Source organism: Pseudonocardia sp. GCM10023141, assembly GCF_042653605.1.
On record NZ_JBHSIR010000028.1, the window covers coordinates 1 to 55,193 of the forward strand.

Annotated in this window: 56 protein-coding genes and 2 pseudogenes (1 of these 58 running past the window's edge); 29 read left to right on the forward strand and 29 right to left on the reverse strand. The window is 72.7% G+C overall.

Annotated features, from left to right (window positions below; all coding sequences use genetic code 11):
* Positions 1-185: 185 nt before the first annotated feature.
* Positions 186-953: an SDR family NAD(P)-dependent oxidoreductase gene (locus ACFPFQ_RS16920; RefSeq protein WP_379619781.1), complete on the reverse strand. Its 768-nt coding sequence runs from the start codon at positions 951-953 to the stop codon at positions 186-188.
* A 36-nt stretch (positions 954-989) separates the two neighbouring features.
* Here ACFPFQ_RS16920 and ACFPFQ_RS16925 point away from each other — a divergent pair, with 36 nt between their 5' ends.
* The 4 genes from ACFPFQ_RS16925 (at position 990) to ACFPFQ_RS16940 (ending at position 4,825) form a co-directional block, all read left to right on the forward strand.
* Positions 990-1,712 carry an enoyl-CoA hydratase-related protein gene (locus ACFPFQ_RS16925; RefSeq protein ID WP_379619783.1) on the forward strand — a complete coding sequence of 241 codons (723 nt, stop codon included), beginning with the start codon at positions 990-992 and terminating at the stop codon, positions 1,710-1,712.
* Positions 1,713-1,764: 52 nt separating this feature from the next.
* Positions 1,765-2,445: a TetR/AcrR family transcriptional regulator gene (locus ACFPFQ_RS16930; RefSeq protein ID WP_379619785.1), complete on the forward strand. Its 681-nt coding sequence runs from the start codon at positions 1,765-1,767 to the stop codon at positions 2,443-2,445.
* Positions 2,446-2,579: 134 nt separating this feature from the next.
* The gene (locus tag ACFPFQ_RS16935; RefSeq protein WP_379619787.1) at positions 2,580-3,617 is read left to right on the forward strand and encodes an LLM class flavin-dependent oxidoreductase; all 1,038 of its coding nucleotides are present in this window, start codon (positions 2,580-2,582) and stop codon (positions 3,615-3,617) included.
* Between the two features lie 65 nt (positions 3,618-3,682).
* Positions 3,683-4,825: an Lrp/AsnC family transcriptional regulator gene (locus ACFPFQ_RS16940; RefSeq protein WP_379619789.1), complete on the forward strand. Its 1,143-nt coding sequence runs from the start codon at positions 3,683-3,685 to the stop codon at positions 4,823-4,825.
* Here the strand turns inward: ACFPFQ_RS16940 and ACFPFQ_RS16945 are convergent.
* Together ACFPFQ_RS16945 and ACFPFQ_RS16950 are read right to left on the reverse strand one after the other, a co-directional pair.
* On the reverse strand, positions 4,735-6,477 hold the full coding sequence (locus tag ACFPFQ_RS16945; RefSeq protein ID WP_379619791.1) for an FAD-dependent oxidoreductase: 1,743 nt from the start codon (positions 6,475-6,477) through the stop codon (positions 4,735-4,737). The genes ACFPFQ_RS16940 and ACFPFQ_RS16945 overlap by 91 nt on opposite strands.
* A 10-nt stretch (positions 6,478-6,487) precedes the next feature.
* Positions 6,488-7,129 carry a TetR/AcrR family transcriptional regulator gene (locus tag ACFPFQ_RS16950; protein ID WP_379619793.1) on the reverse strand — a complete coding sequence of 214 codons (642 nt, stop codon included), beginning with the start codon at positions 7,127-7,129 and terminating at the stop codon, positions 6,488-6,490.
* 135 nt (positions 7,130-7,264) lie between these two features.
* Between ACFPFQ_RS16950 and ACFPFQ_RS16955 the strand changes: the two genes are divergently transcribed.
* Together ACFPFQ_RS16955 and ACFPFQ_RS16960 are read left to right on the forward strand one after the other, a co-directional pair.
* Complete coding sequence (locus ACFPFQ_RS16955) at positions 7,265-8,974, forward strand: acyl-CoA dehydrogenase family protein (RefSeq protein ID WP_379620001.1); 1,710 nt, start codon at positions 7,265-7,267, stop codon at positions 8,972-8,974.
* 43 nt (positions 8,975-9,017) lie between these two features.
* A complete protein-coding gene (locus tag ACFPFQ_RS16960) occupies positions 9,018-9,941 on the forward strand; it encodes an oxygenase MpaB family protein (RefSeq protein ID WP_379619795.1) in 924 nt (307 codons plus the stop codon).
* Here ACFPFQ_RS16960 and ACFPFQ_RS16965 read toward each other — a convergent pair whose 3' ends face one another.
* Together ACFPFQ_RS16965 and ACFPFQ_RS16970 are read right to left on the reverse strand one after the other, a co-directional pair.
* On the reverse strand, positions 9,942-10,496 hold the full coding sequence (locus ACFPFQ_RS16965) for a TetR/AcrR family transcriptional regulator (protein ID WP_379619797.1): 555 nt from the start codon (positions 10,494-10,496) through the stop codon (positions 9,942-9,944).
* Positions 10,497-10,506: 10 nt separating this feature from the next.
* Entirely contained in the window at positions 10,507-10,833 is a 327-nt protein-coding gene (locus ACFPFQ_RS16970) for a DMT family transporter (protein WP_379619799.1), read from the reverse strand.
* 400 nt (positions 10,834-11,233) lie between these two features.
* Here ACFPFQ_RS16970 and ACFPFQ_RS16975 point away from each other — a divergent pair.
* The 8 genes and pseudogenes from ACFPFQ_RS16975 (at position 11,234) to ACFPFQ_RS17010 (ending at position 19,383) form a co-directional block, all read left to right on the forward strand.
* Positions 11,234-12,423 (forward strand): annotated as a pseudogene (locus tag ACFPFQ_RS16975) (LLM class flavin-dependent oxidoreductase).
* A 20-nt stretch (positions 12,424-12,443) separates the two neighbouring features.
* On the forward strand, positions 12,444-13,820 hold the full coding sequence (locus ACFPFQ_RS16980; protein ID WP_379619801.1) for an NtaA/DmoA family FMN-dependent monooxygenase: 1,377 nt from the start codon (positions 12,444-12,446) through the stop codon (positions 13,818-13,820).
* On the forward strand, positions 13,817-14,929 hold the full coding sequence (locus ACFPFQ_RS16985; RefSeq protein ID WP_379619803.1) for an LLM class flavin-dependent oxidoreductase: 1,113 nt from the start codon (positions 13,817-13,819) through the stop codon (positions 14,927-14,929). Before ACFPFQ_RS16980 ends, ACFPFQ_RS16985 begins: the two co-directional genes overlap by 4 nt.
* A gap of 105 nt (positions 14,930-15,034) precedes the next feature.
* Positions 15,035-15,190 carry a hypothetical protein gene (locus ACFPFQ_RS16990; RefSeq protein WP_379619805.1) on the forward strand — a complete coding sequence of 52 codons (156 nt, stop codon included), beginning with the start codon at positions 15,035-15,037 and terminating at the stop codon, positions 15,188-15,190.
* 200 nt (positions 15,191-15,390) lie between these two features.
* Complete coding sequence (locus tag ACFPFQ_RS16995; protein ID WP_379619807.1) at positions 15,391-16,605, forward strand: PP2C family protein-serine/threonine phosphatase; 1,215 nt, start codon at positions 15,391-15,393, stop codon at positions 16,603-16,605.
* Entirely contained in the window at positions 16,605-18,191 is a 1,587-nt protein-coding gene (locus tag ACFPFQ_RS17000) for a sensor histidine kinase (RefSeq protein ID WP_379619809.1), read from the forward strand. The genes ACFPFQ_RS16995 and ACFPFQ_RS17000 overlap by 1 nt, the downstream gene beginning before the upstream one ends.
* Positions 18,188-18,679, forward strand: a complete 492-nt coding sequence (locus tag ACFPFQ_RS17005) for a response regulator (protein ID WP_379619811.1) — start codon at positions 18,188-18,190, stop codon at positions 18,677-18,679. Before ACFPFQ_RS17000 ends, ACFPFQ_RS17005 begins: the two co-directional genes overlap by 4 nt.
* 2 nt (positions 18,680-18,681) lie before the next feature.
* A complete protein-coding gene (locus ACFPFQ_RS17010) occupies positions 18,682-19,383 on the forward strand; it encodes an N-acetylmuramoyl-L-alanine amidase (protein ID WP_379619813.1) in 702 nt (233 codons plus the stop codon).
* Positions 19,384-19,557: 174 nt separating this feature from the next.
* On the opposite strand, the gene ACFPFQ_RS17015 is transcribed toward ACFPFQ_RS17010, so the two are convergent.
* Complete coding sequence (locus ACFPFQ_RS17015; protein ID WP_379619816.1) at positions 19,558-20,325, reverse strand: RNA polymerase subunit sigma-70; 768 nt, start codon at positions 20,323-20,325, stop codon at positions 19,558-19,560.
* A gap of 225 nt (positions 20,326-20,550) precedes the next feature.
* Between ACFPFQ_RS17015 and ACFPFQ_RS17020 the strand changes: the two genes are divergently transcribed.
* The 7 genes from ACFPFQ_RS17020 to ACFPFQ_RS17050 all read left to right on the forward strand — a co-directional run bounded on the left by ACFPFQ_RS17020 (position 20,551) and on the right by ACFPFQ_RS17050 (position 26,255).
* Entirely contained in the window at positions 20,551-21,597 is a 1,047-nt protein-coding gene (locus ACFPFQ_RS17020; RefSeq protein WP_379619818.1) for a hypothetical protein, read from the forward strand.
* Positions 21,594-22,784 carry a sensor histidine kinase gene (locus tag ACFPFQ_RS17025; protein WP_379619820.1) on the forward strand — a complete coding sequence of 397 codons (1,191 nt, stop codon included), beginning with the start codon at positions 21,594-21,596 and terminating at the stop codon, positions 22,782-22,784. The genes ACFPFQ_RS17020 and ACFPFQ_RS17025 overlap by 4 nt, the downstream gene beginning before the upstream one ends.
* Positions 22,781-23,386: a response regulator gene (locus ACFPFQ_RS17030; protein ID WP_379619822.1), complete on the forward strand. Its 606-nt coding sequence runs from the start codon at positions 22,781-22,783 to the stop codon at positions 23,384-23,386. Before ACFPFQ_RS17025 ends, ACFPFQ_RS17030 begins: the two co-directional genes overlap by 4 nt.
* Positions 23,387-23,404: 18 nt before the next feature.
* Positions 23,405-23,872: a RidA family protein gene (locus ACFPFQ_RS17035; RefSeq protein ID WP_379619824.1), complete on the forward strand. Its 468-nt coding sequence runs from the start codon at positions 23,405-23,407 to the stop codon at positions 23,870-23,872.
* A 71-nt stretch (positions 23,873-23,943) separates the two neighbouring features.
* Positions 23,944-24,759, forward strand: a complete 816-nt coding sequence (locus ACFPFQ_RS17040) for a hydrolase (protein ID WP_379619826.1) — start codon at positions 23,944-23,946, stop codon at positions 24,757-24,759.
* Between the two features lie 106 nt (positions 24,760-24,865).
* On the forward strand, positions 24,866-25,996 hold the full coding sequence (locus ACFPFQ_RS17045; RefSeq protein ID WP_379619828.1) for an inorganic phosphate transporter: 1,131 nt from the start codon (positions 24,866-24,868) through the stop codon (positions 25,994-25,996).
* Positions 25,997-26,018: 22 nt separating this feature from the next.
* Complete coding sequence (locus tag ACFPFQ_RS17050; protein ID WP_379619830.1) at positions 26,019-26,255, forward strand: hypothetical protein; 237 nt, start codon at positions 26,019-26,021, stop codon at positions 26,253-26,255.
* A 112-nt stretch (positions 26,256-26,367) separates the two neighbouring features.
* Here the strand turns inward: ACFPFQ_RS17050 and ACFPFQ_RS17055 are convergent.
* The 11 genes and pseudogenes from ACFPFQ_RS17055 to ACFPFQ_RS17105 form a co-directional block, all read right to left on the reverse strand.
* Positions 26,368-26,538: pseudogene (locus ACFPFQ_RS17055) on the reverse strand (family 1 glycosylhydrolase); the annotation flags it as partial.
* 380 nt (positions 26,539-26,918) lie between these two features.
* Complete coding sequence (locus ACFPFQ_RS17060; protein ID WP_379619832.1) at positions 26,919-27,386, reverse strand: universal stress protein; 468 nt, start codon at positions 27,384-27,386, stop codon at positions 26,919-26,921.
* 27 nt (positions 27,387-27,413) lie between these two features.
* A complete protein-coding gene (locus tag ACFPFQ_RS17065; protein WP_379619833.1) occupies positions 27,414-27,899 on the reverse strand; it encodes a cupin domain-containing protein in 486 nt (161 codons plus the stop codon).
* On the reverse strand, positions 27,884-28,627 hold the full coding sequence (locus tag ACFPFQ_RS17070) for an alpha/beta hydrolase (RefSeq protein ID WP_379619835.1): 744 nt from the start codon (positions 28,625-28,627) through the stop codon (positions 27,884-27,886). The genes ACFPFQ_RS17065 and ACFPFQ_RS17070 overlap by 16 nt, the downstream gene beginning before the upstream one ends.
* Before the next feature lie 26 nt (positions 28,628-28,653).
* The gene (locus ACFPFQ_RS17075) at positions 28,654-29,475 is read right to left on the reverse strand and encodes an ABC transporter ATP-binding protein (RefSeq protein ID WP_379619837.1); all 822 of its coding nucleotides are present in this window, start codon (positions 29,473-29,475) and stop codon (positions 28,654-28,656) included.
* Positions 29,468-30,289, reverse strand: a complete 822-nt coding sequence (locus ACFPFQ_RS17080) for an ABC transporter ATP-binding protein (RefSeq protein ID WP_379619839.1) — start codon at positions 30,287-30,289, stop codon at positions 29,468-29,470. The genes ACFPFQ_RS17075 and ACFPFQ_RS17080 overlap by 8 nt, the downstream gene beginning before the upstream one ends.
* Positions 30,279-31,118 (reverse strand): ABC transporter permease, encoded by an 840-nt coding sequence (locus tag ACFPFQ_RS17085; protein ID WP_379619841.1) that lies wholly within the window; start codon positions 31,116-31,118, stop codon positions 30,279-30,281. The genes ACFPFQ_RS17080 and ACFPFQ_RS17085 overlap by 11 nt, the downstream gene beginning before the upstream one ends.
* Position 31,119: 1 nt before the next feature.
* Entirely contained in the window at positions 31,120-32,169 is a 1,050-nt protein-coding gene (locus tag ACFPFQ_RS17090; RefSeq protein ID WP_379619843.1) for an ABC transporter permease, read from the reverse strand.
* Positions 32,170-32,178: 9 nt separating this feature from the next.
* Positions 32,179-33,717: an ABC transporter substrate-binding protein gene (locus ACFPFQ_RS17095; RefSeq protein ID WP_379619845.1), complete on the reverse strand. Its 1,539-nt coding sequence runs from the start codon at positions 33,715-33,717 to the stop codon at positions 32,179-32,181.
* A 40-nt stretch (positions 33,718-33,757) separates the two neighbouring features.
* A complete protein-coding gene (locus ACFPFQ_RS17100; protein WP_379619847.1) occupies positions 33,758-35,113 on the reverse strand; it encodes an LLM class flavin-dependent oxidoreductase in 1,356 nt (451 codons plus the stop codon).
* Between the two features lie 128 nt (positions 35,114-35,241).
* Entirely contained in the window at positions 35,242-35,385 is a 144-nt protein-coding gene (locus tag ACFPFQ_RS17105) for a hypothetical protein (protein WP_379619849.1), read from the reverse strand.
* 98 nt (positions 35,386-35,483) lie between these two features.
* On the opposite strand from ACFPFQ_RS17105, the gene ACFPFQ_RS17110 reads away from it, so the two are divergent.
* Genes ACFPFQ_RS17110 through ACFPFQ_RS17120 form a run of 3 tightly spaced genes read left to right on the forward strand, consistent with a single transcriptional unit; the run spans position 35,484 to position 37,658 of the window.
* Positions 35,484-36,341 carry a LysR family transcriptional regulator gene (locus tag ACFPFQ_RS17110; protein WP_379619850.1) on the forward strand — a complete coding sequence of 286 codons (858 nt, stop codon included), beginning with the start codon at positions 35,484-35,486 and terminating at the stop codon, positions 36,339-36,341.
* A 4-nt stretch (positions 36,342-36,345) separates the two neighbouring features.
* Positions 36,346-37,266 (forward strand): LLM class flavin-dependent oxidoreductase, encoded by a 921-nt coding sequence (locus tag ACFPFQ_RS17115; protein WP_379619852.1) that lies wholly within the window; start codon positions 36,346-36,348, stop codon positions 37,264-37,266.
* Complete coding sequence (locus ACFPFQ_RS17120) at positions 37,263-37,658, forward strand: hypothetical protein (protein WP_379619854.1); 396 nt, start codon at positions 37,263-37,265, stop codon at positions 37,656-37,658. The genes ACFPFQ_RS17115 and ACFPFQ_RS17120 overlap by 4 nt, the downstream gene beginning before the upstream one ends.
* Positions 37,659-37,683: 25 nt before the next feature.
* Here the strand turns inward: ACFPFQ_RS17120 and ACFPFQ_RS17125 are convergent, their stop codons facing one another.
* From ACFPFQ_RS17125 to ACFPFQ_RS17140, 4 genes are all read right to left on the reverse strand, one after another.
* Positions 37,684-38,076 (reverse strand): nitroreductase family deazaflavin-dependent oxidoreductase, encoded by a 393-nt coding sequence (locus ACFPFQ_RS17125; RefSeq protein WP_379619856.1) that lies wholly within the window; start codon positions 38,074-38,076, stop codon positions 37,684-37,686.
* Between the two features lie 71 nt (positions 38,077-38,147).
* The gene (locus tag ACFPFQ_RS17130; RefSeq protein ID WP_379619858.1) at positions 38,148-39,194 is read right to left on the reverse strand and encodes an alpha/beta fold hydrolase; all 1,047 of its coding nucleotides are present in this window, start codon (positions 39,192-39,194) and stop codon (positions 38,148-38,150) included.
* A gap of 21 nt (positions 39,195-39,215) precedes the next feature.
* Positions 39,216-39,716, reverse strand: a complete 501-nt coding sequence (locus ACFPFQ_RS17135; protein WP_379619860.1) for a Dps family protein — start codon at positions 39,714-39,716, stop codon at positions 39,216-39,218.
* Between the two features lie 25 nt (positions 39,717-39,741).
* The gene (locus ACFPFQ_RS17140; protein ID WP_379619862.1) at positions 39,742-40,380 is read right to left on the reverse strand and encodes an HD domain-containing protein; all 639 of its coding nucleotides are present in this window, start codon (positions 40,378-40,380) and stop codon (positions 39,742-39,744) included.
* A 139-nt stretch (positions 40,381-40,519) separates the two neighbouring features.
* Between ACFPFQ_RS17140 and ACFPFQ_RS17145 the strand changes: the two genes are divergently transcribed.
* Positions 40,520-41,500, forward strand: a complete 981-nt coding sequence (locus ACFPFQ_RS17145; protein ID WP_379619864.1) for a GlxA family transcriptional regulator — start codon at positions 40,520-40,522, stop codon at positions 41,498-41,500.
* 16 nt (positions 41,501-41,516) lie between these two features.
* Here the strand turns inward: ACFPFQ_RS17145 and ACFPFQ_RS17150 are convergent, their stop codons facing one another.
* The 5 genes from ACFPFQ_RS17150 to ACFPFQ_RS17170 form a co-directional block, all read right to left on the reverse strand.
* Positions 41,517-42,242 (reverse strand): cobalt-precorrin-6A reductase, encoded by a 726-nt coding sequence (locus tag ACFPFQ_RS17150; RefSeq protein WP_379619866.1) that lies wholly within the window; start codon positions 42,240-42,242, stop codon positions 41,517-41,519.
* Entirely contained in the window at positions 42,239-42,982 is a 744-nt protein-coding gene (gene cobM, locus ACFPFQ_RS17155) for a precorrin-4 C(11)-methyltransferase (RefSeq protein ID WP_379619868.1), read from the reverse strand. Before cobM ends, ACFPFQ_RS17150 begins: the two co-directional genes overlap by 4 nt.
* Entirely contained in the window at positions 42,979-44,220 is a 1,242-nt protein-coding gene (gene cbiE / locus ACFPFQ_RS17160; RefSeq protein ID WP_379619870.1) for a precorrin-6y C5,15-methyltransferase (decarboxylating) subunit CbiE, read from the reverse strand. Before cbiE ends, cobM begins: the two co-directional genes overlap by 4 nt.
* Positions 44,217-44,630 carry a pyridoxamine 5'-phosphate oxidase family protein gene (locus ACFPFQ_RS17165; protein WP_379620003.1) on the reverse strand — a complete coding sequence of 138 codons (414 nt, stop codon included), beginning with the start codon at positions 44,628-44,630 and terminating at the stop codon, positions 44,217-44,219. The genes cbiE and ACFPFQ_RS17165 overlap by 4 nt, the downstream gene beginning before the upstream one ends.
* Positions 44,631-44,796: 166 nt before the next feature.
* Complete coding sequence (locus ACFPFQ_RS17170; RefSeq protein WP_379619871.1) at positions 44,797-45,516, reverse strand: SDR family oxidoreductase; 720 nt, start codon at positions 45,514-45,516, stop codon at positions 44,797-44,799.
* Between the two features lie 131 nt (positions 45,517-45,647).
* Here ACFPFQ_RS17170 and ACFPFQ_RS17175 point away from each other — a divergent pair, with 131 nt between their 5' ends.
* The 4 genes from ACFPFQ_RS17175 to ACFPFQ_RS17190 all read left to right on the forward strand — a co-directional run bounded on the left by ACFPFQ_RS17175 (position 45,648) and on the right by ACFPFQ_RS17190 (position 51,939).
* Positions 45,648-46,517: a LysR family transcriptional regulator gene (locus tag ACFPFQ_RS17175; protein WP_379619872.1), complete on the forward strand. Its 870-nt coding sequence runs from the start codon at positions 45,648-45,650 to the stop codon at positions 46,515-46,517.
* Positions 46,518-46,602: 85 nt separating this feature from the next.
* Positions 46,603-47,643: a cation diffusion facilitator family transporter gene (locus tag ACFPFQ_RS17180; RefSeq protein ID WP_379619874.1), complete on the forward strand. Its 1,041-nt coding sequence runs from the start codon at positions 46,603-46,605 to the stop codon at positions 47,641-47,643.
* A gap of 131 nt (positions 47,644-47,774) precedes the next feature.
* Complete coding sequence (locus tag ACFPFQ_RS17185) at positions 47,775-49,244, forward strand: glutamate--cysteine ligase (protein WP_379619876.1); 1,470 nt, start codon at positions 47,775-47,777, stop codon at positions 49,242-49,244.
* 94 nt (positions 49,245-49,338) lie between these two features.
* Positions 49,339-51,939: a LuxR C-terminal-related transcriptional regulator gene (locus ACFPFQ_RS17190; RefSeq protein WP_379619878.1), complete on the forward strand. Its 2,601-nt coding sequence runs from the start codon at positions 49,339-49,341 to the stop codon at positions 51,937-51,939.
* Between the two features lie 8 nt (positions 51,940-51,947).
* On the opposite strand, the gene ACFPFQ_RS17195 is transcribed toward ACFPFQ_RS17190, so the two are convergent.
* The 3 genes in view from ACFPFQ_RS17195 to ACFPFQ_RS17205 are tightly spaced (each overlapping or abutting the next) and all read right to left on the reverse strand, a layout consistent with a single transcriptional unit that may run on beyond the window.
* On the reverse strand, positions 51,948-53,096 hold the full coding sequence (locus ACFPFQ_RS17195; RefSeq protein ID WP_379619880.1) for an alpha/beta hydrolase-fold protein: 1,149 nt from the start codon (positions 53,094-53,096) through the stop codon (positions 51,948-51,950).
* Positions 53,093-54,010, reverse strand: coding sequence for a hypothetical protein (locus ACFPFQ_RS17200; protein WP_379619882.1), 918 nt, complete (start codon positions 54,008-54,010; stop codon positions 53,093-53,095). Before ACFPFQ_RS17200 ends, ACFPFQ_RS17195 begins: the two co-directional genes overlap by 4 nt.
* On the reverse strand, positions 54,007-55,193 hold the 3' portion of the coding sequence (locus ACFPFQ_RS17205) for an ATP-grasp domain-containing protein (protein WP_379619884.1). It continues 37 nt past the right edge of the window; the window shows 1,187 of its 1,224 coding nt (coding positions 38-1,224); its start codon lies beyond the right edge, outside the window; it ends in the stop codon at positions 54,007-54,009. The genes ACFPFQ_RS17200 and ACFPFQ_RS17205 overlap by 4 nt, the downstream gene beginning before the upstream one ends.

Consider the following 55,193-nt stretch of genomic DNA (forward strand, 5'->3'; position numbering starts at 1 on the left):
GCCACCGCGCCGATGACGAGACGTCGGCGCCGTGGCCACCCGGTTGGCGCCATCGAGCCCGACCCGACCGCGCCAACCAATTGGCCTCCGCGCCGATGTCGAGACGTTGGCGCGGTGGCCATCGGGTTGGCGCCGTGGAGCGCGGACCGACCGCGCCCACGTCGAGACGTTGGCGCGGTGGCCCGTCAGCGCCCCGGCTCCGAGCCCACCGTCAGCAGCTCGCCGCCGTCGATCGGGACCGTCACGCCGGTGATGTAGGCGGCCTGGTCCGACACCAGGAACGCGACGAGGTCGGCCACCTCGTCGGCCACACCGATGCGGCGCTGCGGGTTGATCGGGACGTCGTGCTTCTCGCTCCAGCGCAGGATCGGCTGCACCAGCTCGGTGTCGATCTTGCCGGGTGCCACGCCGACGACCCGGACGCCCTCGCGGGCCCACTCCAGCGCCAGCACCCGGGTCATCATGATCAGCGCCGCCTTGCTGATGTTGTAGGCGACGAGGCCCCGGGACGGGAAGTACGCCGCGGTGCTCGCGTTGTTGACGACCACCCCACCGCCGTCGCCCATCAGCTCCTTGGCCCGGCAGGCCAGGAAGAAGGGTGCCTCGAGGTTGAGGCCCATCGTCGCATCCCAGTCGGCCCAGCTCAGGCGCTCGGCTCGGCTGCCGGCCGGGAGCACGCCGGCGTTGTTGACGAGGATGTCGAGCCCGCCGAACTCCGCGCCGACCCGCTCCGTGAGCGCCTGCAGCGCGTCGCGGTCGTTCATGTCCGCCGGCACGGCCAGCGCGCGCACGCCGAGCTCCCCCAGCTCGACGGCGAGCGCCTCGATGGCCGCCGTGCTGCGCGCCGTCACCACCACGTCGGCGCCGTCGTGGGCCAACCGCCGCGCGATGGCGGCACCGATCCCCCGGCTCGCCCCCGTCACCAGTGCCCGCCGACCGCTCAACGCTCCCATACCATCAACCTAACAGCATATGGTTATGCTGTGCATGTGACGACGGACATCGAGGTGTCGACCGTGGACGGCCCCGACCAGCACGGGGTCGTGACCATCCGGCTCAACCGCCCCGTCAAGCGCAACGCCGTCACCAGCGCGATGTACGCGCAGCTCGCCGATGCGCTGGCCGCCGCCGACCGGGCCGAGGCAGCCGCCGTCGTCCTCACCGGCGCGGGCGGCGCGTTCACCGCCGGCAACGATCTGCGCGACATGGTCGAGAACCCGCCGGTCGGCGACGACCCGCCGCCGGTCCGGTTCCTCGCCGCGCTCACCGCGCTGCGCGCCGTGCTCATCGCGGCCGTCGACGGTCCCGCGGTGGGCGTCGGCACCACCGTCCTGCTGCACTGCGACCTCGTCTACGCCACCGCCGCCAGCACGTTCCGCCTGCCGTTCGTCGAACTCGGGCTGGTGCCGGAGGCCGCCTCGACGCTGCTGCTCCCCCGGTTGGTCGGCCACCAGCGAGCCGCTGAGCTGATGCTGTTCGGGGAGCGCTTCGACGCCGCAGCGGCGCACCGGATGGGCCTGGTCACCGGGGTGGTCGCCGACGCCGGAGAGCTCGATGCCGTTGTCGCGCAACGCACGGAACGGCTGGCCGCGCTGCCGCACGCCGCCCGGTACGCCACGAAGGCGCTGCTGGTGGACGACACCGCAACCACCGTGGCCACCCGGCTCGACCTGGACCGGCGCGTCCTGCAGAGCCTGCTGCCTGCGCGCTGAAACCAGCATCGCTTGGTATTCTGCCCAGCAGTTCACGACGAAGGGCAGCACAGTGGCGCGTCCCAAGGTTCCGCTGATCTCCAAGCGCAAGGCGCTCGAGGTCGCGCTGGACATCATCGACAACGAGGGCATCGACGCGCTCAGCATCCGCAGACTGGCCGAGGGCCTCAAGGTCAACGGCGCGTCGCTGTATCACCACTTCGAGAACAAGGAAGAGATCATCGTCGGCGCCGCGAAGCTCGCGCTCGACGACGTCCGCACGCCGCAGACGCACGACGAGCCGTGGCGGGTGTGGATCCTGCGCAACAACCGCAGCCTGCGCGAGGCCTTCCGCAAGCACCCCGACCTCGTCCCCGTCATGCTGCGGCGCAGGCCACTGCGCATCGGCGAGGCACAGATGGACGCCACGGTCGTGCGGCTCGAGGAGGAGAACGTCCCCACCGGCGCCATCGCCCCCATGCTCGAGGCGCTGGAGCTCTACGCGATCGGCAGCGCCCTGCACGAGGCGGGCGGCGGCGCCAGCGACGAACCGGCCCACGACGCCGAGACGGTCCCCAACCTGGCGCGAGCCTTCGACGAGCGCGCGCTCTCGGCCGACGAGATCTTCGACATGGTCTGCGAGAAGATCATCGACACGGTGGTGCTGAAGACGATCGAGCGCGGCGGTACGCCTGCCACCACCGCAGCACCGGCCCCGACCCGGCGCAGCAGGGCCACGAAGGCGTCGGCCTAGACCTTCGGCGCGGGCACCCACCTCGCACCCCTTCCCGCACGCCGGAAATCAAACAGCGTCAGGATACTGTGGATAAACCAAACAGTGATTGATACTGTCACCCTCGTAGCACGCGACGCAGGGAGGACAGGGCCATGAAGCTGAGCCTGATGACGCTGGGCGACCAGGTCACCGATCCGATCACGGGGGTGCGCGACACCGCGGCGCAGCGCCACCGGGCCATCGTCGAGGCGTCCGTCGTCGCCGACGGGGCCGGCTTCCACGGTGTCCACGTCGGCGAGCACCACGGCCTGGAGTACACGACCTCCGCGCCGCCGGTGATCCTCGCGGCGATCGGCGAGCGCACCCGCAACCTACGCCTGTCCACCGCCGTCACGCTGGCCGCCAACCTCGACCCGATCCGGGCCGCGGAGGACTACGCCACCGTCGACGTCCTGTCCGGTGGCCGCTGCGAGGTCGTGGTCGGCCGCGGCAACTTCTTCGTCTCCACCTACACCCTGTTCGGGCAGCGCATCGAGGACTCCCACGAGCTGTTCCACGATGCCGTCGAGGTGCTCGTGCAGCTGTGGAGCGGCAAGTCGGTGAACTGGCCGGGCTCGGCGCACCGCGCGCCGATCGAGGACTTCGTGCTGCAGCCCCCGCCCGTCGGCGCCGTGCCGCTGTGGATCGGCGGCGGCGCGTCGGAGTCGACGGCCGAGCTCGCCGCCCGGCTCGGCCTGAACCTGATGCTGCCCAGCGCGTTCGGCAACCCGGAGATGTTCAAGCCGGTGGTCGAGACGTACAAGGAGCGCTTCGCCTTCTACGGGCACGGGCGCGAGCCGCAGATCGGCGCCTGCTGGCACGTGAACGTCGGCGCGACGAGCCAGGCCGCCCGCGAGCGCTGGGAGCCGCGCTACCGGGCCTACTTCGAGCTGATGAAGGAGATCATCCCGCGGGTCAACCCCGATCCGCCCGCCTTCATCAAGAAGGCCTTCGACTTCGACTTCCTCACCACCCGCGGCCCGGCGTTCGTCGGCAGCGCGGACGAGGTCGCCGACCGGCTCAACAGCGCGGCGGAGATGCTCAGCACCGACACCAACCTCGTCTACCTGGACATGGGCGGCCAGCCCGAGGGTGAGTTCCGCGACATGGTGGAGCTGATCGGATCGCGGGTCATCCCGCAGCTGCACTGAGTCCCGGCCCCCGAAACACCGGCCCCGGCCCGGTCCCGCAGGACCGCAGGCAGCAGGATGTGGCGGTGTCCAGGCCGCCGCACGACCCGGACGAGCTCGACCTCGCGCTCGTCAACGCGGTCCAGCTCGGGCCGCGCGCCTCGTGGACGACGATCGGCCGGGTGCTCGAGGTGGACGCGGCCACGGCCCTGCGCCGCTGGACGCGCCTGGTCGAGGAGGGCACCGCCTGGCTGACGGCCGATCCCGGCACGCCCCGCGGGGACCGCATGTGGGTGGCGTTCGTCGAGGTCGACTGCGCGCGCGGCCAGGTGGATGCCGCCGCGGCGGTGCTCGCGCTCCATCCCGCGATCGTCTCCGTGCAGATCGTGAGTGGCAGTTGTGACCTGCTCCTCACGGTGTTCATCGCCGACCTCGCAGCGCTGTCCACCGTCCTGATCGAGGCGATCGCCCGCGTTCCCGGCGTCCTCGCGTCCCGGCGTTACCTCGCGACGCAGATCCACCGGGACGGCAGCCGCTGGCAGCGGGGCACGCTCGACGCCGCCCAGCGCCACATGCTGCGCGACACCACCCGCACGACGGCGACCGGCCCGCTGCTGGGCGACGACGAGCTCCGCGCGCTGGTGCACGCACTCGCCCCGGACTGCCGCGCCAGCATCAGCGACCTCTCCGCGCTGCTCGGCGTGAGCCGGGCCACCGCCCGGCGCCGCCTGGAGACCGCGCTCGCGCACCGCCAGCTCGTGATCCGCTGCGACGTCTCCGGCGTGATCTCCGGCGCGCCGCTGGCGGTGGTGCTGCGCGCGGCCGTGCCCCCCGACGAGCTCGTGCCGATCGCCCGGGCCATCGCCGCCCTGCCCGAGACCAGGCTCGCAGCCGGGGTGACCGGTGGACCGTCGAACCTGCTGCTGGCGTTCTGGGTGCGCGACGAGCGCGGCATGCAGCAGGTCGAGGCCACGCTGGCCGGGCGCTTCCCGCAGCTGCGGGTGGCCGATCGGGCCGTCCGCCTGCGCGACGTCAAGCGGATCGGACGGCTCTTCGACGACGCCGAGCAGGCCACGGCCACCACTGTGCTCGATCCCTGGGCGCCGGGCGTCGAGGCCGCCCCACCGTCACCGGCGCCTCATCCGGAGGAGCCGACCAGCCGCAGCTCGGCGGGCGCGCCCGCCGGCACCACCGGTGCGAGCGGCGCGACGGGCGCGAGCCGCTCGTAGCCGGCGCCCTGCTCCGGGCGCCGGTCGCGCTCGCCCTTGTTGGGCCAGAACGACATCGCGCGCTCGGCCTGCGCCGTGATCGTCAGCGACGGGTTGACCCCGAGGTTCGCGGTGATCGCCGAACCGTCCACGATCGAGAGGTTCGGGTAGGAGAAGACGCGGTGGTACGGATCGATCACGCCGTGCTCCGCGTCGAGCCCGATCGCGCAGCCGCCGATGAAGTGCGCGGTCAGCGGGACGTTGAAGATCTCGCCCCACGTGCCGCCCGCAACGCCGCCGATGTGCTCGGCAGCCAGTTCACAGGCGTCGAACCCGGACTTGATGAACGTCGGGTTCGGCTCGCCGTGGCCCTGCTTGGACGTGTAGCGGCGCCCGCCGAACAACCCCTTGCGCGTGTAGGTGGTGATCGAGTTGTCGAGGCTCTGCATCACCAGCAGGATCACGGTGCGCTCGCTCCACCGGTAGGTGCGCAGCATCTGCGCGAACTGGACGGGGTGGCGCGCGAGGTAGCGCAGCACCTGGACCCACCGCGGCACGTCGGCGGCGCCGTCGGTGGCCACGGTCTGCAGCAGGCCCATCGCGTTGCTGCCCTTGCCGTAGCGCACCGGCTCGATGTGCGTGGTCGCGTCGGGGTGGATCGACGAGGTGATCGCAACGCCGCGGGTGAAGTCCTGCGCGGGGTCCACGGTGGTGCGGGCCGCCCCGATGATCGCCTCCGAGTTGGTGCGCGTGAGCTCGCCCAGCCGCGGTGAGAGGCGCGGCAGCGTGCCGGAGTCCCGCATCTCGTGCAGCAGCCGCTGGGTGCCCCAGGTGCCCGCGGCGAGCACGACCCGCCCGGCCGTGATCGTGGTACGCGCCGAGCGGGCGCGGTGACCGGTGCGGCGCAGGTCGACGTCGAAGCCGCCGTCGGGGCGCTGGCGCAGGGCGGTGACCGTGGTGAGCGGGACGACCTTCGCGCCGGCCTGCTCCGCCAGGTGCAGGTAGTTCTTGACCAGCGTGTTCTTCGCTCCGACGCGGCATCCGGTCATGCAGGAGCCGCACTCGGTGCAGCCGGTGCGCGCCGGGCCGGCGCCGCCGAAGAACGGGTCGGGCACTGTCTGCCCGGGATCCCCGAAGTAGACGCCCACCGGCGTCGGGTGGAACGACTCGGGCACGCCCATGTCGGCGGCCACCTTCTGCATCACCTCGTCGGCCGGTGTGATCGACGGGTTGGTGACGACGCCCAGCATCCGGCTCGCCTGGTCGTAGTGCGGCGCGAGCTCGGACTCCCAGTCCGTGATGTGGGCCCACTGCCGGTCGGCGTAGAACGGCGCGAGCGGCTTGTAGAGCGTGTTGGCGTAGACGAGCGACCCGCCGCCGACACCGGCTCCGGCCAGGATCATGACGTCCCTGAGCAGGTGGATGCGCTGGATGCCGAAGCAGCCCATGGCCGGGGCCCACAGGTAGCGGCGCAGGTCCCAGGACGTGGTGGCGAACTCGTCGTCGGCGAAGCGTCGACCGGCCTCGATCACCGCGACCCGGTAGCCCTTCTCGACGAGCCGCAGAGCTGCGACGCTGCCGCCGAAGCCGGACCCGACGACCACCACGTCATAGCCCGTCTCCGGGTCGTTCTGGTCACCGGGAGCGTTGTTACCGGTGAGTTCGGTTGCCATGCGGGGGAGGTTAGCGCGCGAGCCCGGCTGCAGCACGGATCGCGGCGGCGAAGCGATCCGGGCGGTAGCTCTCCGGCTCGTCGAGCACCAGCCGCGCCGCCATCTCGAACAGGGTGACGACGGTGTGCGCCACGATGTCGGGTGCGAGCTCCGCCGGCGCGCCGACGCGGCCCAGGTAGGCGGCCGCCACGTCCTCGGCGCGGCGCAACAGACCCGATCTGGCCTGCTGGCGCGCGGCGTGGAACGCCACGGGCATGTCGGGCATCGGCACGACGATGCAGCGCCAGCGATCCGGCGCCGCGAGCACGGCTTGCAGGAAGCCGTCCAGCACGCCCGCGAGCTGCGCACCCGGCTCGGCACCCGGACGATCGTCGAGGCGCCCCGGCAGCACGGCTGCCAGCTGGTGCAGCGCTGCCTCCTGCTCTCGGCGCAACAGCGCGTCGAGCAGCTCGGCCCGGTTGGCGAACACCCCGTAGACCACCGGCTTGCTGACCCCGACCCGCTCGGCGACGGCATCCATCGTCACGGCGTTGTGCCCGGCGCTGACCACCAGGTGCAGCGCGGCATCGAGCAGCTCCGTGCGGCGCTGGGCCGCGGGCACCCGCGGCGCGTAGGTGCGGCGCCTGCCGTTCGGTCCGGCCACGGTCGTCATCTCGCGCGCTCCTCACGAACCTGCCGGCCCCGATCGGGTCCTGGACAAAGCTACGCTACCGTAGGATATTGCTACCGAGCAGTAACCACGCTCGGCAACCACGCCAACGGAGGCTCCCAGGTGGACGCACGGTCGCTGCTACTCGACCCGAACCGCTACGACCCGCAGCACTTCGACGAGGAGACGCGGCGGGCGCTGCGAGCGGTGATCGACTGGTTCGAGTCGCGGGGCAAGCGCCGCCTGGTCGAGGACTACCACGGGAAGGTCTTCTACGCGGAGTTCCTCGAGTTCGTGGCCAAGGAGGGGCTGTTCGCGACGTTCCTGACCCCGGCCCGCGACGGCGACGGCCACTCCGCCAAGCGCTGGGACACCGCCCGGATCGCCGCGATGTCGGAGATCCTCGCGTTCTACGGCCTGAACTACTGGTACCCGTGGCAGGTCACCGTGCTGGGGCTGGGCCCGGTGTGGCAGAGCGACAACGCGGCCGCCCGGGAGCGGGCCGCCGCAGCGCTCGACGCCGGCGGCGTCGGGGCGTTCGGGCTGTCGGAGAAGGAGCACGGCGCCGACATCTACGCCTCCGACATGGTGCTCACGCCCGACCCGGCAGGCGGCTACACCGCCACGGGCGGCAAGTACTACATCGGCAACGGCAACTGCGCCACCACGGTCTCGGTCTTCGGCCGGATCGCCGGTGTCGAGGGGCCCGACCAGTACGTGTTCTTCTACGCCGACTCCACCCACCCGAACTACCACGTGGTGCGCAACGTCGTGCCGTCGCAGATGTACGTGGCGGAGTTCCGGCTCGAGGACTACCCCGTGGGCGCCGAGGACATCCTGCACACGGGTGAGGCAGCGTTCTCCGCGGCGCTCAACACGGTGAACATCGGCAAGTTCAACCTCTGCTTCGGCGGCATCGGGCTCACCACCCACGCGTTCTACGAGGCCATCACCCACGCGCACAACCGGGTGCTCTACGGCAAGCCCGTCACGGCCTTCCCGCACGTGCGCCGCCAGTTCGTCGACGCCTACGCGCGGCTGGCCGGGATGCGGCTGTTCTCCGACCTGGCCGTGGACTACTTCCGCAGCGCGGGCCCGGAGGACCGCCGGTACCTGCTGTTCAACCCGATCACCAAGATGAAGGTCACCACCGAGGCCGAGACGGTGCTGGCGCTGCTCGGTGAGATCGTGGCGGCCAAGGGCTTCGAGGCCGACAACTACCTGCCCATCGCGAAGATGGACGTCAACGGGCTGCCCAAGCTCGAGGGCACGGTGGCGGTCAACCTCGCGCTGATCGGCAAGTTCATGCCGGCCTACCTGTTCCAGCCGCAGGACTACCCGCCGGTGCCGACGCGCCTCGACGCCGCCGACGACGCGTTCCTCTTCCGGCAGGGCCCCGCCCGCGGGCTGGGCAAGATCCGCTTCCACGACTGGCGTGCCGTCTACGCCCGCCACGCGCACCGCCCGAACGTCGCCGTGTTCACCGAGCAGGCCGAGGCGTTCACGACGCTGCTCACCACCGCCGGACCCGATGCCGCCCAGCTCGGCGACATGGACTTCACCCTCGCGCTGGGCGAGCTGTTCACGCTGATCGTCTACGGCCAGCTGATCCTGGAGCAGGCCGAGATCACGGGCGTCGACGATGCCGTGCTCGCCGCCGTGTTCGACGTGCTGATCCGCGACTTCTCGGAGCAGGCGATCGCGCTGCACGGCAAGCGCAGCTCCACCACCGCGCAGCAGGAGTGGGCGGTGTCGGCGCTGCGCAAGCCGGTCACCGACCAGGCCGCCTTCGACAGCCTCTGGCAGCAGGTCGCCGCACTGTCCGGGGCCTACGCGATGCGGCCCTGATCCCGACCGAGCCCACGAAGCCCGACACGGAGGAGCGCCGACGATGATGCCTCTCGACCCGCCCAGCACCACGCACGACCACGGGTTCTTCGGTCCGGGCTCCCCCACGTGGAAGGTCTGGACGCATCCCACGGCGCTCATCGGCTTCCAGCGCTCGGTGGTGCTCGAGCACTTCGACCCGAACCTGGCCGCCGCCGTTGCGGACATGCGCGGCATCTACACCGACCCGGGCGGGCGCCTGGACCGGACGCTGGCCTACTTCCTCACCGTCGCCGTGGCCGACAGCCGCAGTGCGATCGCGGCGTCGGAGTTCCTGATGCGGGTGCACGCGAAGGCCACCGGCGTGGAGCCGATCAGCGGGCGGCGCTACAGCGCCAACAACCCGGCTTCGCAGCTGTGGATCCACGTCACGGGCTGGCACTCGGTGCTCAAGTGCTACGAGATGTACGGGCCCGGCCCGCTGCCGGCGGCCGAGGAGTCGCGGTACTGGGCGGAGTGCGTCGTCGCGGCGGAGCTGCAGACCTGCAAGCCCGCCGACGTGCCGGCGTCGCGCGCCGAGGTGCGCGAGTACTTCGCGGCGATGCGGCCGACGCTGTGCACGTCCGAGCGCGCGAACGAGGGCATGCACTACCTGCTGCGCACGCCGCGGCGGCCGGGCAACACGAAGTTCTGGGCACTGAGCAGGCTCATGGCGCCCGCGACGATCGCCACCCTGCCGGCGTGGATGGGCGAGCTCGGCGGGTACGCCCAGCCCGCGGCGGTGGGCCGCGCGTACCGGCCCGCCGTGCAGGCCGCCGTCCGCGCCGCGAGCTCACCGCGGGCCGTGCTCGCGGTGCTCGGCGAGCCACTGCCCGCCACCTACCGGATGATGCGACTGCACCTACGGCGCCAGGCCCCGGAGCTCGCCGAGACGGTGACGCCCGCCCAGGCGCGGGAGCGCTACGGGAACCTGATCGCTACCGCCTGATCAGGCCCGACCGAGCAGCCGGGCCAGCACCGCCCGCACGTCGTCGACGCCGGGCGGATCGGGCAGGCACGCGCAGCGCAGGAACAGCCCGTCGATCGCGGCCACCACGGCCAGCCGATCCACGGGATCATCGACGTGGCCCGCGACGAGTGCATCGACGGCCGCCGTCCACCGCACCAGCTCCGCCTGCATGTCCGGGCGGCGGGCCGCGAGCAGGTACAGCTCGTTCTCGGCCAGCATCTGCCCGCGGTCGACGTACTGGCCCGCCACCAATGCGGCGAGTCGCGACACCAGCTCGGCCGGGGGGCCGGCCTCGATCACGTCCAGCCGCTGCAGGTAGTGGTCGTTGCCCGCGGTCAGCGCGGCGACCAGCACGTCGTCGACCGTCGGGAAGTAGTACAGGACGGCGCTGGCGGGCAACCCGGCCTCCAGCGCCACGGCCCGCTGGGTCACGGCCGCGACCCCGTCGCGCCCGATCAGCCGCATCGTCGCGTCGAGCAGGAGCAGGCGGCGCCGCTCCCCCTTGCGCCGTCGCCCGTCCGGCTCGGCGCTCACGAACTGCTCGTCAGCCATGCGCGCCGCCGAGCTCGAGGGCCAGCACCCCGGCGATGACCAGCGCGATGCCACCCAGCTGCACGGGGCTGAGCTGCTCCCCGAAGAGGAACACCCCGACCGCGGCGACGAGCGCCACCCCGACCGCCGCCCAGACCCCGTAGGCGACGCTGATCTGCATGCCCCTGACCAGCGACTGCGACAGCAGCACGAACGCCGCGACGTAGCCCACCACCACGACGATCGAAGGCACCAGCCTGCTGAATCCCGCCGACAGCTTCAGCGCCGTGGTCGCGGCGACCTCCACGAGGATCGCACCGGCCAGGAAGAGCCACGGCATCTCGAGGACCTCTCTCTTCGATATCTCGCCAACAACTGGAGCAAACGCTCAGCTTTCTGGGCTATTCCCGGCCGGGCTGTGCCGTGGTTCACGGTGCCCATCCGGCGGCTCGGCTGGTTACGCTGGAGGTACCGCACGCCCCTGCACGGGAGAGGTCGAGATGCCCGGTCGCCGACGCACGCTCGTCGCACGGCTGTGGCTCGACGGCGTCGGTTCGCCGCCCGGGCACTGTCGGCCGTGACGGTCCGACCGCATCCGTTCGCCGCACGCAGCCGCTGACAACACGTCTCAGCATCCGGCCCCGGGTCGCCCGGGACACCTCCGCACCACCATCCGACGCACGGCATTCCGACCGCGCCGGCACCGCCATGCCCGGCAGCGGCTGTGAAGGAGATCCACCATGGCTGACCCCCTCCACCTCGCTGTCGCACTCGACGGCACCGGCTGGCATCCCGCCGCGTGGCGGGAGCCCACCGCACGGCCGAAGGAGCTCCTCACCGCCGGCTACTGGGCCGATCTCGTGGCGGAGGCCGAGCGCGGGCTGCTCGACTTCGTGACGATCGAGGATGCGCTCGGCCTCCAGTCCGCGCAGTTCACCGAGCCCGACCGGCGCACCGACCAGGTTCGCGGCCGCCTCGACGCCGTGCTGGTCGCGGCCCGCGTCGCCCCGCTGACGCGGCACATCGGGATCGTCCCCACCGCGGTCACCACGCACACCGAGCCCTTCCACCTCTCCAAGGCCATCGCCAGCCTCGACTTCGTCAGCACCGGGCGGGCCGGCGTGCAGGTGCGCGTCGCAGGCCGGCCCGACGACGCCGCGCTGTTCGGGCGCCGCACCATCGAGCCGGTCCGCATCGCCGACATCGACGACGACGCCGGTCCGATCGCGGACCTGTTCGACGAGGCGGCCGACTACGTCGAGGTGATCCGCAGGCTCTGGGACAGCTGGGAGGACGGCGCGGAGATCCGCGACGCCAGCACCGGCCGCTTCGTCGACCGCGACAAGCTGCACTACATCGACTTCGCGGGGAAGTACTTCTCGGTGCGCGGCCCGTCGATCACGCCGCGGTCGCCGCAGGGCCAGCCGATCGTGAGCGCGCTGGCGCACCGGACCGTTGCGTACCGGCTGGTGGGGCGCAGCGCCGACGTCGGCTTCGTGACGCCGCACGACGTGGCGAGCGGGCGGGCCGCCGTCACCGAGATCCGCGCCGAGCAGGCCGGCGCCGGGCGGGCCGACGAGCCGGTGCACGTGCTGGGCGACGTCGTTGTCGTGCTCGACGACAGCGCGGCGGCCGCGCAGGACCGGCTCGGTCACCTCGACGCGCTCGCCGGCGCACCGTTCACCAGCGACGCGCACGTGTTCACCGGCACCCCGCCGGGCTGGCCGACCTGCTGCAGGAATGGCAGGCCACGGGCCTGTCCGGGTTCCGGTTGCGGCCTGCCGTCATCGGGCACGACCTGGAGCAGATCACCCGGGGCCTGGTGCCGGAGCTGCAACGGCGTGGGGCCTTCCGCACCGCGTACGCGGCCGACTCGCTGCGCGGGCACCTCGGCCTCGACCGCCCCGCCAACCGCTACGCAGCCGTCTGACCACGGGAAGGACGAGAACCATGAGCAACAAGCCGAAGAAGCAGATCCATCTCGCCGCGCACTTCCCCGGCGTCAACAACACCACCGTGTGGAGCGATCCGGCGGCAGGCAGCCAGATCGACTTCCGGTCGTTCGTGCACATGGCCCAGACCGCCGAGCGCGCGAAGTTCGACTTCCTCTTCCTGGCGGAGGGGCTGCGGCTGCGTGAGCAGAACGGCGTGATCTACGACCTCGACGTGGTCGGGCGGCCCGACACGTTCACCATCCTGGCGGCCGTCGCCGCCGTCACCGAGCGGCTGGGGCTCGCCGGCACGATCAACTCCACCTTCAACGAGCCCTACGAGGTCGCCCGCCAGTTCGCCTCGCTCGACCACCTCTCGGCCGGACGGGCGGCCTGGAACGTCGTGACGTCGTGGGACGAGTTCACGGGCGAGAACTTCCGGCGCGGCGGGTTCCTGCCCCAGGACAAGCGCTACCTGCGCGCGAAGGAGTTCCTCGACGCGACGTTCACGCTCTTCGACTCCTGGCGCGGCGACGAGATCGTCGCGGACCAGGAGTCGGGCACGTTCCTCGCCGATCCCGACGCCGGGCGCTTCGACGTCCACGTCGACCAGTTCGACATCACCGGACGCTTCTCGGTGCCGCGCAGCCCGCAGGGCCGTCCGGTCATCCTGCAGGCGGGCGACTCCGAGGAGGGCCGCGAGTTCGCGGCCGCCCAGGCCGACGCGATCTTCACCCGGCACGGCACCCTGGCGGCCGGCCAGGCCTTCTACGCCGACGTCAAGAGCCGGCTGGCGAGGTACGGGCGGCGCCACGACCAGCTCAAGATCATGCCGGCCGTCACGTTCGTGCTCGGCGACACCGACGCCGACGCCCACGAGAAGGCCGACGTCATCCGCCACCAGCAGGTCAGCGGCCAGACCGCGATCAAGTTCCTCGAACAGCTGTGGAACCGCGACCTGTCGGCCTACGACCCCGACGGCCCGCTCCCGGAGGTCGACCCGCTCGTCGGGGAGCACACCGTCGCCCGCGGCCGCGCCAGCGTGCGGATGCACCGCGACCCGCTCGCCACCGCGAAGGAGTGGCGCGAGCTCGCCGACGCCAAGAACCTCTCGATCCGCGAACTGATGGTGCAGGTCACGGCGCGCCAGTCGTTCATCGGCACCCCGGAGAAGGTCGCCGCGGCGCTCGACGAGTTCGTGCAGACCGACGCCAGCGACGGGTTCGTGCTCGCCCCGCACATCACCCCGGGCGGCATCGACGACTTCGCCGACCAGGTGGTGCCGCTCCTGCAGGAGCGCGGGGTGTTCCGCACGGGGTACGAGGGCACCACCCTGCGCCACCACCTCGGCCTCGACGATCCCCACGTCGAGATCCCGAACGGAGACCCGGCATGAGGTTCCAGGTCCTCGACATCGTCCCGCACTCGCCGCACCCGGTCACCGGCGAGCTGATCTCCGTGCACGAGCGCCTCGAGCGGGTCGTCGCCAACGCGGTGCTGGCCGAGCGGCTCGGTTTCGACTCCTACGCCGTGGGTGAGCGCCACGCCGGCGAGTTCGTGTCGTCGGCGCCGACCGTGCTGCTCGGCGCGCTGGCGAACGCGACGGAGCGGATCCTGCTGAGCACCGGGGTCACCGTGCTGTCGCTGCACGACCCGGTCCGCGTCGCGGAGGACTACGCCACGGTCGACCAGCTCTCCGGCGGGCGGCTGGAGATCGTGATCGGCAAGGGCAACGAGGACAAGCACTTCCCGCTGTTCGGGCTCGACATCTCCAAGCAGTACGAGTACCTCACCGAGAACTACGAGCTGCTGCGCGCGCTGCTGCGCGGCGAGAACGTCTCGTGGACGGGCACGCACCACAGCGACCTCGACGCCGTGACGACGTTCCCGCGCCCGTTCGACGGCCCGTTCCGGATCTGGCACGGCTCGGCGACCTCCACCGCGGCCGTCGACCTCGCCGCGAGGTGGGGCGACCCGATCTTCACGGCCAACGCGCTGCAGCCCCGCGAGAACTACCTCGTGCTCATCGACCGCTACCGCGAGCAGCTCGCGGCGCACGGGCACGACCCGAGCGTCGGCTACGTCGGCTCCGGGTCGGGCGGGCTGTTCCTCGCCGACACCGACGAGCAGGCGATCGCGCAGTACCGACCGCTCTATGAGGGCATGGCCGCGAGGATGCGGGCGATGCACGCCGGCGACAACCGGGTGGGCAAGGCCACCTCGTTCGCGACGATCGAGGAAGCGGTGGCCCACGGTCCTGCGCTGGTGGGCACGCCCGAGCGGGTTGCGGCGAAGATCCTCGACTACCACAAGGCCTACCGCCACGACGTCCAGTCGGTGTCGGTGAACCCGGCGCTGCCCTACGAGCAGCAGCAGGAGGTGCTCACGCGGTTCGCCCGGGAGGTGGCGCCGCTGGTGCGCCGGGAGGCCACCACCACGCTGTGGAGTCCGCAGGATCCCGGGCGCGCCCGCGGGTTCACCGCAGCAGCGGGGGATCTCGGCTAGGAACGCGGCGGCACGCCACTCGAATGGCCCGCTTCGGGACCGACTCCACCGGGCATTCCCCGGTTGTCGACCTGATCCCGGGTCAGAGTGGAAAGTGGTGTTGTCATGGGACTGATCATCGGTCTGCTGGTGCTGTGGGTCGTGCTCGCCGTCGTCGGGTTCGCGGTGAAGTCGTTGCTGTGGCTGGCCATCGTCGGCATCATCCTGTTCGTGGCCACCGGCATCATCGGTGCCGTGCGCCGCCGTGGTGTCACCCGCTGATCATCGGCTGCGGTGATCACCAGCTGCACTGATCACCGGCTGCACTGACCGCCGGATGCACTGATCGTCCGAACGGCCGAACCCGGCCGGTCGGGCGGTCGTCCGGCGCGCAGGACGATCAGCGCGCACTAGGCTTCGCCGATGCTGATCAGCACGACCCCGCAGACCTGCGGGGCGCACCGGGTGGGCGGCGTAGCCGGATGAGCGCCCCGGTAGCGGGAGCCGACGGCATCGCCGCGACACCACTGCGCATCCTGCTGGTGGAGGACGACGAGGGCGACGCACTGCTGGTGCGCGAGCTGCTGGCCGACGCCGACAGTTCGCTCGTCGTGACGCGGGCCCGCACGCTGCGCGAAGCCGAGCAGCTCACCGGCGCGCAGATCGACTGCGTGGTACTCGATCTCGCGCTGCCCGACAGCACGGGCCTCGACGGGCTCACCCGCCTGCAGCGCAGCGGCGCGGGCGCGGTGGTGGTGCTGACCGGTATGGCCGACCGGGCGCAGGGGTTGGCCGCCGTGGCGGCGGGCGCGCAGGACTACCTGCTCAAGGACCACGTCGACGGCGCCACGTTGGAACGCGCGCTGCGCTACGCCGTGCACCGCCACCATGCCGACCAGGTGGCGCGGGAGCTGGCGCAGGTCAAGCTGCTCGCCGCGGAGAACGCGCGGCTCAGCCGCGGGTTGCTGCCGGCGCCCCTGCTGACCGACCCGGCCGTCGGCTACGGCGCCCGGTACCTCCCCGGCGGTGGCCGGCTGCTGCTGGGCGGCGACTTCTACGACGTCGTCCAGACCCCCGACGACGCGGTGTGGGTGCTGATCGGTGACGTCTGCGGCCACGGCCCGGACGAGGCGGCGCTGGGTGTGGCGCTGCGGATCGCCTGGCGCACGCTCGTGCTCAGCGGCAATCCCGCGGGCAACATCCTGCCCACGCTGCAGCAACTGCTGATCCACGAACGCCACCAGCCCTACCTGTTCGCCACGGCGGCGATGATGCGCATCTCCCCGGACCGGGCCACGGCGCAGCTGTGGTCGGCCGGGCACCCGGCGCCGCTGCTGCGGATCGGGAGCGGGTCGTGGCGCGACGAGGTGATCGAGCACCAGCTGCCACTGGGGTTGGCGCCCGATCACGTCTGGACGGCCCAGCAGATCGCGCTCGGCCCGCGGTGGGGGCTGCTGCTCTACACCGACGGCCTCATCGAGGGCCGCGCGGCGCCGCATGCCGACGCGCTCTGGGTGGACGGTCTGGTCACGCTGTTGCGGTCGCTGACGGTGCCCGGACCGGACGCGGACCCCGCCCGCATGGTGAGCGCGCTCGTCGAGGCCGTCCAGCGCAGTGCCCCCGGCCACAACGACGACATCGCCGCCGTCATGCTCGCCTATCCGGCCCTCCCGAAGCCCCTTGCCGGGTCCGCCTGATGGCCGCCGGAGCGGCGGCGGCTCCGCCGTTGCGCCGCATGCTGCGCCGGATCGGGATCGTCAGCGTCCTGGTCACGGCGCTGGCGACGGTGGCGGGCGGCCTCGCGCTGGCCCAGCTGTCGTCGGCGCGGGCGACCGTGCTCGACCAGCTCGACCCGGCGTTGAGCTCCGCGCAGACCCTCGGGTCGGCGATGCTCAACCAGGAGACCGGTGTGCGCGGCTACATCGCCACCGGGGCCCGCGACTTCCTCGACCCCTACCAGCGGGGACGCCAGCAGGAGGTGCAGGCGGTCGCCGACCTGCGCGGGTTCACGGTCATCCCCGAGGTCCCGCAGCTCGCCTCCCAGCTCGCCGACGTCGTCGCGCGAGCGCAGGCCTGGCGCGTCGACTACGCCGAGCCCAGCATCACCGCGGTCACCGGCGACGGCGCGCGTCCCCGGCCCGTCGACGAGGCACTCGGCAAGTCGCGCTTCGACGCCGTGCGCACCGCTCTCTCCAACCAGCTCACCGGGCTGCGCCAGGCCCGGGACCTGGCGCGCTCGCGCGTCGACGCCGCCGCCAACACGCTGCTCGTGATCTCCATCGCGATCGCCGTCGCCACGGTCGCCCTGCTCGCCGTGCTGGCACTCTGGGCCCGCCGCGCCATCCTCGCGCCCATCGACGCCCTCGCCGCGCAGGTGCGGTCGGTGGCGGCCGGCAGCTTCGGCAGCCCGGTGACCGGTGGCGGGCCCCGCGAGCTGTTCGCGCTGGCCGGGGACGTCGACAGCATGCGAGCGCACATCCTCGATGAGCTCACCACCGTCCAGGAGCTCAACACCCGCCTGGACGCGCTCAACCACGAGCTCGAGTCCCAGGCCGCCGAGCTGGAGCGTTCGAACTCCGATCTCGAGCAGTTCGCCTACGTCGCGAGCCACGACCTGCAGGAGCCGCTGCGCAAGGTCGCGGGGTTCTGCGAGCTGCTGTCGCGGCGCTACAGCGGGCAGCTCGACGAGCGCGCCGACCAGTACATCCACTTCGCGGTCGACGGTGCGCAGCGGATGAGCGGGCTGATCAACGATCTGCTCGCCTTCTCCCGGGTCGGTCGCAGCTCGACGGTCGCCACCTGGCGGGCGCAGTCCGCCGAGCAGTTGCTCGACCACGCGGTGCGCAACCTCGGCGCGACGGCAGCCGCCGCGGTCACCCACGGGCCGTTGCCCACCGTCACCGGCGAGGCGTCGCTGCTCACCGCGGTGTTCCAGAACCTCGTCGGCAACGCCGTCAAGTTCCACGGCGACGACCCGCCGCGGGTGCGCGTGAGCGCGGAGCGCGACGGCGACTCCTGGACGTTCCGCGTCAGCGACAACGGCATCGGGATCGACCCCTCCTACGCCGACCGGATCTTCGTGATCTTCCAGCGCCTGCACCCCAAGGACGCTTACGCTGGCACCGGGATCGGGCTGGCGCTCAGCCGCAAGATCATCGAGTTCCATGGAGGCAGGATGTGGCTCGACGTGAACACCACCGCGGGCACCACGTTCTGCTTCACCCTGCCGGCCTCCCCGAGCGGCGTCCCGCAAGCAAGCGAGAAGGAACCGGCCCAGCGATGACCGAGAGCCACGTCCCCCGACCCGACGTCGCACGGGAGTCGGCCTTCGCCGAGTCCGGGCAGGACCGGATCCCGATCCTGCTCGTGGAGGACGACGCCGGCGATGTCCTCATGACGCAGGAGGCGTTCGAGCACCACCGCATCCCCAACCCGCTGCACGTGGTGGGCGACGGCGCGGAGGCGCTGCGGTTCCTGCGCAGGGAGGGTGAGCACGCCACCGCCGCCCGGCCGGGGATGATCCTGCTGGACCTCAACCTGCCCAAGGTCAACGGGCGCGAGGTGCTGGCCACCATCAAGACCGACGAGGACCTCAGCACCATCCCCGTCGTCGTCCTCACCACCTCCGCGGCCGAGGAGGACGTGGAGCGCAGCTACAAGCTCCACGCCAACGCCTTCGTCACCAAGCCCGTCGATCTCACCCGATTCATGGACGTCATCCGCCAGATCGACGAGTTCTTCGTGACCGTGGCCCGGCTGCCCGTCTCCTGAGCATGACCCGACGCAGCGCGATGGCCGGCGCACCGGCCACCGAGGGGTTCCCCACCCCCGGCGACCAGGTTGTGGACGTGGCGTACCTGAGCCGGGCCGGCTGGGGCGCCGACGAGTCGCTGCGCTGTGGCCCGGACGGCGCGGAGCACTACCCCGAGGCGTACTTCCCGGTGCAGGCCCTCACGGTGCACCACACCGTCACCGCCAACGACGACCCCGATCCGGCGGCCACCATGCGTGCGATCTACGCCTTCCACACGCTCACCCAGGACTTCGGCGACGTGGGCTACCACCTGCTCATCGACCGGTTCGGAACCGTCCACGAAGGACGCTGGTCGGGCGCCGACGGCATTCCCGTGTTCGGCGGACCGGCAGGCCCTGTTCCGAGGATGGGAAACGCCGCGCACGTCGGCGGCTTCAACGCCGGCAACATCGGCATCGCGTTCCTCGGCGATCTCACGGCCACCGCACCGACCCCGGCGGCGCGTCAGGCGATGGTCACCGTGCTCGCCGCGCTGGCGCGCGCCACCGGCATCGACCCACTCGCGCAGGTCACCTACGTGAACCCGCTCAGCGGCGCCACCGCGCAGGTCCCGGCGATCTCCGGCCACCGGGACCGGCTGCCCACCCAGTGCCCCGGCGACGCCTGCTACTCGATCCTTCCCGCGTTGCGGGCCGACGTCGCCGCGCTCGTGCACCGGTGATGCGGTGAACCCGCCGAGGTAACGGTGACACCACAGATCGTGACTTCTTCAACGCGGCGTGTGGTGTCCCCTCCACCGCACGCTCGGTCGGGGCTCGCCCCGATCGGCGACAGCGCCCACCCCTGCCAGGGCGGGCGCTGTCGCGCGTCCCTCCTGCTCCCCACTCCCCCACTGTCACGCCGCCCACCGGATCCCCGCACCCGGACCGTCGTCGGTCAGCAGTGCCACCAGCGCCGCGACGTCACCGACGGCGAACGCCTGCAGGTAGCGCTCCAGCGTCTCCTGCGTTGCCCGGTCGCGTGGTGCGCACGTCGCGGTCTGCGGCCGGTCCGCCACGAAACGGGAACCGGCCAGCGTGGCCCTCGCCCGCTGCAGCGCGCTGTTCACGGCCACCGCGGAGGCCCCCAGCAGCGTGGCGACCTCGGCGGCACGGAACCCCAGCACGTCGCGCAGTACGAGCACCGACCACTGCCGGCGCGGTAGCACGGCCATCGCACCGTGCAGCGCCTCCCGCAGCTCGGCACCGTCGACCGCACGGATCGCCGGGTCCTCGTCCGGCGCGCAGGGGTGGACGTCGCCGGGACCCGCGTCCGCTGCGTCGCTCTTCCCGAACCCGATCGGCAGCGGCCGTCGCACCCGACGGCGCAGCGCTGTGAAGCAGGCGTTCGTGGCGATCGTGTAGAGCCACGTGCGGAGCGACGCGCGGTTCTCGTAACGACCTCGTGCGCGCCACGCGCGCAACATCGTCTCCTGCACGACGTCCTCCGCCTCGTGCATCGAGCCGAGCAGCCGGAAGCAGTGCCGCATCAGCTCAGGGCGGTAGGGGCCGGCCAACGCCGCGAAGTCCCCCGCGACGTCCTCGTGGTGGGATGCGGTGGTGGTACTCGGTTTCGGCCCGGAATATGTCGGCACCGAAGTTGTCAGCACAGAAAATGTCGGCACAGGAGCTCCTCGATCTCGTCGGACCCAGCCTCACGGAGTCGGCCCCGCCGGGGCAGATGCCGATGTCACAGACCGCATGGCGCGATCGTCATCGCCAGGTTGTGACATCGGCATCTACTCCGGACGCGCCGGTTCGGACAGGCTCGGCAGGTGGCTCTTGCGCTCCGAGCGGTCCGGACCGAACCATGTCCCGTCCGGGTTCGGTATCGATCAGGTGGGAGGGTGATGGCGCCGCCGCACGGGCTGCTGGCACGGCCGGCCTCGTTCGCACGGTGGGCCGGGGCGGGCGCGATCACCGCGAGCGTCGCGCTGCCGCTCAACGAGGTGGCCCGCATCGCGTCGAACAGCTTCGGCGGTCTCGCCACCACCAGCGCGCGCGACGGGATCGTCGCGCTCGTCGCCACCGCCGCCTACCTGCCGCTGCACCTGCGGCACGTGGCCCACGGCCTGCGCGGCACCCGCCATGCGAGTGACCGCTGGACGTTGGCGGCCATGACGGTGGTCATCGCCTGCGCGCTGCCGTTGCTCGGGCTCGCCTGGTCCGCGGCGCTGTCGTCGCTGGCCATCTCCGTGCTGGTGCTGGTGCGTCCGCCGATGTCGCTCCTGGTCACGGGGTTCCTGATCGCCCTGCCCGCCCTCATCGTCGTCGGGTTCGGCCATCCCGTGCGAGACCTCTACTTCGTCACGGTCGTCGCCTTCCGGACGTCCACGGTCTTCGTGCTGGTCTGGCTGGTCGGAGCCATCGGCCGCCTGGAAGCCGCCCGCGCCGCGCTCGCGGAGCAGGCCGTCGACCGGGAGCGGCTACGCATCGCCGCGGAGCTGCGCCGCGCGCTCGGGGGCACGCTCGAGGACATCATCACGGCCGGTGACCGGCTGGCTCCGCTGGCCGAGCGCGACCCGGGCGCCACCGGCGCCGGGCTCGACGAGCTGGTGGGCCGGACGCGGCGCACGCTGGCCGACACCCGGCGGCTGGTCACGAGCTATCGCCGGGCCTCGCTGCGCGCCGAGCTGGAGACGGTCCGGCTGCTGCTGGACGCGGCCGGCATCGCCTCGCAGGTGGTGATCCCGCCGTCCGGGATGCCCGACATGCTCACCACCGTCGAGCGCGTCCGGCTGCAGTCCATGATGGCCGCGCTGCTGCGCGACGAGTCCGCGCGGTCCTGCGTCCTCACCGTGGTCGTCACCGCGGCCGGGGAGGTCCGCGTCGACCTCACCGCCGACGCGGGGACCGCCGACACCGGACGCCCGGCGACCGAGCCGGGTGCGGCATGACGCCGCGGGGGGCCGGCATCGTCGGGCGGCCGCTGTGGACGCTGCGCCGAGCCCGGCTGGCGCTGTTCCTGCTGCACCTGCCCCCGCTGGCGGTCAGCCCCGTCCTGATCCTGTTCGGGCTGGGCGTCTCCGGAACCGCCGCGCTGTCCTGGGAGTCCGCGCTGCCCGTCCTACCGGCCGTCGCGATCATGGGAGTGCAGCTGCGACACAGCTTCGCCGCGGCGCGCGGGCAGCGACCCCGCTGGTGGGGCGCCACGTTCGCGCTGCTCGTCGGGCTGGTCACGGTGCCGATGCTCTGGTTGGCCTCGGACTGGCTGTTCATGTGGATCTTCCTCGTCGCGTCGGCCCTGATGCTGCTACCCGCCTGGGTCGGGCTGGTCGGGTGGCTCGCCATGATCGTGCAGGAGGTCCACGTCGAAACCGTCGTCACTCCGGCGTTGGACGCACCCGGCGGCGCCGGCACCTTCGGCATCGTCGAGAGCGTCGTCTACGGCGTGCTGCTCTTCACGGTCGCCATCGCCGCCCTCTACGGCTCCACGCAGCTCATCCGCATGATCAGCGAGCTCTACGCGGGGCGAGCGGAGATCGCCGAGCTCTCGGTCACCGCCGAGCGGCTGCGCATCGCGCGCGACCTGCACGACCTGCTCGGCCAGAGCCTCTCGGCCGTGTCGCTCAAGGGCGATCTCGCCACCGCACTGCTCAGCCGCGATCCGGCCGCGGCGCGCGCCGAGATCGAGAGCCTCACCGTCACCGCCCGCACGGCGCTGCGCGACGTCCGTGCGGTCGCCACCACACCGGACGCGATGAACCTGACCTCCGAGCTCGACGGGTCGGCCGCGCTGCTGGCCGCGGCCGGCATCGACGTCACCGTCGACGTGGCGATCGACGGCATCGCGGCACCGGTCCGCGAGGCGCTCGGCTGGGTCGTCCGGGAGGGCGTCACCAACATCGTGCGGCACAGCGAGGCCCAGCGGGTCACCATCAGCGGGCGCCGGGAGGGCAACCGGGTTCGCCTCACGCTGCTCAACGACGGCGCCGGGCCCGGGTGGTCACCCGGCAACGGCATCGACGGCCTGCGCGCTCGCGCAGGCGCGCTCGGCGGATCGCTGCACGCGCAGCGCCGAGACGACGGGTGGTTCGTACTGAGCGCCGACGTTCCCATCGCCCCGCAGGAGGACGCACGATGATCCGGGTGCTCATCGCCGAGGACATGCACATGATCCGCGGCGCGCTGGTGGCACTGCTCTCGCTGGAGGACGACATGGTGGTGGTGGCCGAACTCGACCGCGGCGATCGGATCCTGCCCGTCGCGCTCGAGACCCGCCCCGACGTCGCCCTGCTGGACATCGACCTGCCCGGGATGGACGGGCTCGCGGCGGCCGCCGCGCTGCACGAGCAGCTGCCCGGCTGCCGGACGCTCGTCCTCACCGGGCACAGCCAGCCCGGCAACCTGTTGCGCGCGCTGCACGCCCACGTCCGCGGGTTCCTCGTGAAGGACGCACCGGCGAAGGCGCTCGCCGCCGCCGTGCGCCGGGTGATGGCCGGGGAGCGGGTGATCGACCCCGATCTGCTCGCCGCCGCGGTGGAGACGGGCAGCAGCCCGCTCACCGATCGTGAGACCGAGGTGCTGCGCGCGGCCGCAGACGGACATTCCACGGACCTGATCGGGAGCAGGCTGGCGCTCGCGCCGACCACCGTGCGCAACTACCTGTCCAACGCCATCGCCAAGACCGGCGGGCAGAATCGCATCGATGCCATCCGCATCGCCGAGCGCGCCGGCTGGCTCTGATACGACGGAGGGACCCCCATGACCGGATCGACCCCGGAGCAGGCGCTCGAGGCACTCGGCCTCGTGCTCCCCGAGCCCTTCCCCCCGGCGGCGTCCTACGTGGCGGTGCGGGTCGACGGGTCGGTCGCCCATGTCTCCGGGCACGGTCCCATGCGCGACGGGCAGGCGGTGTTCACCGGCAGGCTCGGTGCCGGGCTGGACGTCGCAACCGGTCAGCAGGCGGCCGAGCTGACCATGCTGAACGTGCTCGCCTCGCTCAAGGCCGAGCTCGGCGAGCTGAGCCGGGTCACCGGCTTCCTCAAGCTCCTGGTACTGGTCAACGCCGCTCCCGAGTTCCAGCTGCACCACCTCGTCGCCAACGGTGCGAGCGATCTCGTCCTGCGCCTCTACGGCCCCGCCGCCGTACACGCCCGCTCGGCGATCGGCGTGGCGTCGCTGCCGATGGGGATCGCCACCGAGATCGAGGCCGTCGTCCGGATCGACTGAGCTCGCGACCGCCGGGCAGGATGGTGTCCCCTGCCCCTGTACCTCTGCCCACTACCTCGGGAGGACCACCCGTGTCGTTCTGGATCTGCCGGACCTGTGCCGTCGAGCACGCCGACCGCATCGAGGTCTGCCTGATCTGCGCCGACGAGCGCCAGTGGGTGCCGGCCGACGGCCAGGCCTGGACCACCCTCGACGAGCTCGCGGCAGCGGGCGTCGCACTCCAGGTCGAGGAGCTCGAACCGGACCTGTTCGGCATCATCACCAGCCCGGAGGCCGGCATCGGGCAGCAGGCGAAGCTGGTGCGCACCGCGGCGGGCAACCTGCTGTGGGACCCTCCGGGTTACATCGACGACGCCACGGTGGCGCGGGTCGCCGAGCTCGGCGGGGTGGCGGTCATCGCAGCGAGCCATCCGCACATGTACGGCGTGCAGGTGGAGTGGAGCCGTGCCTTCGGCGGCGCACCCATCCTGGTGGCCGAGGTCGACCGGGCCTGGGTGGCGCGGCCCGACCCGGCCATCGAGGTCTGGTCGGGCACCAGGGAGGTGCTGCCGGGCGTCATGCTGGCGCAGCCGGGTGGCCACTTCCCGGGCAGCACCGTGGTGCACTGGGCGGCCGGGGCGGACGGGGCCGGGGTCCTGCTCGCGGGCGACACGATCTTCGCCAACCCGGACCGCTCGTCGGTCAGCTTCATGCGCAGCTACCCGAACCGGATCCCGCTCTCGGGCGCCGTCGTGGACCGGGTCACCCGCTTCGTCGAGGCGTTGCCGTTCGACCGCCTCTACAGCAACTTCCGCAACGTCATCGCCGCCGACGCCAAGGCTGTCCTCCGCCGTTCGGCGGATCGGCACATCGGCTGGGTGCGCGGTGATTTCGACGATCTGACCTGACCCACGAGACCGGGCCGCAACCAGCGAACAAGGTTGGCGGCTCGTTCACCTTCCGTTCGACAGCGCCTCGTACCGTCGCGGCGCATCGTCCGGAGGGCAGGTCCACATGGATCTCACAGTCATCGTCGTGGCCGTGATCATCACCGCATTGGTCTTCGACTTCACCAACGGTTTCCACGACACCGCCAACGCCATGGCCACGTCGATCGCCACGGGCGCGCTGCGCCCGAAGGTCGCCGTGATCATCGCGGGCGTGCTCAACCTCGTCGGGGCGTTCCTGTCCATCGAGGTGGCCAAGACCATCTCGAGCGGGCTCGTCGACGAAACCAAGATCACCCCGATCACGATCTTCGCAGGCCTGGTCGGCGCCATCCTCTGGAACCTGCTCACGTGGCTGCTCGGGCTCCCGTCGAGCTCGTCGCACGCCCTGTTCGGCGGACTGATCGGCGCCACCTGGGTGGCCGCCGGAGCCGACGCGGTCAAGTTCGCCGCGGTCATCAGCAAGGTGCTCCTGCCGGCCATCCTCTCCCCGCTCATCGCGGGCGTGATCGCGCTGGCCGCCACCTACCTCGCCTACAAGATCACTGCACGGGCCCACGACGGCACCGTGCGCCGCGGCTTCAAGGTCGGCCAGATCGTCTCGGCGTCCATGGTGGCGCTCGCGCACGGCACCAACGACGCGCAGAAGACGATGGGCATCATCACGCTGACGCTGATCACCGCGGGCGCCCTGCCCGCCAACGCCGGGCCGCCGTTCTGGGTGATCCTCTCGGCGGGCCTCGCGATCGCGCTGGGCACCTACATCGGCGGCTGGCGCATCATCCAGACGCTCGGCAAGCGCGTCGGGGAGATCCAGACCCCGCAGGGCTTCGCCGCCGAGACGAGCAGCGCCGCCGTCATCATGGCGTCCTCGCACCTCGGGTTCGCGCTGTCCACCACGCAGGTGGCCACGGGCTCGATCTTCGGCGCCGCCGCGGGTCGCAGGCTCGCGTCGGTGAAGTGGGGCGTGGCCGGCCAGATGGCGATCGCCTGGCTGCTGACGCTGCCCGCGGCAGCGGCCGTCGGCGCCGTCGCCGCCTGGGTCGCCGCCACCGGCACCATCGGCACGATCATCGTCGCGATCGTCCTGATCGCCGTTGCCGGTGGCATCTACGCCGCCTCGCGGCGCCGCCCGGTCACCGCCGACAACGTCAACGACGTGCCCACCACCGAGACGCCCGTCGGCGCAGCGGCCTGATCAGCGAAGGAGCTTCGGACACATGAACATCGACTGGGGATCGCTCGGCCTGGTGGGTCTCGTGGCGCTCGCCGCCTCCGTGGCCGTGGTGGCACTCGTGGCGTTCGCGCTGGTGGGGCTCTCGGCCCGCGCGACCGCCGCGGGCGGGGTCACCCCGAGCTCGCCGCTCTCTCCCGCAGCGGGCACGGCGGTGGCCACCGTCTGCCTGGTGGCCGCGCTGGCGATCGTCGCCTACGGGTTGTACCTGATCATCGCCTGAGTTCCCGCTCGACGGACGGGCCCGTGCCTCAGGCGCGGGCCCGTTCGGCCGCACGGCGCCCGATCAGGAGGATGGTCGCCACGAGCGGGATCGACCATGAGTCGTAGCGAGGCTAGACCATTCCGCCGCTGATCAGATCGCGGTACCAGCGGTGGCTGTCCTTCGGCACGCGCAGCTGCGTGGCGTAGTCGACGTAGACCAGCCCGAACCGCTTCGCGTAGCCGAACCCCCACTCGAAGTTGTCGAGCAGCGACCAGCAGAAGTACCCGCGAACGTCCACACCGTCGAGCACCACGACCGTGCCGAAATCGCGAAATCACCGCGTCGAAAGGGCAGAATCAGCCGCCCGGACGCGCATGAGCCCGACTCGCGGGCCCATCCGTCCCAACTCGCGGGCCCACCCACCGCAACTCGCGCGCTGACCTGCACCGACCCGTAGCTGCGGACAACGCCTGACCCGGTTTCCCGGGAGCCCGTAAATCCCGCAACCGTCGACCCCAACTCGCGGGCCCATCGGTCCCAACTCGCCGGCCCATCCTCCCAACTCGCGGGCCCATCCGTCCCAACTCGCGGGTCCTTCTGTCCCGACTCGCACCGTGCCGAAATCGCGAAATCAACCCCTCTGGCGCGCACGAGCCCAACTCGCGGTGCGGTCGGACCCGTTCAGGGCACCACCGTGACCGGCCACTGCCCCAACCGGATGAGTCGAGCGGCGATCGACCCCGCCACCCGGTGCCGCAGTGCCTCCGACGCCCCCACCACCACCGAGTCGGCGGTCAGCTCCTCGGCCGCGGCGGCCAGTTCCCGGAACGGGTCACCCCGGCGCACGTGGAACTGCCACCGGATCCGGTAGACGTCCTTGAGCGACTCGGCCGTGGTGGTGATCTCGTCGCGCAGTTCGGTGGCGATGGCCTCGCCCGACTGCGCGGTGAGCTCGGCGAAGGTGGGCACCGCCATCCCCAGCGCCACCGGCTGGACGTACACGAGCGCCAGCTCGGCGTTCTGCCGCCGCGCGAGCCCCGCCGCGTAGGCCACCGCGCGCATCGAGGAGTCGGAGCCGTCCAGCCCGGCGACGATCCGCAGCGGCCCATCGGTCCCACGTTCGAAGCGACGGCCCGGCTCGGTGCTCATGAGCTCATTGAACCCGCCTCGCCATGATCAGCCCAGGCGGGTCCACGAGTCGCAGCCCTCGTGCCACGCCCGGTCGTGAGCTGCCACCACCCCAGGCTCGCCGGCGTAGCGCAGGTCGGGGAGGTTGACGACGATCGCGTTCTGCGTCGTCCGGGAGATCACCACCACCGCGTCCTCGTCGGGATCCGGGTTCTCCTCGCGGTGCGGCAGCCACGGCGGCACGTAGATGTAGTCGCCCGGCTCGGTGCACAGCCTGCGCTCCTCGGCGCCGTCGAGGAACACGAACTCGGGATGCCCGGACACCACGTAGATCGCCGTCTCCGACTCCCCGTGGTGGTGGTTGCCCGAGTTCACCGACGGCGCGACGATGGTGCGCCCCATCCAGAGCCGGTCCGAGCCGACGGTCACGCCGGAGATCGCCTCCTGCCGGGTCATCCCCGAGGTCTGGGCGGTGTCCGACGACAGGTCGGCGGCCAGGATGTGGTGCAGCCGCGGCGTCACCCGGCGGCCCACGCGCTGTGGCCGACCTGCACGATCGGCGCCGGCGACGGCTGGCGAACGCGCTCCAGGAACGTCACCACCGCCGCGGCGACGGACCGGTGCTGTAGGTCGTTGAGGACGTCGTGGTGGGCGCCGGTGACCGTGACCACCTCCACCGTCGGCAGGGTCGCGACGAAGCCGTCCAGCTCGGCGGCGAGCGCGTCGTCGGTGCCGGAGACGATCAGGTGCGGCACGGCCGAGCCCGCGGCGAGCACGAGGTCCACCGGGACGCTCTCCCCCAGCGCGCCCCGGTCGACATCCGGGTCGGCGCTGAGCACCTGCCGGTGCGCCGGGCAGGCGGAGCGCAGCTCCAGCTCGTCGTCCCAGGTCACGACGTGCTCGCCGGCCGCTCGCGGCACGCCGGCCAGCACCAGCACGTCGGCGTCGAGTGCGCCGCGCCCGGCCAGCGCCGACGCGACCAGCGCCCCGGTGTCGGAACCCACGACCACGACCGGGGTGGCCGGCGCATCGGCGAGCACCTCGACGAGGTGCGTGGCGTACGCGTCGAGGTCATCGAGCGCCGGTCGGGCCGCGACCCGCACCTCGTAGGCGTCGGCGGCCAGGCGCGCGGCGAAGCGCCGGTAGCCCGCCGGGCTCTCGCCGCGCCCGGGGATCACCAGCACCGTCCCGCGGACGTTGAGCCCCGCCGGCGCGCGGGCGACGAGCCCGGCCGGGGCGGCGACGGACGGTTGTGCGGTCATGCGGAAACTCCTTCGGAAGCGGGACGTCAGGACTGGACGAGCTGCGCCCGCAGCTCCGCGCGCTCGCCACGGCCCATGCCGGCGCCGTCGATCGTGGGTGCGGAGCCGATGAGCAGCCGGGTGTAGGGATGGCTCGGCGCGTTGAGCACCTGTGCCGTGGCACCGGACTCGACGATCCGGCCGCGGTAGAGCACGGCGATCCGGTCGGTGATGCCGGCCACCGAGCCGAGGTCGTGGGAGATGAACAGCAGGCCGAGGCCGCGGTCGCGACGCAGCGCGACGAGCAGCTCGAGGATCTGGATGCGGTTGCTCGCGTCCAGCGCGCTCACCGGCTCGTCGCAGACCAGCAGCCGCGGGTCGAGCACCATCGCCCTCGCGATCGCGACCCGCTGGCGCTGCCCGCCGGAGATCTCGCCGGGCAGCCGGTCCGCCAGCGCCGCCGGGAGCCCGACGAGCTCCAGCGCGGACGCCACCCGCGCTGCCACGTCCGCGGCGCCACGCGCACGCAGCCCCTCGGCCACCGAGGCACCCACGGTGGCGTCGGGATCGAGGCTCTGCAACGGGTCCTGGAAGACGTACTGGACGGCGCACGATCGCCGGAACGCGGTCAGCGCGGTCCCGCGCAGGCTCGTGACCGGGGTGTCCTCGACGTGGATCGCACCGCGGTCCACCGGGTTGAGCCCCATGACCGTGCGGGCGAGCGTGGTCTTGCCCGAGCCGGTCTCCCCGATCAGGCCGACGATCTCACCGCGTCCGACGGTCAGGTCGACGCCGTGCAGGATCTGGCGCCGGGCCCGGCCGCGCCCGAGTGAGACCGCCACATCGGAGACGCTCAACAGTTCAGCCATCCGCGCGGGCTCCCGTCAGGAACTTCTCGATGCCGTACTCGGCGTGGCTGGCCACGAGCAGCTGGGTGTAGGGGTGCTGCGGCGCGCGCAGGACGTCGGCGGTGCGGCCGCGCTCGACGATCACCCCGTCCCGCATCACGACGACGTGGTCGCAGACCTGCGCGACCACCGCCAGGTCGTGCGACACGAGCACCAGCGCCAGCCCGGTGCGGTCGCGCAGCTCGGCCAGCAGGTCGAGGACCTCGGCCTGCACCGTCACGTCGAGCGCGGTGGTGGCCTCGTCGGCGATGAGCAGGTCGGGGTCCTCGCAGATGGCGATGGCGATCAGGACCCGCTGCAGCATCCCGCCCGAGAGCTCGAACGGGTACTGCCGGTGGACCCACGCCGGGTCGGTCAGCCCCATCCGGGCGAACAGCTCCACCGCACGGTCTCGAGCGGCTCGCCGCGACAGTCCGGTGCGCACCCGCAGCACCTCGGCCAGCTGCCTCCCGACGGTGATCGACGGGTTCAGGTAGGACGCGGGGTCCTGGAAGACGGCGCTGATCCGGGTGCCGCGGTAGGGCAGCCAGCCGTCGTGGTCGAGCCCGCCGAGGTCCACGCCGTCGAACCGGATCGACGTCTCGGGCGTCGCCGAGCAGCCGGGCGGGAGTATCCCGAGGATCGAGCGGCAGGTCAGGGACTTGCCGCTGCCCGATTCCCCCACGATCCCGAGGCTCGCGCCGCGCTCGACCTCGAAGCCGACCGCACGCACCAGCTCGGTGTCGCCCGCGGTCACGCCCAGGTCGTGCACCGACAGCAGCGGCTCACGAGACATCGACGGACCTCCGCGTCCGCTTCGGCTGCCGCGCCACGTCGCGCAGCGCGTCCGCCAGCCCGTTGCAGGCGCCGACGGTGAGCATGATCAGCAGCCCCGGCACGACCGGGCCGTACCAGCGCTGGAACAGGAACTGCAGGTCGCTGGCGAGCATGCCGCCCCAGGTCGGGGCGGGTGGCTCCACGCCGATGCCCAGGAACGTCAGCGACGAGACGATCACCAGCCCGGTGCCCATCATCGCCGCCGTGCTGACGGCGATCGCGGGCGCGACCTTCGGCCACACGTGCCGGCGCAGCACCGCGGTCGACGAGGCGCCGACGAGCCGGGCCGCCTCCACGTACTGCGCGTTCGCGACGGTCATGGCCGACGCCCGCGCCACGCGGTAGAAGCCGGGCGAGATGAGGATCCCGACCGCGAACATCGCCTGGTGCAGCCCGTTGCCCAGCAGCGCGGTCATCGCGATGGCGAACACCAGGAACGGCAGCGTGATGAAGCTGTCCATGATCCGCAGGGTGACCCACTCGAACGTCCGGCCCAGGTAGACCGACAGCAGGCCGGGCACCACGCCGATCACCAGACCCAGCACCACGGCCTCCAGCGCCGCGACGAGCGAGAGCGGCGAGCCGGCCAGCAGCCTGCTCAACGCGTCGCGGCCGAGGTTGTCGGTGCCCAGCCAGTGCGCGGCCGACGGGCTCTGCAGGACGGCACGGGCGTTCTGGGCCAGCGGGTCGTACGGCGCGAGCCACGGACCGAACACGGCGAGCAGCACCACCCCGGCGAGGATCGCGACCGAGATCGCACCGATCCGGGTCCGCAGCACGGCACGCATGTCAGGTCCCCCGCCGGGCGGCCGGGCGCAGCCGCACCAGCACCGCGTTGACGACCAGGTTGAACGCCAGCACCAGCACGATCGCCACCACCAGCGCGCCCTGCACCACCGGCACGTCGCCGCGCAGGGCACCGTCGGCGGCGAAGCGACCGAAGCCGGCCATGCCGAAGATGCTCTCGGTGACCACCGCGCCGCCCAGCAGCATCGGCACCTTCATGCCCAGCACCGTGACGGCCGGGCCGACACCGTTGCGCAGCACGTGCACGATCAGGATCCGCCGTCGGGACAGGCCGCGGACGATCGCGCCGAGCACGTAGTTCTCCTGCTGGGCCGCCACCAGCCCGCCGCGCAGCTGGCGGGCGATCTCCGAGACCGCGTCGAGGCTCAGCGCGATCGACGGCAGGATGATCAGCGCCAGCCAGCGCCCGACGCTCACCGACGGCGAGACGTACCCGGCCGAGGGCACGAGCGGGATGAGGATGCTGAACGCCACGATCAGCCCGATCGCCACCACGAACGCCGGCAGCGTCGAGATCACCGTGCACACCACCGTGACCGCGCGGTCGAACCAGGTGCCGTGGTAGACCGCCGCGAGCACCCCCAGCGCCGTACCGAGCACCACACCGATCAGCAGCGCCAGCCCCGCGACCGACGCGCTGATCTCGAAGCGTTGGGCGATCTGCTCACCGACACCGATCCCGTTGAACCACGAGACGCCCAGGTCGCCGTGCAGCAGCCCGGCGAGCCAGTCGAGGTACTGCACCACCACCGGCCGGTCGAGGCCGAACTGCGCGTTGACGCGTGCGACGTCCGCGGTCGTCGCGGCGTCACCGAGTACCAGCCCCGCCGGGCTCAGGCCGCTCACGGCACCGAGCGCGAACGTGACGGCGGTGGCGAACAGGAACACGGTGCCGACAACGGCACCCGTGCGCCCGAGCCAGCCGAGCACGCCCGCCACCTCGTGGTACGCGCGCGCGGCGCCGCCGCTGCGGGCGGTCGGGGTGCCGATCGGGGTCACCGGCGACGCCGCGGACTGCAGAACGCTGACCATGTCGCAGCCCTACGCGCCGGCGCCGACCGTGACCCCGTCCCAGCGGAACTGGGACGGGAAGTGCGGCAGCGGCGAGACGTTCTGGTTGCGGATCACGATCCGCGGCACCGTCCCGAGCGAGATGCTCGGCGACTGGAGCACGCCGATCTTCACCGCGTTCTGCAGCACCGCCGCGTAGTTCGGGGCGTCGAGCGGGGTCTTGCGGACGGTGTCGAGCGCCGCGAGGAACTCCGGGGACGCGGTGCGGCTGACGTTCATCAGGCCCTGCGGGCCGTAGACGACGGTCAGGTTCTGCACCGGCGACTCCCGCCCGACCGTGCCATCGAGGGCGAACTGCGCCTTGCGGCCCAGGTAGACCTCCTGCTGCCAGGTGGACGAGCCCGGCGGCACCAGCTTGATCGTCGAGTTCACGCCGACGCGCTTGAGCTGCTCCTGCACCAGCTCGGCGCGGCTCTCCTGCACCGAGTTGACCGTGATCTGGATGTTCAGCGTGCCCTCGGGGTGCCCCGCTGCGGCCAGCAGTGCCTTGGCCTTGGCCGGGTCGTAGGAGTACTCGGTGTCGAGCGTCGGGTTGTAGGCCACGTAGCCCTTCGGGAAGGGCTGGTAGGTGACGTCGCCGATGCCGCCGTTGAGGACGTCGATGAGCTCCTTGCGGTCGATGGCGTACTTGAGCGCCTCGGCCACCTTCGCGTCGTCGAGCGGGGCGAGTCCGTTGTGGACATCGACCTGGTTGACGGTGAACGAGTCGATCACGTCGACGGCGAGCCCGGCCGCCTTCGCCTGCGCCACCTGGGTTCCGGTGATCACCGCGACGTCGAGGGACCCGGTCTGCACGGCCGCGATCACGGTGGCCGGGTCGGTGCTCACCGACAGCTCCAGCCGGTCGATCTTGATGTCCTTCGCGTCCCAGTAGCCCGGGTTCTTCACCAGCGTCGCGTGCGACTCCGGCACGAACGACTCGAACTTGAAGGGCCCCGCCCCCACCGGGTTGGTGGGGATCGCCTTGGCGTCGGTCGTGAACGCCTTCGGGCTCACGATCGCGCCGGTCTTGCCCGCCAGCAGGTTCGGCACCTGGTAGTCGGGGGCGGCGAGCTGCAGCGTCACGTGCAGGTCGTCGGCGGCCTTCGCGTCCTTGATCGTGGAGAGCTGGTCCTTGAGCAGCGAGTTCTCCTGCGTCTTGCCCCGCAGCAGGCTCTTCGCGACCGCGTCACCGTTGATCGGCGTGCCGTCGGTGAACGTCAGGTTCGGCCGCAGCGTGAACGTCACCGCGGTGCCGTCGGCGTTGTAGGCCCAGGACTCGGCGAGCCCGGGTACGGCGTTGCCCTTCTCGTCGAGCTGGGTCAGCGAGGCGTACACGAGGCTGATCGTGTTGATGTCGTTGCCGGTGCTGGACGTGACCGGGTCCCACGAGGTGGGGAGGCTGAAGCCCCACTTCAGCGTGGTCGCGCCCGGCCCCCCGGCACCGGCACTCCCCCCGCAGCCGGCGAGCGCCAAGGCCGCGGCCGCGACGAGCGCGACCACCCTGAGCGTCGTGATGGGCCGGGACATGGCATTCCTCCAGGAGATGGGTCGAACGGGGGCGAAAGGATCAGTGCAGGACGGGCTCGGGAACGCGGACGTCCTGCCGCGCGACCGTGTGCACGTTCTGCGGGATGGGCAGGCCGAGGTTGCCGCGCAGGGTGTCGGCCTCGTACTCGCTGCGCACGACGCCCCGCTCGCGCAGGATCGGCAGCACCTCGTCGGTGAAGCGGGTGAACTCGCTGGGCACCGTGACGTGCACGTTGAGCCCGTCGAAGGCGCGCTCGGTGAACCAGCGCTCGATCTCGGTGGCCACCGTCAGCGGTGAGCCGACGAACGGTGCGCGCCGGGCGCGGGTGAAGTGCTCCACGGTCTGGCGCAGCGTGTAGCCGTTGTCGCGGGCCACCGCCTTGATGTTGTTGGCCTGGGTGCGGAAGCTGGTGTCGCCCAGCGTGCCCAGGTCCGGGAACGGTGCGTCCAGGTCGTACCGGCTGAAGTCGTGCCAGCCGAACGGGCGGCCGAACTGCGCCAGCGTCTTGGCGAAGTCCTTGCCCAGCCGGGTGGCCTCCTCCTGCTCGCGGGCCTGCTCGTCGGTGTCGGCGATGACCGGCGAGATGCCCGGCAGCACCAGCACGTGGTCGGGGTTGCGTCCCTTCGCCGCGGCCCTGGCCTTGATGTCGCGGTAGAACGCCTGGCCGGCCTCGAGCGTCGGGGCGTGGGTGAAGATGCCCTCGCCGATCGACGCGCCGAGGTCGCGGCCCTCGTCCGAGTCGCCGGCCTGGAAGATCACCGGCTGGCCCTGCTTCGACCGCGAGATGTTGAGCGGGCCCACGACGGAGAAGTACTCGCCCTGGTGGTGGAGCTGGTGCTGGCGCGACGGGTCGACGAACACGCCGGTCGCGAGGTCGCGCGGGAAGGCGTCGTCCTCGTAGGAGTCCCACAGCCCCTGGCAGACCCGCACGTGCTCCAGCGCGCGGCCGTAGCGCGTGGCGTAGTCGTAGTGCTCGTCGCGGCTGTAGTTGCCTGCCGTGCCGCCGTCACCGGTGGCCACGACGTTCCAGCCCGCGCGCCCGCCGCTGATCAGGTCCAGCGACGCCAGCCTGCGCGCCACGTTGAACGGCGTGTTGTAGGAGGTGGTGAGCGTGCCGACCAGGCCGATGTGGGTGGTGGACACCGCCACGGCCGACAGCAGGGTGAGCGGCTCGAGCCGGTTGAGGTAGTGGGGAGGCGAGTCGGGGGTGATGAACTGGCTGTCGACGATGAAGATCAGGTCGAACTTCGCCGCCTCGGCCTGCCGGGCGCGCTCGATGTACCAGCGGATGTCGATGCTGGCGTCGCCCGGGATCTCCGGGTGCTTCCAGGAGTCGTGCTGGCCGGGGCCGCCGACGCCCATGAGGACGGCGCCGAGCTTCAGTTGCCGGGTCATGCGGATGCACCTCACGTGTGACGGGGACAGACTCCTGCCCGCACGGGGACCAGGAGGGAGCGCCGACGGGCAGAGTCCTGCCCGCAGAAGGCGCTAGCGGATGAGCGGTGCTGCCGAGCGGAGAAGCGCTACGGGCGACAACACGTGGAGGCCGACAGGCGGCCGAGGTCGATCACCCGGCGGCGGGTCAGCGTGAGCGACCACTCGGGCACCGACAGCAGGACGGCGACGGGCAGCGCGCGCTGCTGCGCCCATGCCCGTCCGATCGTCATGCGGGGATCGTGACACGCGGGCCCGACCGGCGTCCAACTACGTGTTCCGATCGACATCGATAGTGATTCCCGATCGATGTCGGCCTAGGCTCACGCCCATGAGCGCCGTGCTCGACATCGTGCCGTTGCGCAGCTTCGTCGCGGTCGCCGACTGCGGGGGCTTCCACCGCGCCGCGAAGGCACTGCACCTGAGCCAGCCCACGATCAGCGACCACATCCGGCGGCTCGAGACGGCCGCGGGTCAGCCGCTGATGCAGCGGGTGGGGCGGCACTCCAAGGTCACGGCGGCCGGCGAGATCCTGCTCGTGGAGGCGCGGCGCATGCTGGCGATCCACGACGAGACCCTGCGCAAGCTCGGCGCCGACAGCGACCAGGACGTGATCGTCGGCGCCACCGAGCACGCGGCCGACCAGCTGCTTCCCGAGCTGTCCGGGGCGCTGGAGGACTCGCTCGGCGTCGGGCAGGTCCGCTACCGTCTCGACCGCGGCGCCCGGCTGCGCGAGTCGCTCGCGCGCGGTGACATCGACCTGGCCCTGCTGCTGGGGGAGGCCGAGGACGAGCGCTCCGCCGACGCCGGGCTGTTGAGCCTGCAGTGGTACTCCGCGCCCGGCTGGACCCGTCCTCCCGGTGGGGAGCAGGTGCAGCTCGTGGCGTTCGACGAGCCGTGTGCGCTGCGCCAGCGCGCGCTGGAGACGTTGGCGGGCCACGACATCCCGGCCGCGGTGGTCTGCGACGCCGCCTACCTGGCCGGGGTGCTCGCCGCGGCCCGCGCCGGGTTGGGGGTGGCGCTGCTGGCCACGCTGGGCACCGCACCGGAGGGGCTCGTGCGCCGCACGGATCTGCCGGCCGTCGCGGCGATGCCGCTCTCGGTGCGGTCCCGGGCGGGCCTGCGTGCCGAGCTCGGCGAGCGTGCAGCGGTGGCGGTGCGCGAGGTACTGGGCAGCGACCTAACCTGACCCGATGCGCTTCGGCATCGTGATCCTCCCCGAGTACCCGTGGCGCGAGGCCGCGCCGCGGTGGCACAACGCGGAGGCGCTCGGCTTCGACCACGCCTGGACCTACGACCACCTCACCTGGGCCGGGCTGGCGGACGTGCCGTGGTTCGGCACCACGCCCACGCTCACCGCCGCGGCCACGGTGACGTCCACGATCCGGCTGGGCACCTACGTCACGTCCCCGAACTTCCGGCACCCGCTGACGCTGGCCCGCGACATCCTCGCGCTCGACGACATCTCCGGCGGGCGGTTCACCTGCGGCATCGGCTCCGGCGGCGGGCTCGACGCCGCCATACTGGGCGCCGACCCGCTCACCCCGCGCCAGACCGTCGACCGCCTCGGCGAGTTCGTCGCGCTGCTGGACCGGCTGCTCACCACCGACGGCGTCGACCACCGCGGCACCTGGTTCGCCACCCGCGACGCCCGCACCCGCCCCGGCTGCGTCCAGCAACCGCGGGTGCCGTTCGTGATGGCGGCCAACGGTCCACGGGCGCTGCGCCTGGCCGCGACGTACGGCTCGGGCTGGGTCACCACGGGCGGTGAACCCCGCGACCACGAGGGCTGGTTCGCCTCCGTCGCCGAGCTCGGCACGCGGCTCGACGGCGCGCTCGCGGCGGCCGGGCGCGACGCCACGACGTTCGACCGGTACCTCTCCCTCGACGTCTCGTGCTACGCGCTGAGCAGCGTGGACCTGTTCGAGGAGATGGTCGGGCGCGCCGCCGGGCTCGGCTTCACCGACGTGATCGTCCACTACCCGCGGGCCGCGGGCGTCTACGCCGGGAGCGAGGACGTGCTGGCGACGGTCGCCGCGGACGTCCTGCCGCGGTGGCGCACGGCGACGCCGCAGCCAACCCCGGCGGCCACACCGTCCGTCCTGCACCCATGACACCTCCACCAGGGCGCAGCATCGCCGCGCTCGCACTCGCGGCCGTGACGCTCGTTGCGGCGTGCGCCCGTCCGGCCGTTGCGCCGCTGCCGGACGCACCCGCCCACCCGCAGGTGGGGGTCTCCTACCGGTTCGACCTCTACACCCACTGCGGGTTCCTGACCGCCGTGTTCGACGGTCGCCACTGGCGCGCGGGCGCCACCCACAGCGTGGATGGCCTACCGATCGCCGGGAACCCGACCTGGCGCTTCGGCAGCACCACACCGGGCGTCATGACGCTGGCGGCCGCGGACGAGCTGCACTTCGTGCTCGACGCGCCGGGCCCCGGCGGCGTGAAGGCGGTCGACTTCGTGCCGGTGGACCCGACCGCCCCCGCCGCGCTGTGCCCATGAGGAACCGCCCTCGACGCTCCCTCGCTCAGCGGTGCAGCAGGAGGAAGGCGTCGGTCCGGATCACCCGCTGCACCATCCACCACGAGAACCGGGAGAAGTGCTCCTGCGCCGCCGCGGCGTCGAGCAACTCCGGCGCGCTGACGGGGTGGTCGGCGCCGCGCCAGCGCAGCACGCAACCACCGGCCGCGAGCACGTTGCGGGCCCAGTTGGTGCTCGGACCCCACGGCAGGGCGATCACGAACGCCGTGGGCGTGGTCTGCACGGCCACCGGCACGGTCAGCGCCCGTCCGGACACGCGGCCGCGGTGGTGCACCACCGCCCACAGCGGGAAGTAGCGCCGACCGGCGAACGTCCGCGCCATCGGTGCGGTCAGGCGGGCGAACCGCCAGGAGCGGCTCGCGGGGATCTGCGTCGTCATGGCCACGATGGTCGTCGCCGCGACGCGCCCGCACATCCCCGTAGGCCCCGGGTCGGCATGGCGGAAATCCGTCAGGCGATGCCGCGGCGCAGCGCGTAGGCGGTGGCATCGGCCCGGCCCCGCGCGCCGATCTTGCGGTAGAGGTTGGCCGTGTGGCGCTCGACGGTGTGCACGGCGATGCCGAGGCGCCCGGCGATCTCGGCGTTCGAGTCGCCCGCGGCCAGCAGCCGCAGCACGTCGAGCTCGCGGGTGGTGACGCCGTCCGGGCGAGGTGGTGCCGTCGGCTCGGGCTCGTGCACCTCGCCGGTCGTGACGAACCGCGTGACCAGGTCGAGGTCGGCGCGCCCGGCGTCCATGAACAGCGTCGGCGACGATCCCGGCAGCTCGACCAGCCGCCCCCGGGGCAGCGCGGCGGCCAGCCGGCGCGACACCTCGACGGGGATCTGGCGCTCGGACTGGCGGTGCAGCACCAGCGTCGGGGCCAGCACGCCCGCCACCTGCGCCGAGACGTCGATCCGCGCGGCCGCCTCGAACCACGCCGTCGCGACGGCGGGCGTCGCGGCGGTGCGGAACGACTCTCCGATCAACCGCCCCGACTCCCCCGCCGACCAGCCCAGCCAGGTGTGGGCCGCGGTGTCGGCGAACAGGTCCCAGTCCTGGTCCACGAGGGAGAGCAGCGCCTGCGTCTGCGCCGGGCTCATCGCCTCGCGCATCCGCGCGGCGCCACCGAAGAGCACCAGCCGTGAGACCCGGCGAGGGTGGTCGGCGGCGAAGGCGATGGCCGTGGCCGTGGCGTGGTAGTAGCCCAGCAGCGCGGCGGGCTCGGACCCCGTCGCGGTCAGCACCGCGTCCAGGTCACGCACGTGGGCGTCGATCCCGAGGTCGAGCGGGTCGATCCGGCGGTCCGAGCTGCCCATGCCGCGGCCGTCGTAGAGGATCAGGCGCACGGAACCCGCGAGGTACTCGTACGCCGCACGCAGCTGCGGCACCCGCCACTGCGCGGCGATGTTGCCCAGCGACGGCAGCCACACGAGCGTCGGGCCCGCACCCAGCACCTGGTAGGCGATCGTCACGCCGTCGCTGGTGGGCGTGTAGTTGAGGTCGGGCCCGGACTCCACGTGCGGAGTATCCCCCTGCGCTCAGCCGCGAGCGTTCTGCGCACCCACCATCCAGGCCTGCTTCTCCAGCGCGTCGATGATCGTGTGCAGCAGGTCGGCCGAGGTCGGGTCGGCCGCGTCGACGCCGTCGTGGACGCCGCGCACGGTGGCGACCACCGCCCGCAGCCGGTCGGTGACCAGGTCGACGACGTGCGCGGTGGCCTGCTCCCCCGCCGGGAACGCCGGCAGCGTCGTGGTGGCGGCGACGGTGTCGGACCGCCCGTCGGCCGTGGCGCCGAGGGCGCGCAGCCGCTCGGCGACGGTGTCACCCGCCTCGCGGGCCGCGTCGACGATCTCGTCGAGCTGCAGGTGCAGCTCCCGGAAGTGCGGGCCGACGACGTTCCAGTGGGCCTGCTTGGCCTGCAGGTGCAGCTCGATCAGGTCGACGAGCACGGCCTGCAGGCTCGCCGCGAGCGCGGCGGCGGCGGTGAACCCGGCAACGGGTGCTTCGGGACGGCGGTGCTGCGCGATGGTGCTGGTCATGCCGGTTCTCCTCGGGTGATCGGGACTACTCGGGCCAGGCCGAGCCGTTGATGATGTCCACGAAGTCGGCGCGGGCGAAGCCGGGCACGAAGTGCGCCAGCACGTCGTCGTTCATGGTTCCGAACGTGGTGTCGGGGCGGTCCTGCATGCCCTCGGTGAACGCCGCCAGGATGTTCTGCTTGAAGTTCGGCCGGGGGTGCGCGGCGACCACCGCGGCGATCTCCTCGGCCGTGACCTGGTCGAGGTCCATGCCGAGCACGTCGGTCTCGACACCGAGGCTGACCAGCGCGGTCTCCGCCTCCAGGTGGTTGGGGATGCCCGGGGTGGTGTGCAGGGCGATGCCCAGCCACACCGCGCGGGCGTCGGCGGCGCTGCGGCCGTGGTCGAGCAGGAAGTCCCGCGCCACGTCGGCGCCGTCCACCTCGAAACGCTGGTCGGCGCGGCGGTACTGCTCGGTCAGCCCGAGGTCGTGGAACATCGCGCCCACGTAGAGCAGCTCCGGATCCACGGCGATCCCGCGGAAGCGGCCCTTCAGGCTCGCGAACAGGAACACCCGGCGCGAGTGGTCGTAGAGCAGCGGCGGTGCGGCCTTGCGCACCAGTTCGGTGGCGTCGCGGGCCAGCTCGGTGTCGGGGATCTCGACCCCGGCGATGGTCTCGGTCATGTGCGTGCCTCTCGGTTGCGTTCCCCTCGGTGGGGTTGCTTCGCCATCGAGCCTGCTCCCGCCGCCGCGGGTGGGCCCCGCACCAGCAGCCATACTTCGCACGATTACGGACCTGGCACGCACCCCCGGGAGGACGTCCGTGGCTCGCAGCGCCATCCACCGCGTCGGCATCGTGGTCTTCGACGGCGTCAAGCTGCTCGACGTCGCCGGGCCGAGCGAGGTCTTCAGCGAGGCCAACCGGATGGGCGCCAATTACCAGCTGACGCTCTGCGCCGTGGGCGGCGGGTCGGTGTCCTCGTCAACGGGCATGACGATCGCGGTCGACGCCGACGCCACCGACCCGCTGGTGCGCTTCGACACGCTCCTGGTCATGGGCGGCGACATCTTCCCGGGCCATCCGGTCGACCCGCAGCTGCGCGACGCCGTCATCGGCCTCGCGGGCCGCTCGGGCCGGGTGTGCTCCATCTGCACCGGCGCCTTCATCCTGGCCGCCGCGGGCCTGCTCGACGGGCGCCGCGCCACCACGCACTGGCGCCACACCGGCGTGCTGAGCCGTGGCTACCCCGCCGTCACCGTGGAGCCGGACGCGATCTTCGTGCGCGACGGCACCACGTTCACCTCGGCGGGCGTGACGGCCGGGATCGACCTGGCGCTCGCCCTGCTCGAGGACGACCACGGGGAGCAGCTGGCGCGCCAGGTGGCGCAGTCGCTCGTGGTGTTCCTGCAGCGCCCGGGCGGGCAGTCCCAGTTCTCCCCCACGCTCAGCGGACCCCGCCCGCGGACGTCGGCGCTGCGGGAGGTGTTCGACGCCGTGGCCGCCGACCCGGCGGGCGACCACTCCACGCCCAAGCTCGCCGTGCGGGCCGCGCTGAGCCCGCGCCACCTGACCCGGCTGTTCCACGAGGAGCTCGGCACCACCCCGGCCCGGTACGTGGAGGCGGTGCGGTTCGACGCCGCGAAGGCGGCGCTCGAGGCGGGCTACCCGATCACCGAGGCCGCGGCGCGCGTCGGTTACGGCAGCTCCGAGACCCTGCGCCGGGCGTTCATGACCCGCCTGGGGGTGTCCCCGAGCGCCTACCAGCAGCGGTTCCGCTCGGCCCAGCGCCGTGACGCCGGCTGAATCGAACGCCGGGTGATCAGAGCTGCCGCACCCACGCGAGTGCCGCCGCCACCGTCGACACCACCGCGACCCCGGCGGGCAGCGGCGGCCGCTGCTGCACCACCACCGGGATGCCCCGCTCCCGTGCCGCGGTCAGCTTCGGTGCGGTGGCGACACCGCCGCTGTCCTTGGTGACCAGCACGTCGATGGCGTGCTCGGCCAGCAGCGCGCGCTCGCCGTCGACGGTGAACGGGCCGCGGTCGAGCAGCAGGTGCATGCGCGGGGGCACCACCGGCCCGGGCGGGTCGACGGCGCGCGCCAGGCACCACAGGCGCAGCCCGGAGAACGCGGACAGCCCCTGCCGTCCGATGGTCAGGAACGGGCGTGACCCGAGGTCGGGCAGCAGCGCCGCGGCCGCCGACAGGGTGTCGACCGGGTGCCAGTCATCGCCGGGTCCGGCGGTCCAGCCCGGCCGGTGCAGCACCGTGATCGGCACGCCCGCCGCCCGCGCGGCCAGCGCCGCGTTGCCGGTGATCTCGGCAGCGAACGGGTGCGTGGCATCCACCAGCGCGTCGAAGTCGGCCAGCGCGTCGGTCATCGCGGCGACGCCGCCGAAGCCGCCCACGCGCACGTCACCGACCGGCAGCCGGGGGTCCCGGACGCGCCCGGCCAGCGACGACGTCACCGCCACGCCCGGCTCCGCCACGAGCGCCGCGGCGAGCTCCCTGGCCTCGGCCGTGCCGCCCAGCAGGAGCACCCTCATGAGCGGCTGCGCCGATCGGAGTAGAGGTGGCTGTCGGGGAAGGTCGACGCCGCGAGAGCAGGCCCGACGATCACCACGGCGGCCATCCGGATGCCGGCCTCGTGCACCGCGGCGGCGATCTCGTCGAGCCGTCCGCGCAGCACGATCTGGTGCTCCCGGCTCGCGTCCGACACCACGGCCGCCGGGCACTCGGGCCCGTAGACGTCGCGCAACTGGGCCACCACCTCGTCGATCCGGTGCACCGACAGGTGCAGCACCAACGTGCCCCCCGACCGTCCCAGCTCGGCCAGCCCCTCGCCATCGGGCATCGGGGTGGCCAGCGCCGCGATCCGGGTGAGCGTGACGGTCTGGGCGACGGTCGGCACGGTCAGCTCGCGGCGCAGCACCGCCGCCGCCGCCGCGTAGGCGGGCACCCCCGGGCACAGGTCGTAGGCCACGCCCGCGGCGTCGAGGCGGCGCATCTGCTCGGCCAGCGCCGAGAACACCGACAGGTCGCCCGAGGCGAGCCGGGCGACGTCCAGGCCGTCGGCGTCGGCGCGCAGCATCTCCGCGACGATCTCGGTGAGCGTCATGTTCGCGGTGTCGATCGTGCGTGCCCCCGGCGGGCAGATCGCCAGCATCTCCGGGGGCACGTAGGTGCCCGCGTAGAGGCAGACGGGCGACGCCGCGATGAGGCGGTGCGCGCGCAGCGTGAGCAGGTCGGGGGCACCCGGGCCGGCCCCGATGAAATGGATCGTCATCCGTCCTTCTCCACGCACCACATCGTCACCGGCATCGCCGGACGCCATCCGGTGAAACCGCCCACCGGCGCCGCCCGCGCCACCGACAGCCGGGTCAGCTCGCCGCCGTGCTGCAGGTGCGCGGCCGCGAGCAGCGCCTCGCCCTGCAACGTCACGGTGTTGGCGACCAGCCGCCCGCCGGGCCGCAGCGCAGCCCAGCAGGCGTCGAAGGCGGCGGTGATGCCGCCCCCGATGAAGATCGTGTCCGGATCCGGCAGCCCGACCAGCGCCGCGGGCGCGCGGCCCGCCACCACCTGGAGCGCGGGCACGCCCAGCGCGTCGGCGTTGTCCCGGATCCGCTCCGCGCGCACCGGGTCGGACTCGACCGCCAGGGCCCGGCAGGACCCGTGGGCGCGCAGCCACTCGATCGCGATGGATCCGGCGCCCGCACCGACGTCCCAGAGCAGCTGGCCCGGCCGCGGCGCCAGGTAGGCCAGCGTGACGGCCCGGACCTCGCGCTTGGTGAGCTGCCCGTCGTGGTCGTAGGACTCGTCGGGCAGGCCGGGCGTCTCCCCGAGCTGCGGGGTGCCCGGCTGCGCCGCGCACCGGATCGCGACCACGTTCAGCGCGTCACCGGGCGCGTGGGCCCAGCCCGCCGCGGTGCCGTCGAGACGCCGTTCCGTGGGCCCGCCGAGCTGTTCGAACACCGTGAGCTGGCTCGGACCCCAGCCGTCGGCCTCGAGCAGCGCGGCCAGCTCGCGCGGGGTGTCGGCGCCGGTGCTGAGCACGAGCAGCGTCCGGCCCGGGGCCAGCGCGCGCCGCACCCGCGCGGCGGGGCGGCCCACCACGCTGATCACGTCGACGCCGTCGAGCGCCCAGCCCAGTCGCGCGCACGCCAGCGACACCGACGACGGGTGCGGCAGTACGTGGAGCCGATCGGGCCCCAGCACGCGCGCAAGGGTGGCGCCGAGGCCGTGGAACATCGGGTCGCCGCTGGCCAGCGCGCACACCCGGCGCCCGCGCAGCCTGGCGAACACGCCGGGCAGCTGCGGCAGCATCGGCGACGGCCAGGCCTGCCGGTCCGCCTCCGTGTGCCCCTCGACGAGCGCGAGCTGCCGGGGGCCGCCGAGCACCACGTCCGCGGCACGCACCGCGGCGCGGGACGACTCCGGCAGCCCGGCCCAGCCGTCGGCGCCGATCCCGACGACCGTGATGGTGTCGGGATCGCCCGGAGGGATCGTCTTCGCGGGAATCGTCACTGCATGCTGCCGAGGATCCGATCCACGGCGATCTCCAGCACCACCCGCTCGGGGTGCGGGGTGGGCATGCGCTCGTAGCGCACGGCGTAGCGGCGCATCCCGTCGGTGATCACGTCCGGTTCGGTGCGGATCACGCCGGTGCCCTGCAGCGTCGACCAGCGGGGGCCGTCGACGCCGGTGACGGCCACGCGCGCGCCGCCGTCGCCGTGGCGCAGCACGTTGCGCACCTTCTGGGAGCCGCTGCGGGCCAGTACCCGCGCCACGCCGGCCTCGACGTCGACGGTGACGCCGACGGCGACCACGTGCGGGGTGCCGTCGGCTGCGGTGGTGGCCAGCAGGCAGATCCGCCGCTCGGACCAGAACGCGACGAAGTCGGGCCCGACCGCCGCCGGTGTCAGGGTCCGCCGGATCGGCGTGCCGTCCCCGGGACCGGAACCTCCTGAACCGGAACCCACTGCGCCCGCGCTCACCGCTACCGCCTTCGCTCGCCGGGACGCCCTGGCGGCGGCCCGGGGTCACGGTACGTGGCGGGTGCGGCGGGCCCGGAACCCACGGCGCGTTCCGCCGTACCCGCGGTCAGACGAGCACGCCACCGCCGTCGAGGGTGAGGACCACGCCGCTGGAGTGCGGTTGGGTCATCAGGTACAGGTAGGCCTGCGCGACGTCGCGCACCTCGCCGACCCGGCCGACCGGCAGCGTCGCCGCCACCGCCGCGTACATCTGCGTGCGGTCGGCCTCGGCCATCCCGTCCCACAGCGGCGAGCGGATCACGCCCGGCGACACGGCGTTGACCCGCAGCGGCGCCAGCTCCACGGCGAGCGCCTTCGTCAGGGCCTCGACAGCACCGCAGACACTGGCCGCCACCGACCAGCCGGCGAGCGGTCGGTCCTTCGCCGCGCCGGTCGTCAGGGTGATCGATCCGCCCGGTCGCAGTGTCGGCGCCGCGGCCTGGGCCGCCGCGAGTGCGCCGAAGTACCGGACGGTGAAGAACCCGCGGGCCACGGCCATGTCGAGCGTGTCGAGCGGGGTCAGTGCCAGCGACTCGCCCGCGGTGTGGACGAGGTGGTCGATCGGGCCCAGCCCGGCGAACAGGTCGCGCAGCCCGGCCGGGTCGGTGAGGTCCACCACCCGGCCCTCCGCGCCGGCCGGCAGCTCCGCCAGCGCCTTGTCGACGCTGGAGCGCCTGCTCGACCCGACGACCACCGCCGCCCCGGCTCCGGCGGCGGCCGATGCGGTGGCCAGCCCGATGCCGGACGTGCCGCCCAGCACGACCACCCGTTGTCCGTGGAGATCCATGTCGTTCCCTCTTCGCGTTCTGCTCGTGAACCGCTGACGCCCTCCACGATGCGGCCGCGGCGGGGGCGCCGTCCAAGACCCTTTGCCGCGCCTGTCATACCCTGGAGGTATCACGGGAAGGGTGGCAGCCGATGGATGTCGACCTGCGCAAGCTGCGCTACTTCGTCGCGGTGGCGGAGCTGCTGCACTTCGGCCGGGCCGCCGAGCGGCTGCACATCGCGCAACCGGTGCTGTCGCGCCAGATCCGGGCACTGGAGCGCGAGCTGGGGGTCGGGTTGTTCGTCCGCGACAAGCGCGGCACCGAGCTCACCGCGGCAGGCGACCGGCTGCTCACCGACGCCCGCCCACTGCTGGACGCGGCTCAGGCGCTGCGCCGTCGGGTGGCCCAGGCCGCGCGCGGGCAGGACAGGTTCACCATCGGGTTCATGCCCGGCGTCGCGGTGGCCGGTGTGCTGCGGGCGCTCGCCGAGCGCCATCCCCGGCTCACCGTCGATGTCGTGCGGCTCAGCAGCGACGACCAGGTCGAGATGATCCGCGACGGCCGCGTCGACGTCGCGTTCCTGCGCCTGCCCGTCGATACCCGCGGCCTGCAGATCCGCCCGTTGTGGGAGGAACCGCGGGTGGCGATGCTGCCCGCCACCCACCGGCTCGCCGGCAAGGAGCACATCGGCGTCGCCGACCTGGCCGACGAGCACCTGCTGCAGGCCGCCGACTCGGTGCCGGAGTGGCGCGACCTCGCGACCGAGCTGCGGACCGGCACCCCGGTCGCGTTGCCGGTGTTCACCGCTGTCGAGGAGAAGCTCGAGCACGTGGCCGCGGGTCACGGTGTCGCGGTGCTGCCGCTGTCGGCGGCCACGGCCTACGTCCGCACCGACGTCGTGCACGTCCCGGTCCGCGACATCGCCCCCAACCAGGTCGGCCTCGGCTGGGACGCTTCGCGCCATGACGTGCTGATCAGCGAGTTCGCCTCGATCGCGGAGGGCATGGGCCCGGTCGGATGAGCCCGTCGTCACCATTCGATTGCACACATGCGCATATCGCAATATGGTTCTTCGAGTACGAAGCAACCGCCGGGGAGAGACGATCATGAGCAGTGAGCCGGAGCACGGGGACGGTGGGCACGGGGACGGTGGGCACGGTCATGGCGGCCACGGCCACGGCGTCAGCTCCGACGCCGATCGCAAGTGGCTCGGCATCGCGCTGGGCCTGATCGTCACGTTCATGCTCGCCGAGGTGGTCGTCGGCATCATCGCCGGATCGCTGGCGCTGATCTCCGACGCGGGCCACATGCTCACCGACGCGGCGGCCATCGTGCTGGCGCTCGTGGCGATCAAGCTGGCGGCGCGGCCCGCGAAGGGCAAGTTCACCTTCGGCCTCAAGCGCGCCGAGATCCTCTCGGCGCAGGCCAACGGCATCACGCTGCTGCTGCTCACCGTGTTCTTCGTGGTGGAGGGCATTCGGCGGCTCATCGATCCCCCCGCGGTCGAGGGCGGGCTGGTGCTGGTCACGGCGCTGGCGGGGATCGTCGTCAACGTCGCCGCCAGTTGGGCGCTGTCGCGCGCCAACCGGTCGAGCCTCAACGTCGAGGGCGCGTTCCAGCACGTGCTCAACGATCTCTACGCGTTCATCGCCACCGCCGTCGCCGGCGCCGTGGTGCTGCTCACCGGCTGGGCCCGCGCCGACGCCATCGCCGCTCTCATCGTCGCCGCACTCATGGCGAAGGCCGGGTGGGGCCTCGTGCGCGACTCGGGCCGGATCTTCCTCGAGGCCGCACCCGCCGCGCTCGATCCGGATGCCATCGGGCAGGAGCTCGTCGCGATCGCGGACGTCGCCGAGGTGCACGACCTGCACATCTGGGAGATCACCTCCGGGCAGCCGGCGCTCTCGGCGCACGTGCTCGTGCACCCGGGAGCCGACTGCCACCAGGCGCAGGTCGCGATCGAGACGGTACTGCGCGAACGCCACCACCTCGACCACACCACGCTGCAGGTCGACCACGCCGACACCGCCACGGCACGGGCCGACCAGTCCTCGCACTGCCGTGACTCCCACGGCCGCGTCCACATCGCCCCCGCCGGTACCGCCGCGGCGCGGATCGATTCAGGTCCGGGGCACGCCGGGCACTGACCGGGCTGGACGCCGCGCTGCCTCCCGGGTGACGATGTGCAGGTCCGGGGCCACGTTCGGGTGATCGGGATCGATTCCGGAACCGAGCGTGTGGTGCAGCGGGCGCGTTCAGCGGCGGGAAGGCAGACGGCATGGGTCGCGAAGTCGAGCACATGGTCTTCACCCGCGAGGACCGGCGCCGGTTCCGTGATCGGATGCGCAGCTGCCTCGACGCGCTCACGCAGATGCTGCGCGAGCAGAAGTTCGACTTCGAGCGCCCGCTCACCGGGCTCGAGATCGAGCTCAACATCGTCGACGGCACCGGCGAGCCGGCCAACGTCAACGCGCAGGTGCTCGACAGCCTCGCCGACCCCGACTTCCAGACCGAGATGGGCCGGTTCAACATCGAGATCAACGTGGCGCCGCGCGAGATCGGCGGTCGCGGGCTGGCCGAGTTCGAGGACGCCGTGCGCACGAGCCTCAACGCGGCCGACCACAAGGCCCGCGACGAGAACGGCCGGCTGGTGATGACCGGCATGCTGCCGACACTGATGCCGCGCCACGTCAAGATCGACGCGTTGAGCGCGAGCCCCCGCTACGCGCTGCTCAACGACCAGATCTTCGCCGCCAGGGGCGAGGACATGCAGCTCAACATCCACGGTGTCGAGCACCTGTCCACCTACACCGACTCGATCACGCCCGAGTCGGCGTGCACCAGCGTCCAGCTGCACCTGCAGGTGAGCCCGGACCAGTTCGGGCAGTACTGGAACTCCGCGCAGGCGATCGCAGGCGTGCAGCTCGCGTTGGGCGCCAACTCGCCGTTCCTGTTCGGCATGCAGCTGTGGCGCGAGACCCGCATCCCGCTCTACGAGCAGGTCACCGACACCCGCCCGCAGGAGCTCAAGGAGCAGGGCGTCCGGCCGCGGGTGTGGTTCGGCGAACGCTGGATCACCTCGGTGTTCGACCTGTTCGAGGAGAACGCCCGCTACTTCCCCGCGCTCCTGCCGATCGTCGAGGACGACGACCCGATGGAGCTGCTCGCCCGCGGCGAGGTGCCCCGGCTCGACGAGCTGGCGCTGCACAACGGCACCGTCTACCGCTGGAACCGGCCGATCTACGCCGTCGTCGACGGCACCCCGCACCTGCGCGTCGAGAACCGGGTGCTGCCAGCCGGGCCCACCGTCGTCGACGCCATGGCCAACGCCGCGTTCTACTACGGGCTGGTGCGCACGCTCGCCGCGCAGGAGCGCCCGGTGTGGACGCAGATGTCGTTCTCGGCCGCGGAGGAGAACTTCCACGCCGGCGCCCGCTACGGCCTCGACGCCACCCTGTACTGGCCGGGACTGGGCCCGGTGCCCGCGGGCGAGCTGGTGCTGCGCAGGCTGCTGCCGATGGCCGCCGAGGGCCTTGACGGGTGGGGTGTCGACGCCGACGTCCGCGACCGCCTGCTCGGGATCATCGAGCAGCGCTGCATCACCGGGGTCAACGGTGCGGCGTGGCAGGTGGCCACGGCGCAGGCGTTCGAGGCGAGCGGGCTCGATCGCATGTCGGCGCTGCACCGGATGCTCGATCGCTACGTCGAGAACATGCACACCAACGAGCCGGTGCACACCTGGCAGTAGGGGGCAGGCGGCGAGCGCGCTGCGGGCAGTGTGATCGGGCACACCTACCGAAACGGCGGGTTCCGGCGGCGGCCGATCCCCGTACGCTGCCGCAGTGCCTGGGCTGTGGCCATTGGTCGGACGGGCCGAGGAGCTGCGGCTCATCGGCGGTCCGCAACGGCGCCACCGCGGCGTGCTGCTCGCCGGTGCGGCCGGGGTCGGCAAGACGCGCCTGGCCCGCGAGGCGGTGGCCGTCGCGCGGCGGCGCGGCGGGAAGATCCACTGGGTTGCGGCCACCGCGTCGTCGCGGGAGATGCCGCTGGGGGTGTTCGCACCGCTCGTCGGGCCGCTGCCCGTCCACGGCTCCGTGGACGTGCTGCGCGTCGCCACGGCCGCGGTGCGCGCGGGCATCGGCGCCTCCCAGGTGGTTCTCGCGATCGACGACGGGCACCTGCTCGACGACCTGTCCGCCGCCGTCGTGCACCAGCTGGTGCTCGACACGTCCACCACGGTCGTGATGACGGTGCGCTCCGGCGAACCGACGCCCGACGCCGTTAGCGCGCTGTGGCGCGACGGGCACCTGCCGCGGCTGGAGCTGCAACCGCTCTCGGCAACCGAGACCGTGAACCTGCTCGAGGCGGTGCTCGGCGGACCGTTGGAGAGCACCGCCGCCCGGAGCCTGTGGCGCATCACCGGCGGCAACCCGCTCTACCTGCGCCACCTCGTCGACGGGGAGCGCGACGCCGGGCGGCTGCGTCCCACCGGCGGGGTGTGGCGCTGGCACGGTGACCCGCAGCTCAGCCCGGGCCTCACGGAGATCGTCCGCGACCGGATCGGCTCGCTGTCGGGAGCCGAGCACGACGTGCTCGACCTGCTCGCGCTGGCCGAACCCGTCGAGGTCGCCGCGTTGGCGCGGCTCACCGAGCCCGGCGCGGTCGAACGCGCGCAGAGCCGCCGGATCGTCGACGTCACGCGCGAGGGCGGCCTGCTGCAGGCCCGGCTGGCACATCCGCTCTACAGCGAGGTGCGGCGCGCTGACTGCGGTCAGCTGCGGGCCCGGCGGCTGCGCGGGCGGCTCGCGCGGGAGCTGCGCGGCACGGGCCGCGACCGCACCGCGGACCTGCTGCGGCTGGCCGTGCTGAGCATCGACTCCGACCTGCCCGCCGACCCCGAGCTGTTCTCCGACGCGGCACGGGCCGCCGCCGGCCTGGCCGACATCGCGCTGGCCCAGCAGCTCGCGAAGGCCGCCATCGCCGCAGGTGGCGGCTTCGAACCGAAGCTGACGCTGGCAACGGTCCGGGTGGGGCTCGTGCTCGACGTCGACCCCGACGCCGAGTTCATCGACGTCGCCGCGGCCGCCCGCACCGACGAGGAGCGGGTGCGGGCGGCGGTGCCCCACATCGGCCACCTCGCCTTCATGGTCAACCGCCCCGCCGACGCGCTGGCCGTGCTCACCGCGGCGCACGACACCGTCGCCGACCCGCTGCTGCGCCACGAGCTGGCGGCGGTGCGCGTCGCGGTGGCGGCGATCCACGGCGACCGCGACGCCGCTCTCGAGCTCGGGAACGCGCTGCTCGCCGAGCCCGGCCTGTCCGCCACCGCCGTCACCCATCTCTGCTACGGCCTGGTGGTCATCCACGTGCTGGGCGGCCACGCCGAAGCCGCCGGGCCGCTCGCCGCCCGCGGCGTCGAGGCCGCGGGGCGTTCGGGCAACCACGCGTGGCTCATGACCCCGATCACGGCGTGGTTCCTCCTCGGCCTGCAGCTGTCCGGGGAGCTCACCCGGGCCGCCGAGCTCGCCGCACTCGGGCTGCTCGGCCCCGCCGGGGAACCGATGGCCGCGGCATCCGTCAGCCTGGCTGTCGGGCACGTCGAGCTGTCGCGCGGCCGGGTCGGCACCGCCCTGCGCCGCATCCGGGAGGCCCATGCCGGGATGGCGGGCCGCGGCGACGCGGGCGGATGGGGCCGGGTCTGCCTCATCGACCTCGTGCAGGCACTGGCGCTGGCCGCCGATCCCGGGTCGCGCGCCGCGCTGGCCGAGATGCACGCCGCGCCGCCGTCGGCGTTCACCGCGTTCGACCCGGCCGCGGCACTGGCGGCGGCCTGGGTCGACGCCGCCGACGGCGCGGTCACCGTGGCCGCCCGTGGCGCTCGGGGCGCGGCCGCGCTCGCGGCGCACCGTCGCCAGCCCTACGACGAGGTGATCGCCCTGCACGAGGCGGTCCGCTTCGGCGACCGGACCGCGGCCCCGCGCCTGCGGGAACTCGCCGCGCAGGTCGACGGGCCGCGCGCCGCCGCAGCCGCCCGGCACGCCGCCGCGTGGGCCGCCGACGACGCCGACGGCCTGCTGGCCGCGTCGGAGGAGCTCGAACGGATCGACGCGCTGCTGCCGGCCGCGGACGCCGCAGCCCAGGCCGTCGCCGTGCACGTGCGCCACGACCGCCGCGGATCGGCCGCCGCGGCGGTCACCCGCGTGCAGCGCCTGGTCGCGGCCTGCGAGGGCGGCACCACCCCGGCGATCATCGCCGCGCTGATCCCGTTGCCGCTCTCGGAACGCGAGCGTGAGGTCGGCACGCTCGCGGCGGCGGGGCTGACCAACCGGGAGATCGCCGGGCGGCTCGCCGTCTCGGTGCGCACCGTGGAGGGCCACGTCTACCGGGTCTGCCGCAAGCTCGGCGTCGAGCGCGGCGGCCTGGGCGCGGTGCTGCGGGGCTGAGGCACGTCCTACTCGTAGATGAGTTTCTGCGGTCCCGGGTAGATCCACGACAGCGCGTCACGCAGGGTGTCGCGCCAGTTCTCCCAGTTGTGCCCGTCACGCGTCTCGACGAATCGCACGGACATGCCCGTCGACTCGAACGTCGGCACCATCGACCGGTTCGGCACGATCAGCGGCTCGTACACCCCGCAGCTGACGAACAGCCGGTCGGCGACCCGCCGCGGCCGCTCCCGGTAGCGGTTGACGAACTTGACGACGGGGTCGAACGCCGGGCCGCCGCCGTGGTCGGACGGGATGTCGGTGAACACGAACGAGCCCGACATGAGCGCGAGGGCGCCGTAGGTCTCCGGTGACCGGTAGGCCGTGGTGAGCGACGCGACGGCACCGAAGCTGGAGCCCAGCAGGCACCTCCCGGAGCGCTGTGCCAGCAGCGGCAGCCTGTCCTCCAGCGCCCCCAACAGCTCGGACGTGACGAACCGGGCGTGCGCCGCCGAGTTGGCGTACTCGACGAGCCGGTCGCCGGGGTAGCTGAACGCCACCACCACGTCGGCGACGTCGAGGCGGTGGATGAGGTTGTCGAGCACCGTCTTCGCCGCCGCGTACTGCAGGAAGTCACCGCCGTCGTGCACCACCAGCAGCGGGTAGGACGTGCTGCGCCGAAAGCGCGCCGGCAGGTACACCGTGACCCGCGCGTCGCGGCGCAGCGCGCGGCTCGGGATCGTCAGCTCCACCAGCTCGCCCGGGCGCGCGTCCGGATCGAAGACCGTCTCGTCCGGCGTGAGGTAGCCCTGCGCGAAGCACACCGACGAGCTGCCCATCGGGCTGTAGGACAGGTGCGGGTTCAGCGTGTCGTTGCCGCGCTCGTAGTGCTCGCCGCGGCGCACCTCGATCTGGTAGTTGATCCGCGAGCGCTCGGGCAGCTCCAGCACCAGGAACCACAGGTCGGTGCCGTGGATGCGGCGCAGCGGCAGCTTCTCGGGCAACCCGACGATGCGCTGCACCACGTGCACCTCGTCGGCGTCGCCGCGGTGGAGGAACGTGCACCGGCGCTCCTCGACGATCGGCGCCGGGTGCGCGTCGAGGAACGCGTCGACGGCCGCAGCGTCCGGGCCGGCGGCGCGCAGCCGGTTGATGGCGAGCTGCCGGGAGGTGGTCACGAGACGAGCTCCTCGATCCGACCGTCGGCCGCGACGACCCGCGCGCCCGCCGGGAGCGCCCCGCCCGCTCCGAGGTCGACGCGCACACCGTCGTCGAGCACGACGAGCCGCGCCGGGGCGGTGCGGCTCGCGAGCACCGCGAGCCGCGCGTGGTCGTCGGTCTGCAACCGGCGCCGGGCATGGGGCAGCAGCACGCAGCCGGGGAGGACACCGAGCCCGGCGTCGAGGAACTCCGGGTGCGTCGGCCCGTGCGGGGCGCGGTCGTGGAACAGCAGCACGCGATCGGTCAGCGCCATCGCCCCGGCCGACCACGCGATCACCGTGCCCGGCACGCGCGGACCCACCGCGAACAGCCGCAGCAGGTGCAGCAGCACCCCCACGTGCCCACCCGCCACGGCCAGCGCCGCCGCGCCGTCGAGCACGCCCGCGACCTGCGCGCGGTGCTCCGCGATCGCCTCCCGCCCGGCGGGGGGCCAGGCCTCACCGAAGTCGGCCCGCGCCAACGCCACGCGCGTGAGGTGCCGCTCGTCGATGTCCCGGACGGCCGCAGCGGCGTCGGCGCGCACCAGCGCGCGCACCGGATCGGGCCCGCCGTGCGCGTCGATCTCCGCCAACGCCCGCAGCGCGCCGTCGAGCTGCAGCAGGTAGAGCTCCTGCAGCTGCGCGAGCGCGGCGCGGTGGCTGCGCTCGGCCACGGCGAAGTCGGGGTCGCGCTCCAGCACGTCGAGCCAGCGCGCGTGCAGGGCGAGGTTGGTGCTGGTCCCGCCGAGCAGCCCCGTGAGCTCGGCGTCGTCGGGTTCGCGCTCCTGCCAGCCCGCCGTCACCGTGACGACGGGTCCCGCCAGCTCCAGGGTCTCGACGACGTGGCCGAGTGTCGGGCGCCGTTGCGGGCCCAGCAGTACGAGTCGGGTCATCGGGCGTGCACGTGCACCGTTCGGCCGACGTCGTCGAGCATCTCGTGCAGCACGTCGTAGTCGGGGTGCTGCATCCGGACGTAGGCGTTGGCCATGAAGCCGGCCGCCACCGGCTGCGTCGGCGTGCCGGGCGGGGGCAGGTGCGCGTCGATCACCCACTCCCCCGAGCGCGCCTGGATCTCCTCGACGCCGGAGTAGCCGCTGATCTGCCCGTCCTGCTCGGGGCGCAGCGCGATCAGCCCGGACGCCAGCCGGCGCGAGGGCCGCGCGTCGGTGTGCGCTTCGATGATCGTGTTGGCCCACTCGCGGTAGATGTCCATGTCGTTGCCCACCGCGTAGAGGTCCCACGCGCCGACGCCGGGCGGGCGGGCCCCGATCTCGGAGAACCGCAGGCCCTTGGGCCCGAAGAACCACTCCATGTGGGTGGCGCTCGTGCCGATGCCGAGCGCGGCGTTGACGCGCGCACCCATCTCGCGCAGCTGCTGGTAGTCGGGCTCGCTGTCGACCCGGTTGGTGGAGATGAACTGCGGGGAGATCCACCGCTCGCGCATGGCCTCGAGCACCGTCGGGAAGTAGTGCGAGACGAAGTCCATCCGGACCTCGCCGTCGACCGACAGCGTGTCGTAGAAGCCCTCGTGGCCCTCCACGAACTCCTCCACGGCGATCGAGCGCGCGCCCCGGTCACCGAACTGCTGCAATGCGGCCGCCAGCTGGTCCGGGCCGTCGACGCGGGTGGTGTCGAGCGCACCGGCGCCGTCGCGCGGCTTGAGGATCAGCGGGTAGCCGGCGGCAGCGGCGAACGCGTGCACCTGCTCGGGGTTGTCGGCGGCGGTGGACGCGGCCGTCGGCACGCCGGCCGCGCGCAGCGCCTCCTTCATCGACGGCTTGTCGCGACACAGCCAGGCCGTGCGCACCGAGGTGCCCGGGATCGTGCAGGCCTCGCGGGTGTAGGCGGCGGCCATGGTGTGCGACTCGATGGTGGCCTCGAGCCGGTCGACCCAGACCGTGTCCTGGATGTAGCGCACCACATCGGTCATGATCCCGGCGTCGACGACGGTGGCCACCTGGTGGTACTCCGACAGCCGGCCGCGCACGTCGTCGTCGAGCCGGTCGGCAGGCCGCTCCCCCACCCCGATCACCGTGGCCCCCGCCTCGGCGAGGGCGCGCACGAACTGCTTCTGCG

Coding starts and splice junctions, on each gene's coding strand:
- ACFPFQ_RS16920 (WP_379619781.1), bottom strand. CDS start 953: ATGGGAGCGTTGAGCGGTCGGCGGGCACTGGTGACGGGGGCGAGCCGG.
- ACFPFQ_RS16935 (WP_379619787.1), top strand. CDS start 2,580: ATGAAGCTGAGCCTGATGACGCTGGGCGACCAGGTCACCGATCCGATC.
- ACFPFQ_RS16945 (WP_379619791.1), bottom strand. CDS start 6,477: ATGGCAACCGAACTCACCGGTAACAACGCTCCCGGTGACCAGAACGAC.
- ACFPFQ_RS16950 (WP_379619793.1), bottom strand. CDS start 7,129: ATGACGACCGTGGCCGGACCGAACGGCAGGCGCCGCACCTACGCGCCG.
- ACFPFQ_RS16960 (WP_379619795.1), top strand. CDS start 9,018: ATGATGCCTCTCGACCCGCCCAGCACCACGCACGACCACGGGTTCTTC.
- ACFPFQ_RS16970 (WP_379619799.1), bottom strand. CDS start 10,833: ATGCCGTGGCTCTTCCTGGCCGGTGCGATCCTCGTGGAGGTCGCCGCG.
- ACFPFQ_RS16980 (WP_379619801.1), top strand. CDS start 12,444: ATGAGCAACAAGCCGAAGAAGCAGATCCATCTCGCCGCGCACTTCCCC.
- ACFPFQ_RS16985 (WP_379619803.1), top strand. CDS start 13,817: ATGAGGTTCCAGGTCCTCGACATCGTCCCGCACTCGCCGCACCCGGTC.
- ACFPFQ_RS16990 (WP_379619805.1), top strand. CDS start 15,035: ATGGGACTGATCATCGGTCTGCTGGTGCTGTGGGTCGTGCTCGCCGTC.
- ACFPFQ_RS16995 (WP_379619807.1), top strand. CDS start 15,391: ATGAGCGCCCCGGTAGCGGGAGCCGACGGCATCGCCGCGACACCACTG.
- ACFPFQ_RS17000 (WP_379619809.1), top strand. CDS start 16,605: ATGGCCGCCGGAGCGGCGGCGGCTCCGCCGTTGCGCCGCATGCTGCGC.
- ACFPFQ_RS17005 (WP_379619811.1), top strand. CDS start 18,188: ATGACCGAGAGCCACGTCCCCCGACCCGACGTCGCACGGGAGTCGGCC.
- ACFPFQ_RS17010 (WP_379619813.1), top strand. CDS start 18,682: ATGACCCGACGCAGCGCGATGGCCGGCGCACCGGCCACCGAGGGGTTC.
- ACFPFQ_RS17020 (WP_379619818.1), top strand. CDS start 20,551: ATGGCGCCGCCGCACGGGCTGCTGGCACGGCCGGCCTCGTTCGCACGG.
- ACFPFQ_RS17025 (WP_379619820.1), top strand. CDS start 21,594: ATGACGCCGCGGGGGGCCGGCATCGTCGGGCGGCCGCTGTGGACGCTG.
- ACFPFQ_RS17030 (WP_379619822.1), top strand. CDS start 22,781: ATGATCCGGGTGCTCATCGCCGAGGACATGCACATGATCCGCGGCGCG.
- ACFPFQ_RS17035 (WP_379619824.1), top strand. CDS start 23,405: ATGACCGGATCGACCCCGGAGCAGGCGCTCGAGGCACTCGGCCTCGTG.
- ACFPFQ_RS17045 (WP_379619828.1), top strand. CDS start 24,866: ATGGATCTCACAGTCATCGTCGTGGCCGTGATCATCACCGCATTGGTC.
- ACFPFQ_RS17050 (WP_379619830.1), top strand. CDS start 26,019: ATGAACATCGACTGGGGATCGCTCGGCCTGGTGGGTCTCGTGGCGCTC.
- ACFPFQ_RS17060 (WP_379619832.1), bottom strand. CDS start 27,386: ATGAGCACCGAGCCGGGCCGTCGCTTCGAACGTGGGACCGATGGGCCG.
- ACFPFQ_RS17070 (WP_379619835.1), bottom strand. CDS start 28,627: ATGACCGCACAACCGTCCGTCGCCGCCCCGGCCGGGCTCGTCGCCCGC.
- ACFPFQ_RS17075 (WP_379619837.1), bottom strand. CDS start 29,475: ATGGCTGAACTGTTGAGCGTCTCCGATGTGGCGGTCTCACTCGGGCGC.
- ACFPFQ_RS17080 (WP_379619839.1), bottom strand. CDS start 30,289: ATGTCTCGTGAGCCGCTGCTGTCGGTGCACGACCTGGGCGTGACCGCG.
- ACFPFQ_RS17085 (WP_379619841.1), bottom strand. CDS start 31,118: ATGCGTGCCGTGCTGCGGACCCGGATCGGTGCGATCTCGGTCGCGATC.
- ACFPFQ_RS17090 (WP_379619843.1), bottom strand. CDS start 32,169: ATGGTCAGCGTTCTGCAGTCCGCGGCGTCGCCGGTGACCCCGATCGGC.
- ACFPFQ_RS17095 (WP_379619845.1), bottom strand. CDS start 33,717: ATGTCCCGGCCCATCACGACGCTCAGGGTGGTCGCGCTCGTCGCGGCC.
- ACFPFQ_RS17100 (WP_379619847.1), bottom strand. CDS start 35,113: ATGACCCGGCAACTGAAGCTCGGCGCCGTCCTCATGGGCGTCGGCGGC.
- ACFPFQ_RS17105 (WP_379619849.1), bottom strand. CDS start 35,385: ATGACGATCGGACGGGCATGGGCGCAGCAGCGCGCGCTGCCCGTCGCC.
- ACFPFQ_RS17110 (WP_379619850.1), top strand. CDS start 35,484: ATGAGCGCCGTGCTCGACATCGTGCCGTTGCGCAGCTTCGTCGCGGTC.
- ACFPFQ_RS17115 (WP_379619852.1), top strand. CDS start 36,346: ATGCGCTTCGGCATCGTGATCCTCCCCGAGTACCCGTGGCGCGAGGCC.
- ACFPFQ_RS17120 (WP_379619854.1), top strand. CDS start 37,263: ATGACACCTCCACCAGGGCGCAGCATCGCCGCGCTCGCACTCGCGGCC.
- ACFPFQ_RS17125 (WP_379619856.1), bottom strand. CDS start 38,076: ATGACGACGCAGATCCCCGCGAGCCGCTCCTGGCGGTTCGCCCGCCTG.
- ACFPFQ_RS17135 (WP_379619860.1), bottom strand. CDS start 39,716: ATGACCAGCACCATCGCGCAGCACCGCCGTCCCGAAGCACCCGTTGCC.
- ACFPFQ_RS17140 (WP_379619862.1), bottom strand. CDS start 40,380: ATGACCGAGACCATCGCCGGGGTCGAGATCCCCGACACCGAGCTGGCC.
- ACFPFQ_RS17150 (WP_379619866.1), bottom strand. CDS start 42,242: ATGAGGGTGCTCCTGCTGGGCGGCACGGCCGAGGCCAGGGAGCTCGCC.
- cobM (WP_379619868.1), bottom strand. CDS start 42,982: ATGACGATCCATTTCATCGGGGCCGGCCCGGGTGCCCCCGACCTGCTC.
- ACFPFQ_RS17170 (WP_379619871.1), bottom strand. CDS start 45,516: ATGGATCTCCACGGACAACGGGTGGTCGTGCTGGGCGGCACGTCCGGC.
- ACFPFQ_RS17175 (WP_379619872.1), top strand. CDS start 45,648: ATGGATGTCGACCTGCGCAAGCTGCGCTACTTCGTCGCGGTGGCGGAG.
- ACFPFQ_RS17180 (WP_379619874.1), top strand. CDS start 46,603: ATGAGCAGTGAGCCGGAGCACGGGGACGGTGGGCACGGGGACGGTGGG.
- ACFPFQ_RS17185 (WP_379619876.1), top strand. CDS start 47,775: ATGGGTCGCGAAGTCGAGCACATGGTCTTCACCCGCGAGGACCGGCGC.
- ACFPFQ_RS17200 (WP_379619882.1), bottom strand. CDS start 54,010: ATGACCCGACTCGTACTGCTGGGCCCGCAACGGCGCCCGACACTCGGC.